The organism is Pseudolabrys taiwanensis (assembly GCF_003367395.1).
GTDB lineage: Bacteria > Pseudomonadota > Alphaproteobacteria > Rhizobiales > Xanthobacteraceae > Pseudolabrys > Pseudolabrys taiwanensis.
In genome coordinates this window covers 2770515-2826370 of record NZ_CP031417.1, presented here as the reverse complement: position 1 = coordinate 2826370, position 55856 = coordinate 2770515, and the positions used below count along the sequence as shown (strand labels likewise).

The window sequence follows — 55856 nt, the reverse complement described above, 5'->3', positions numbered from 1 at the left end:
TCGCGGTGACCAACCGCGTGCTGCGCGCGGCGCCGCCGAACATGCGCATCGGCATGCATCTGTGCCGCGGCAATCGCGGCGGTCACTGGCACGCCGAAGGCAGCTATGAAGAGGTCGCGGAGCGACTGTTCAACGCGCTGGAGATCCCGTTCTATTTCCTGGAATACGACACGCCGCGCGCCGGCAGCTTCACGCCGCTACGTTACGTTCCCGCCCGCAAGCACATCGTTCTCGGCCTCGTATCCTCGAAGTCGCCGGTCATTGAAGACAAAGCCGCGCTGCGCAGCCGGCTCGAAGACGCCACCAAATTCGTCCCGCTCGACCGGCTGTCGGTCAGTCCGCAATGCGGTTTCGCCAGTGTCGATACGGGCAATCCCGTCACGCCGGAGGTGCAGAAGCGCAAGCTTGCTTTGGTCTGCGAACTGGCGCGGGATATCTGGAGCGACACATAAACAACAAAAAATGGGGAGGCCAATGCCGGGAAGTCGAATCGCGAAAGCGGCCGTTCATGTCGCATTTTGCACCCTGATCATGCTCTCGGCCGCGCGGGCCGAGGACCCAAGTGCCTATCCTTCGCATCCGGTGCGCCTGCTCGCGGCTTCCGCGCCAGGCGGCAATCCGGATGTGCTCGCGCGCCTGCTCGGCAACCGTCTCAGTGAGACGTTGGGCAGCGCCTTCGTCGTCGAGAACGTGCCTGGCGCCGGCGGCGTGCTGGCCGCCAAACAGGTCGCGGCCGCAAAGCCCGACGGCTACATGCTGATGCTCAACGATTCCGGCGGTGTCGCCATCAACATCGCCATGAACGCCGATGCCAACTACGCGATCAAGGACTTCACGCCGATCACCGCGTTGGCGACGCTGCCGACCGTTCTGGTCGTGAAGCCTTCCGTTCCGGCGCATTCGCTCGACGAGTTCGTCAAGCTCGTCAAGTCGAAGCCGGGCAAGATGAGCTTCGGCTCGGCCGGTGCCGGCTCGATCCACCAGCTCACCATGGTCATCTTCGCGCAACGCGCGGGCATCGAGATGCTGCACGTGCCGTATCGTGGCGGCACCGGGCTGGTGAATGCGCTGTTGACCGGCGAGATCGACGCCGGCTGGTCGGGCATTCCCAACGTCCTGTCGCTCATCCGCGACGGCAAAGTGCGAGCACTGTGCATCAGCGTTCTCAAGCGCGATGAGACGCTGCCGGAGGTGCCGACCTGCGACGAACTCGGCTACAAGGGGTTCGACGTCGCGACCATGCTGGGCCTGCAAGGTCCGGCCGGCATGCCGCCGGCGATCGTCGCGCGCCTGCAGCAGGCGACGGCGAAGATCCTGCGCGAGCCGGAGATGACCAAACGCATGGTCACGCTCGGCATGCAGCTGCAGGAGAACGGCACCGCGCAATACGCGCAGTTCATGAAGGACGATCTCGCCCGCTACACGGCGGTCATCGACACGCTGCACATCGGGAAGAAGTAGGCGCTGAGTCCGAGGCGCGTACTCTACGTTCGTCATCCCGGGCGAGCCAACGGGTCCGCGCGAAGCGCGGCCCGATGACAGGCTCCGCGAGACCCGGGATCCAGTACGCCGCAGCCTATCGATAAACTGCGGAGTACTGGGTCCCCGCTTTCGCGGGGACGACAGGGCCTCTCTTGCGGCGATTCATTCCGTACTAATAAAGTCTCACGCCGGCCGCGCCAGGAACGTCATGCGATGCTGGTTGTGGCCGATATTGTGCGCGGCGCGCTTCGGTTCGAAGCCGGCGGCCTTCAGCTTCGCCAGCGCCTCGGCCTCGGTGTAATGCGACAGGCCGTGCGTCTTTTTCAGCGTGAAGTAGTCCGACACCAGAATGCGGATCAGACCGCCGACCGCGGCCCAGAAGAAGCCGTTCTGCGCGCCGAACTTCAGAAGGGACAGCGCGGCCCACACCGAGGCCATCTGCGGCGGCACGATGTCGCCGAGCACGAAGATGCCGTTCGGCTTCAACAGGCGACGGAAGGTCGCCATCATGGCGTCGAGTTCGTCGCCGGTGAGATACTGCGCAACCGAGTGCAGCACGATCATGTCGACGGAGTGATCGGGCGTCGCCGCCGCCTCGTCCGGGTTCATCACTGACATTTTCGGATTGGACGCGTAGCGCTCTTTCAGCGCGGCGCGCACGTTGGGCGCGGCCTCGACCAAGGTCAGGTGCCCGCTTGCGGTGGCGACCAGATTGGCGGACGTCGCCTCGCCGCAGCCGTAATCCATGACGTTGGCGTCGGGCGAGGGCACCAGCTTGCTGATGTCGGTCGCGATGGTGCGGTAATGAACGTCGCGGTGACGCTCATTCACGTAGATCACGGAATGCTTGAAGTCGTAGAAGCTGATCCAGTCCATCACCGGGTCCAGAGAACGGGCAGGCCGCCTTCCTTGCCGAGCACGGGGTCGCTCGACGGCAGCGCTACGCGCGGGATCGTCTGCAACGCCTTATCACGTTCCGCGGGATTGTCACCGCGACAGAGGTTGTAGGTGCCCTCCGGCGGATAGCCGCCGACGACCAGGAAGTCGTCGGTGGCCGAAAGCCGTTGATGGCCGGTGCCGGCCGGCAGGATGGCGACATCACCCGGCTTGAGGTCGAGGACCTGGCCCTGGTGGCCACCGAGCTGGATGCGGGCATGACCGCGGGCAATGCCGAGCGCCTCGTGAATCATCGAATGATAGTGGACGAAGGGGTAGACGCCGTTCCGCCACATGTCGCGGCCCCAGCCGTTGGCCTTGAACAGCGTCTCGATCTCAGCGGCCGGGTCGGTCGCATCGCGGAGGCCGAGTGCGGCTTCGTAGACGAGCACGGGCAGGGCTGGATTGTTCGGCACCTTGCCGTCGTCTGAGAAGAGAAAGGTGAGCGGTTTTTGCATGCCGCCTCAACGCCTGGGCGCAACGATCGTTTCCACCATCTGGGCGAAGGTGTCGAAGGCAAAGTCGGGCCCCGCCGCCTTCAGGGCCGCGCCATGCGTGTAACCCCAGGTGACGGCGCCGAAGGGGATACCGGCGGCGCGCGCGGCCTCGATGTCCCGCAGTTCGTCGCCGATCGCGATCGCCTCGCGCGCGGTGAAGCCGCTTTTGCGCAGCACCGCCTTGAAACGCTTGGCCTTGCCGTGCAGCGACGACCCGCATTCATAATGTGCGATCAGCGCCGCGGTCTCCGGTCCGAACATGGCGCGGATGTTGGATTCGGAATTGGAGCTGACGATGGCGAGACCGACGCCCGTCTCACTCAGCCGCCGCAGCGCCGCCGGTGTCTCGGCGAACAGTGGAATGCCGTGCAGGTCCTGCGCCTTGCGCTTACGGATGTAGTTGCCGATGAAGGGCAGCTTCCACGCCGACACGCCGAGGATCCGCATCATCTCGCGCGAAGACTTGCCGCGCAGGCTGTCGACTTCGTCCGGCATGACGCGGCGGAAACGGAATTTGTCGGCGGTCTCGTTGATGACGCTGGCGAACCACGGGAAGGAATCCGCCAGCGTGCCGTCGAAATCGAAGATGGCGAGTTTGAAGGGCATGGTCATCCCGCTTAGGCGGGCACTGTGCTTCACTCAGCGGGATCACCGGGTTCCGCGCCTTCGGCGCGTCCCGGCGATGACAGTGTCTAAACCTTCGCCTTCTTCTTCTCGCGCATCAGCTCGACGAAGCGCGTGAACAGGTAATGACTGTCGCGCGGGCCGGGCGAGGCTTCCGGGTGATACTGCACCGAGAACACCGGCTTGTCCTTGAGAGCGATGCCGGCATTGGAGCCGTCGAACAGCGAGAAGTGCGTCTGCTCGACGCTCGCCGGCAGCGTGTCCTTGTCGAGCGCGAAGCCGTGGTTCATCGAGGTGATCTCGACCTTGCCGGTCGTGACGTCCTTCACCGGATGATTGGCGCCGTGATGGCCCTGATGCATCTTCACGGTCTTGCCGCCAAGCGCGATGCCAAGCATCTGATGGCCGAGGCAGATGCCGAAGGTCGGCGTGCCTGAGTTCACCACCTGCTGGATCACCGGCACGGCGTATTTGCCGGTCTCGGCCGGATCGCCCGGGCCGTTCGACAGGAACACGCCATCGGGCTTGAGCGCCATGATGTCGTCGGCCGAGGTCGTCGCCGGCACCACCGTCACCTTGCAGCCGGCCGAGGCGAGCAGGCGCAGGATGTTGCGCTTGATGCCGTAGTCGACGGCGACGACGTGGAATTCCGGGCTCGTTTGCCGGCCATAGCCCTTGTCCCAGGCCCACTCGGTCTCGTCCCAGGTGAAGCGCTGACCGCTGGTCACCTGCGGCACCAGATCCATGCCGACGAGGCCCGGCCACTCGCGCGCTTGCTTCTTCAGCGCCGGCAGGTCGAACTTGCCGGCCGGATCGTGCGCGATCACGGCGTTGGGCATGCCCTTCTCGCGGATCAGCGCGGTGAGCGCGCGCGTGTCGATGCCGGAGAGGCCGATGATGTCGCGGGCCTTCAGCCACTCGTTGAGGTGGCGGGTGGCGCGGTAGTTCGACGGCTGGGTGATGCCGGTGTGGAGGATCGCGCCGCAGGCGCCCGGGCGGGCCGCCATGTTGAGGCTCTCAATGTCCTCTTCGTTGGTGCCGACATTGCCGATGTGCGGGAACGTGAAGGTGATGATCTGACCGGCATAGGAGGGGTCGGTCAGAATCTCCTCGTAGCCGGTCATGGCGGTGTTGAAGCACACCTCGCCGACCGCCGTGCCGGTGGCGCCGAGCCCGAAACCCTCCAGAACGGTTCCATCGGCCAGCACCAACAGGGCCGTGGGTTTGGGCTCCGCCCAACCTGCGGCTGAATTCGTCTGTGTCTGGGTCATGGTCTCTTACTTGCGTATTATAAGGGGAGAGGCAAGGGGCGGCCCGCGCTGGCGCGACAGACCGCTTTGGATAATATCCCTGCCGGAAATAGGTGAAGGAGGCGGCGATGACCAAGCCTGTGAGGGAGAACTACCGGGAGGACGTGGCCGGCCGGGCCAATGTCGAGGAGACCCCGGAGCTTGCCGCCTATTATGACGAGCTCGAGCGCTTCGATACCGCGGCGTTGTGGACCGTCGCCAACAAGATCGAGCCCTGGGAGCCGAAGTCGGCGTCCGTGCCGGTGCTGTGGCGCTATGCCGACCTGCGCGACCACGTGTTGCGCTCGATCGAGCTGGTCGCCCCCGAAAAGGCCGGCCGCCGGGTGATCTACCTCAACAATCCCGGCCGCCGCGACGTCGCCGCCGCCTGCGGTTGGCTCTATTCCGGGCTCCAGGTGATGAAGCCGGGCGAGGTCGCCTCGGCGCATGCCCATTCGGCCTCGGCGCTGCGTTTCATCATGGAAGGCAGCGGCGCCTACACCATCGTCGACGGCCACAAGATGACGCTCGGCGAGAACGATTTCGTGCTGACGCCGAACGGCACCTGGCACGAGCATGGCGTCGAAGCCTCCGGCAGTCCCTGCATCTGGCAGGACGGCCTCGACATCCCCCTGGTCAATTCGCTGGAAGCGAATTTCTACGCCGTGCATCCCGACCTGAAACAGGCGGTGACTTATGCGGTGGACGACGCCTCGCTCACTTGGGGCGCGCCCGGATTGCAGCCGGCCGGTTCGGATTGGAAGAAGGCCTATTCGCCGCTGCTGAAATACGAGTGGGAGCCGACCTACGAGGCGCTGAGCAAATACGCCAAGGCGACCGACGGCTCGCCCTTCGACGGTGTGCTGATGAACTACGTCAATCCGCAGACCGGCGGGCCCGTCATGCAGACCATCGGCGCGGCGATGCAGATGCTGCGGCCCGGCGAGAAGACGCGCGCGCACCGCCACACGGGTTGCTCGATCTATCAAGTGGCCAAGGGCGAAGGCTATTCGATCATCGACGGCCGCCGCTTCGACTGGAAGCGCCACGACATCTTCTGCGTGCCGGCCTGGGCCTTCCACGAACACGGCAACGCCTCGGACACCGACGATGCCTGCCTGTTCAACTTCAACGACCTGCCGGTGATGCAGGCGCTCGGGCTCTACCGCGAGGAAGCCTTCGGTGAGAACGCCGGCCATCAGCCGGTGATGTGAGCGCGCATGAAGTCGGTGCTGGTTTATGCCGGCGCGGCGTTGGCGGAGATCGCCGGCTGCTTCGCCTTCTGGGCGTGGCTGCGGCTCGAGAAGTCGCCGTGGTATCTCGTGCCCGGCGTCGCCAGCCTGATGCTGTTCGCCTATCTCTTGACCCTGGTCGAAAGCGAGGCGGCCGGGCGTGCTTATGCCGCGTATGGCGGCATCTACATTGTCGCGTCGCTCGCTTGGCTTCGCGTCGTGGAAGGAGTAAGGCCGGACCGCTGGGATGTGATCGGCGTGTGCGTCTGTCTGATCGGCGCCGCCATCATTCTCTTCGGCCCCCGTTATGCGACCTCATGAGGTGACCCGTGCTGCGCGACGACATTAACAAAGCCTTGACCGAGGCGATGAAGGCCAAGAACGAGCGCGCGGTCTCGACGCTGCGCATGGTCAACTCGACGCTCAAGAACGCCGACATCGAGGCCCGCACCTCGGGCAAGCCGCTCGATGATGCCGCCGTGCTGTCGATCCTGCAGAAGATGATCAAGCAGCGCCAGGAATCGGTCGAGCTTTACAAGAAGGGCGGCCGCGACGACCTCGTGAAGCAGGAGGAGGAGGAGATCGCCGTCATCTCCGCCTATCTGCCGAAGCAGATGTCGGACGCCGAGATGACCGCGGCGATCGACGCCGCCATCGCCGAGACCGGCGCCGCCGGCATGAAGGACATGGGCAAGGTGATCGGCATCCTGCGCGGCAAATACGCCGGCCAGATGGACTTCGGCAAAGCCTCGGGCCTGGTGAAGGCGAAGCTGGCGGGTTAGCGGCGATCATCGGTATGGTCGACCACCTCGATCCGTCATCCTGAGGTGCGAGCGCAGCGAGCCGCGAAGGATGAACGGCCACAGCTCGCGCTGACGCGGCTCGGCCGTCGCCCTTCGAGGCTCGCCGCTTGCGCGGCTCGCACCTCAGGGTGACGGGTCAACGGCAGAAACCGGGTGGCTGACGCTCAGTCCACGGTCCACATACCGGCCATGGACATGGCCAAGACCCTGCAACAATCCGACTGGTCCCGCGTCGCGGACGATCTTGCCGCGCGCGGCTCTGCCGTCATCGAACGCCTCGTCTCCCCTCAAGAATGCCGTGCGCTCGCCGCGCTCTATCCGGACGACGCGCATTTCCGCAGCCACGTCGTCATGCGCCGGCACGGTTTCGGCGAGGGCGAGTACAAGTATTTCGCTTATCCGCTGCCGCCGCTGATCGCGGGTTTGCGCACCGCGCTTTATGCCAAGCTCGCGCCCATCGCCAATGACTGGAACGCGCGCATGGGCATCGCCACGCGTTATCCCGAAAGGCACGCCGATTTCCTCACGCGCTGCCACGACGCCGGCCAGAGGCGGCCGACGCCGTTGCTGCTGCAATACCAGGCCGGCGACTACAACTGTCTGCATCAGGATCTCTACGGCGAGCTTGCGTTCCCACTACAGGCGACGCTGCTGCTGTCGGCGCCCGGCGAGGACTTCGCCGGCGGCGAATTCGTCATCACCGAGCAGCGCCCGCGCATGCAGTCGCGCGCCGACGTCGTGCCGCTGGCGCAAGGCGACGTGGTGATCTTCGCCGTGCATCACCGGCCGGTCGCGGGTACGCGCGGCACTTACCGCGTGAACCTCCGGCACGGCGTGAGCCGCCTGCGCGCGGGTCAGCGGCACACGCTCGGCATCATCTTTCACGATGCTAAATGAGACACGGTCAGTCATGAGGGCGCAGACGAATTGAAAGTTCTTGGCTAGACTCATCCGGGGAGCGGCCCCGCGTCACAATCAAAAACGGCCGCCCGGGAGAATACGCCATGAGGCTTCGCCTTGCCTTCGCGCCGTGGCTTGCCGCGGCTTTGCTGTCGATCGCCACCGTCGCCCACGCCGACGATTATCCGAACCGCCCGATCCGCGTCATCACCACGTCGAGCGCGGGGGGCATCAGCGACATCTTCATGCGCGCGCTCGGCGAAGAGCTGCACAAGTCGCTCGGCCAGCCGCTTATCGTCGAGAACAGGCCGGGCGGCGCCGGCAATATCGGCGCGCGCGCCTGTACCGAAGCGCCGCCGGACGGCTACACGATCTGCATCATCAATGCCGACAACGCCGCCTATAACCAGTATCTGTTCAAGAACCTTCCCTACGATCCGGAGAACCTCAAGCCGATCGTCAACCTGTTTCACTTGATTCAGGTGCTGGTGGTGAACAGCGATCTCGGCGTGAAGAGCGTCGATGAGCTCGTGGCGCTGTCCAAGAAGAAGCCGGGCACGCTCAATTATCTCACCGCCTCGCTGCCGCTCGTCGTCTATATGGAGAGCTTGAAGCGCGACAAAGGCGCCGATTGGGTGCGCGTCCCGTTCAAAGGCGGCGGCGAAGCCGTCAATGCGATCCTCTCCGGCACGACGCCGATCGGTCTTATCGGGCTGGGCAACGTCAGTTCGCAAATCACCGCCGGCAAGATGACGGCGCTCGTGCTCACCAACAATATCCGCACGCCGCAATTGCCGAACGTGCCGATCTTCACCGATATCGGCTATAACGGCCCGCCGTCGGAAACCTGGTACGGGCTGTTCGCGCCTCCCGGCACGCCGAAGGAGATCATCGACAAGCTCAACCGCGAGATTACAAAGGTCGTCGCCAACAAGGAATTCCAGGAGCGGCACATTCTCGTGCGCGGCCTGGTGCCGGCGGTTGGCACGCCTGAGAAGTTCGCCGCGGAGATCAAGGCCGTGCGCGCGGTGGCGGGGCAGGTGGTCAAGGACTCGGGCATGGAGCCGCAGTGAATGGTCGGACTGGTCGCCGTCGATCGTCTCGAAATTCAAGTTCTCGTCGATAATACGACCGATGGTTTGTCGAGCACGCCGCCGAACGTGGAGAACGAGTTCGCGTTCGCCACGCGGCGCGGCCTGCGCGCCTCGTCGGGGCGCTGTCTGTGTTGCGCCGTGCACGGCTTCTCGGCGTTGCTGACCGCGGTGCGCGGAAATAGTCGGCACACGGTACTGTTCGACAGCGGCCCCGAGGACTTCGCCTTCGAGCGTAATTGCTCGCGGCTCGGCGCCGATCTCGGAGAGGTCGAGGCGATCGTGCTCTCGCACGGCCACTGGGATCATTCGGGCGCGATGTTCGCGGCTCTCGGCGCCATCCGCGCGCGCAACGGCGCGCGGACCGTGCCGTACTATGCGCATCCCGGCATGTTCCGCTCGCGGGCGATGCGGCTGCCGAATGGCGGGCTGCGCTACATGGACGATGTGCCGGGCATTGCCGATCTCACCGCGCAGGGCGCCGATGTCGTCGTGACGACGGAGCCGCAGACCTTCCTCGATGGCATGTTTCACGTCAGCGGCGAGATCCCGCGCGTCACGGCGTTCGAGCGCGGCCTGCCGGGTCAGGTGCGCCAGACCGAGGACGGCTCAGGTTGGGAGCCGGACGAGTTGTTGATGGACGAGCGCTGGCTGGCGGTGAACGTCGCGGGCAAAGGGCTCGTCGTGCTCAGCGCCTGCTCGCACGCCGGCATCGTCAATGTGCTGACGCATGCCCGCGACTGTTTCGCCGGGACGCCGTTGCATGCGGTGATGGGCGGGCTGCATTTGTCGGGCGCCAACGAGGCGATCATTCCGCAGACCGTCGCCGCGATGGGCGGCTTCGGTCTGTCGCAGATCGCGGCTGGTCATTGCACCGGCTGGCGCGCGCTCACCGCGCTGGCCTCGGCGTTCGGCGACAAGGTGCTCGCGCCGTCGGCAGTCGGCAAGCGCTATACGTTCTAGGCGGCGGGCAAGCCTTCGGAGGCGAAGCCGGCTTCAGCGCGCGCGTCAACCTACGCCCGTTTTTTCGTCTTGCCCTTCTTCTGCTCCATGTAGGAGCGGAGCACGGCGTTTATGCGCCGCTGATAGCCGGCGCCTTCGTTCTTGAAATAATCGAGCACGTCTTCGTCGACGCGGATGGAGATGGCTTTCTTCTTGGGCGGCACGACGAGGACGGCTTCGGACCAATTCCAGTCATCACTCCAGTCGGGGTCGTCTTTGATCGACGCTTCGATCTCCGCATCGGTCATATGTCGAAGTCGTTCCCAATCCGTGAGGCTTTTCCGACGTTCGAGCTGACCATCCGCATGCTCTACAATGTGGGTACCGTCGGGAAGCGACGCGATCAACGTGACGATGTCCTCTTTCATTTTCTTAGCGACCATAAAGCTCTCGCTCGATCCGTCGGGTCGTTCGCGCGGAGATGATACGGACATTGTCGCCGCGCTCGGTAAAGATCACCGCGATTATCTTTGCGCCTACCGTTCCGATCGCCACGAATCGTTCTTCGCCGGTGTGGCGTTGCGATCGATAAATCAGATGCGCTGGGTCGTTAAACACCAGCGCCGCATCGGCAAAGTCGATACCGTGCTTTTGGACATTGGCGGTGCGCTTCGTCTCGTCCCATTCGAACGACGTCATGACGATCGCTGTCCCTCGCCCACCGTAGGCTAAAGGGAGCCCGCCTCAATTTCCACTCGTTATGTATATACAAATGTATTGTATATTTCAAGGCCGCCTCGATTGTGTAGGGAAACCGAGGCTGTCTGACCCTGTGCATAACTAGGAAAACGCCGGAAACGGGGCCCCGTGGGGGCCATTTGGCAATGCCCGCGGCAAACGCACCGCTCGCGGACCTATGATCGGCGTACCGATTCGCAGAATCGCCGCAAAGCCGCTAACGATCAGCCATCCCAGCGTCCGAACCATAACTCATGCGCTTTTCGCCCCAGTTCCTCGATGAGCTGCGTGCCCGCATCCCCGTCTCGGAGGTGGTCGGCCGGCGCGTGAAGCTCACGCGCGCGGGGCGCGAGATGAAGGGCCTGTCGCCCTTCAACAAGGAAAAGAGCCCGTCCTTCTTCGTGAACGATGCGAAGATGATGTGGTTCGACTTCTCGTCGGGCAAGAACGGCAACATCTTCGATTTCATCATGGCCACCGAAGGGGTGAGCTTCCCCGAAGCGGTCGAGCGCATGGCGCAACTCGCCGGCGTGCCCCTGCCCAAAGTCTCCCGGGAGGACGAGCAGCGCGAGGCGCACCGCAAGTCGTTGCACGAGGTCATGGAACTGGCGGCCAAGTTCTTCCAGGACACGCTCGCCGCGCGCGCGGGCGCCAAGGCGCGCGGTTATCTCGCCGATCGTGGAATCGACGCCGCGACCCAGCACAAATTCAGGCTCGGCTACGCGCCGAGCGAGCGTTTCGCGCTCAAGGAATATCTCGGCGGCCAGGGCATTCCGGTGCCGGACATGGTGGAAGCGGGGTTGCTGATTGCCGGCGACGACATCCCGGTGCCCTATGATCGCTTCCGCGACCGCGTGATGTTCCCGATCACCGACATGCGCGGACGGATCATCGCTTTCGGCGGACGCGCGCTGGAAAAGGACGTCCCGGCGAAATATCTCAACTCGCCCGAGACGCCGCTCTTCCATAAGGGTTCGAACCTCTACAACGGCGCCGCCGCGCGCCAGGCCGTGCATGACGGCGCCGCCGTCGTCGTGGTCGAAGGTTATGTCGACGTGATCGCGATGGTGACGGCCGGTTTCGGCGGCGCCGTGGCGCCGCTCGGCACGGCGCTCACCGAGGATCAACTCGGTCTGCTCTGGAAGATGGCCGACGAGCCGGTGCTTTGCTTCGACGGCGACAAGGCCGGCGTGCGCGCCGCCTATCGCGCCGTCGACATCGCCATGCCGCGGCTCAAGCCCGGCAAGAGCCTGCGCTTTGCATTGCTGCCGGAAGGGCAGGATCCCGACGATCTGCTCCGCTCGGCCGGTCCCGAAGCGTTGAAGGACGTTGTCGCCGCGGCCAAGCCACTCGCGGCGATGCTGTGGGCGCGCGAGACCGAAGGGCACCAGTTCGACACGCCGGAACGGCGCGCGGCGCTGGAAGCGCGCATCAATGGGCTTACCGAGGCGATCGCCGACGAGAGCGTGCGCAAATACTACCGCCAGGATTTCGCCGAGCGTCTCGCGCAGTTCTTCGCGCCGGCCTCCGGCGCGGGGTCGGCGCGGGGGCCCTGGCGCGGACAAGGGCAGGGGCGAGGGCAGGGCCAGGGCAATTGGCGCGGGGGCCAGCGGCCGGGCGGCGCCTGGCCGCCTTTGTCAGGCAGCGGTTTCCCGCGGCCGGGGGCGTCGGGCCGGGCGGCTCCATACGTCGTCGTGAGCCAGCAACTCGCATTGAGCCCGCTGCACCGTGGTCATCGCACATCGGTGCCGCGGCGCGAGGCGCTGATTCTCCAGTCGGCGCTCAATCATCCGTGGTTGCTGCACGACCACTTGGAGGAACTGGCCTCGCTCGAATTCCGGCATCCCGATGCCGAGCGGCTGAAAAACGCGCTGATCGATATCGCGGCCCATGCTGCCGCGCTCGATGCGGAGGGCCTGAAGGAGGAACTGGCGCGGCGCGACCTCGACAGCTTGATCGAGCGGGTGGCAGCCGCGATCACCACGGCGTCGGTCTGGGGCACCCGGCCAAACGCCGCGCCAAACGACGTTTTGGTGACGTGGCAGCAGCTTGTTGCCTTGCATCGTCAGTGGCATTCACTAACTAAGGAGCTCAAGGACGCCGAGCAGGCGCTCGGACAGGAGTCCAGTGAGGCCAACTACCTCCGGTTGCGCGACGTGAAGGACCGGCTCGCCCAGATGGACGGGACGGAGGCCTTGATCGAGGGCTTTGGAGCCTCTTCCGGTCGGGGCGCGCGTACTTTATAGGGCCGTAGCGCAGAGTCCCGCCGGGACGGGCCCTGCGTCGGACAAGGAAGAGAAGAAGAGGGCCGGCGAAGGGATTTAGGTCGACTTCCCCGGACCGCGGCAGGGTTAAGGGGAGCTTAAGCGGGCTCCACGAGACTGACGACCTGATTCGAGGGGCGGTGCCTTTTCATCGAGGCCCGGCCCTTTTTGACCATCCGCAGCGCGCCGGCCGCCGTTGCGGCGTGTGTGCGGGGCCAGAACGGTCCTAAGAGAGGGTAAAGATGGCGAGCAAGGTCAAGGCAGCGCAGGCGAAAGAAGAGACCCCGGAGAAGGACGCCGAGGGCGCGACCGACTCTCCGTTGCCGTTGCTCGATCTAACCGACGCCGGTGTCAAGAAGATGATCAAGGCCGCGAAAAAGCGCGGCTATGTCACCCATGAGCAGATCAACGCGGTGCTGCCGTCGGAGGAAGTGACCTCCGACCAGATCGAAGACGTGTTCGCGATGATCTCCGAGATGGGCATCAACGTCATCGAGAACGACGACAGCGCCGACGAGGACGCCGAGGACAAGGCCGACGACGGCGACGATGACGAAGAGGATTCGGGCACCGATCTGGTCGAGGCCAAGTCGAAGTCGCTCGCCGTCACCGAGAAGAAAGAGCCGTCCGAGCGCACCGACGATCCGGTGCGCATGTATCTGCGCGAGATGGGCTCGGTCGAGCTGCTGTCGCGCGAGGGCGAAATCGCCATCGCCAAGCGCATCGAGGCCGGCCGCGAAGCGATGATCGCGGGCCTGTGCGAGAGCCCGCTGACCTTCCAGGCGATCATCATCTGGCGCGACGAGCTCAACGAAGGCAAAGTCTTCCTCCGCGACATCATCGATCTCGAGGCCACTTATGCCGGCCCCGACGCCAAGCTGCAGCAGCCGGCCCCCGTCGGTCCCGACGGCAAGCCGCTGAACGGCGGCGCCCCGGTGCCGGGCGCGCCGCATCTGTCGGTCGTGCAGACGCCGGCGCCGCCATCGGCGCCCGCGGCCGCGACGCCGTTCAAGGCCGGCGGCGACGACGAGGAGAAGGATCCGGGCGAAGCCGCGGCCGAGTCCGACTTCGACGAAGACGACATGGAGGGTTCGCTCTCGCTCGCCGCGATCGAAGCCGAGCTCAAGCCGAAGGTGGTCGAGACCTTCGACAACATCGCCGACCAGTTCAAGAAGCTGCGCCGCCTGCAGGAGCAGGACATCGAGAACCGGCTGAAGGCGTCGACCGGCGCCTCGCTGTCGCCGACGCAGGAGCGCAAGTACCGCAAGCTCAAGGAAGAGATCATCGGCCACGTGAAGTCGCTGCGCCTCAACCAGGCGCGCATCGACTCGCTGGTCGAGCAGCTCTACGACATCAACAAGCGCCTCGTGACCAACGAAGGCCGGCTGATGCGCCTCGGCGAGAGCTACGGCGTGGCGCGCGAGGACTTCCTGCGCAACTACATGGGCTCGGAGCTCGATCCGCGCTGGCTCAACCGCGTCTCGAAGCTGTCGGCCAAGGGCTGGAAGAACTTCGTCGCGCAGGAGAAGGACCGGATCAAGGACATCCGCCAGCTCGTGCACGACCTCGCGGCGCAGACCGGCGTCGAGATCGCCGAGTTCCGCAAGATCGTGCAGATGGTGCAGAAGGGCGAGCGCGAAGCGCGCCAGGCCAAGAAGGAAATGGTGGAGGCGAACCTGCGCCTCGTCATCTCCATCGCCAAGAAATACACCAACCGCGGCCTGCAGTTCCTCGACCTCATCCAGGAAGGCAACATCGGCCTGATGAAGGCGGTCGACAAGTTCGAGTACCGCCGCGGCTACAAGTTCTCGACCTACGCCACCTGGTGGATCCGGCAGGCGATCACCCGCTCGATCGCCGACCAGGCGCGCACCATCCGCATCCCGGTGCACATGATCGAGACGATCAACAAGATCGTGCGCACGTCGCGCCAGATGCTCAACGAGATCGGCCGCGAGCCGACGCCGGAAGAGCTCGCCGAGAAGCTCGGCATGCCGCTGGAGAAGGTGCGCAAGGTTCTCAAGATCGCCAAGGAGCCGCTCTCGCTCGAAACGCCGATCGGTGACGAGGAGGACTCGCACCTCGGCGATTTCATCGAGGACAAGAACGCGATCCTGCCGATCGACGCGGCGATCCAGTCGAACCTGCGCGAGACGACGACGCGCGTGCTCGCCTCGCTCACGCCGCGCGAAGAGCGCGTGCTGCGCATGCGCTTCGGCATCGGCATGAACACCGACCATACGCTGGAAGAAGTCGGCCAGCAGTTCTCGGTGACGCGCGAACGCATCCGTCAGATCGAGGCGAAGGCGCTGCGCAAGCTCAAGCACCCGTCGCGGTCGCGCAAGCTGCGCTCGTTCCTCGATAACTGAGCTGCTTCGTTCGTCCCCGCGAAAGCGGGGACCCAGCGCTGGATTCCCGCTTTCGCGGGAATGAGCGGGTGGGTGAGCGGATGACCTCAATCAAAACGGCGGGCCCCAGCGCCCGCCGTTTGCGTTTGCCCGCCACGAAACCTCCGCGCGTCTTGTCCGTTGTCCTGGCGACAACCCCGAACACGAAGGAGAGACCGCCATGGCAGGCCCGCTCGACGGCAAGCGCATTCTCATTCTCGCCACCAACGGCTTCGAGCAATCGGAACTCGAAGTGCCGCGCGACCGGCTGAAAGCCGCGGGCGCGCAGGTCGACATCGTCTCGCCCGAGCAGGGCGAGATCAAAGGCTGGGACATGAAGGACTGGGGCCGCAAGGTGAAGGTCGACAAGCCGCTCGGCGACGCGCGCGCGAGCGACTACGACGCGATCGTGCTGCCCGGCGGGCAGATCAATCCCGATCTCCTGCGCGTCAACAAGGACGCGCTCGCGCTCATCAAGGCCTTCTACGACGCCGGCAAGACGGTGGCCGCGGTGTGCCACGCGCCCTGGCTGCTGGTCGAAACCGGCATCGCCAAGGGCAAGAAGATGACCTCCTACCACTCGATCAAGACCGACGTGATGAACGCCGGCGCGACGTGGGAGGACAAGGAGGTCGTCACCGACAACGGCGTTATCACCTCGCGCAACCCCGGCGACCTCGAGGCCTTCTCAAAGAAGATCATCGAGGAGGTGAAGGAAGGTAAGCACCAGCGCAAGGCTGCGTAGGCTTCTTCACCTTCACCTTGCTCCGGTCATCCCCGCGAAAGCGGGGATCCAGTACTTACGGAATCAAAACGGCGGGCAAAGGCCCGCCGTTCGTTATTACGATAACGCACCTATGGTCCCCGCCTGCGCGGGGACGACAGTCGAAGACGAAACGGCGGGAGTTGCTCCCGCCGCTTTTCATTTTGTGTGCCGCGCGCCCGACTTTCTTCATTTTGCAACTTATGATAGTGAAGGCCATGCCTACGATTGCATGGTTCTACGGCATCGCGATCCGCATGTACTTCAAGGATCACCCGCCGCCGCATTTCGAGGCGACGTACGGCGAGCACGAAGCCAACATCGCGATCGCGACCGGCGAGGTTATCGACGGGCGTCTGCCGCGGACGGCGGCGCGCCTCGTCAAGCAATGGACCTTGGCGCACCAATCCGAGCTGCACTCCAATTGGGAGCGCGCTCGTGCTAATATCCCACTCGAACGGATCGCGGGTCTCGATGCTGACTAAGATCACACGTCTCGAAAAGCTCGGCGGCTTTCGCCTGCGCCTTCGCTTCAGCGACGGCAGCGAGGGCGTGCACGACTTCGCGCCCATGGTCGCGGAGCCCGGTCCGGTGATGGAGCCGTTGCGCGACGAACAGTACTTCGCGCGCGTCTTTCTCGAGTTCGGCGCACCGACATGGCCGAACGGTTTCGACATTGCGCCGGAATGGCTGCGCCGCGAAATGGCCGCCGCCGGCGAACTGAGCCAAGTCGCGGCGGAGTAGGGCCTCGCTCCGCCCTCATCCTGAGGAGCCCGCCGAAGCACGCGCGGAGGCGGGCGTCTCGAAGAATGGGGCGGCCACGGCGCTGGCGCCTTGCTCCGGTCATCGCCGCGCAAGCGGGGATCCAGTACTCACGGAATCAAAACGGCGGGAGTCACTCCCGCCGTTCTCTTTTCGGCCTTCCCCATTCTCATCCCTGAGAACGTATCGGGCTCGGAGCGGCCGTGCTGCCCCCGTTCACGCCGGCACCCTAAAGTTACCAAACGTAGGTTGTGGGAAACCGTTGGGAACGCTCGTCAAGTGGAGAGGGGGCAGTAAGTTACGAGATATTTCTATCGTGATTCGGGCGATGAAACTCGTCGATACTCTAACTTCCTATAGAAAGGAGTTTGTTGACGCGGCGAGTGAGTCGCCTTTCATCGTTTTTTTATGTGGTCCTTCATTAACGAGTGAAGAGCCGTCAGCTCTCCTCAGAAGGCGATTAAAAGAACTCTTAGAGCGTGAAAACTTTGAGGTCGTTCTTGGAGAAGACGATGGTCTAGACAATGAGGAAATTCACCACATCGGCATTAACTCGCAAGACAACGAACTTGAGTTTATTCAATCGCGCTGCGGTGCAGTGGTTATTATCGCGTCAAGCGCAGGTTCGTTCTGTGAATTAGCTCTTTTTAGCTGGCATTTCGTGCATGACGATGGCCTCATCGACAATACGAAAACCGATTGCATCGTCCTCATTGAAGAAAAGTACAAAAGTCATCGAAGCTATTTGAACTCGGGGCCTGCGGCCGCGGTCGATGCATTTGGAAAAGTGGAGTTTGTGAACTTTAGCGCTTATGACCCCGCGAGCCTCCTTCAAAGACTTAAAAGCAGACGAGGAATTCTTACAGTAGATAACAAGCGAGGGCGTCCGAGGGTTGGGCGGAAGCCAAGATGAAGAAAGTTCTCAATGCAAAAATGGCCTTGTTGGCCCTCGGTGTTTTGCAGCCAGCTTCTGCTCGTGAAGTTCGTGCTTTCCTCAAGTTTGTATTTCCCGAAAGTGGCACACTTCCTGACGTTGAAGAGTTCGAACAATTTCTTCGGGAGCAGGAGTCTGTCAATCGAGTGGTCGAAGTTGAGCGCCGTACGATGGCTTACTATTCGCTAACATTGTTGGGCTCACTTTACCTGCCGCCAGATATAAGGAAGAAGCGGGATAAATTTAGAGCATATTTGCTACGGGATGCTCGCCGAGGTAGATTTATCGAGTCGCGTGAGCTCGGTACGGAATTGGCTGGTGTTTCACCAGCTTCGGATACCAGCACTATCGTAAAAGGACGCGCGGCCAATAACCTTGGCCGTTCGTCCTTCGGACGCCGCTTCGCTAACGGCCAAGCTTATTGGCCGCGCATTCAAGGGCAGTTCATTACTCGAACTGGTCCAACCCGGCGCTCACGCGACACTTTTCCTAATCTATTGTCTTTCCAAGATTTGGACCAAGCCAAAAGAGCGAACGGCAACGTTTTTTGTTTCGATTACTCGGGCATCGGCCTTTGCCTAGGTTTATCTCCTCAACTGGTTTGGAATATTTCGCGCCGTCAGAGTTCGCATTATCGGGCTTTTCCTGTTGCAAAAAAGGGTGGAGGGACGCGCTTAATTGAAAGTCCACGTGTCTTCTTGAAAGTAATTCAGTGGTTTTTGAACGATTTCGTTCTTCACCGCCTTCCGGTCCATGATGCCGTACATTCCTTCCGTTTCGGTCGCTCGATTGCGACAAATGCTGAGTGTCACAAAAGAAGTATGTTCGTGGGCAATGTCGATATCGAGAACTTTTTTGGGACTATCACTGAGGGTGCGATAATCTCATTGCTAACGAGAAATAACTTTGCGCCGCTTGAGGCGATGGCGATTGCCAAGCTTTGCCCCAATTGGGGGGCTCTTCCGCAAGGTGCGCCTACCAGTCCGATTATCTCCAATGCTCTTCTGTACGACGTCGATAAAAAGATGAGTGCTGTTTGTGAGGCGAGGGGACTCGCTTACACGCGATATGCAGATGACATCTCTATTAGTGGTCCGCGAAGGAGGGACATTGCTGATGCAATCCGTATCTTCGAAGCAGCCATTTCTGATTTCGGTTTGAAGATAAATCAGGAAAAGACACGGATTGCTCATCGAAGTGGGCAGCAAAGAGTCACTGGAGTTGTTGTTAACGAGTTTGCCCAACCAAGTCGCGCGTTTCGGAAGCTGGTGCGAGCAAAATTTCACGCCGCTTCGGTGAGCCCCGACAAGGGAGTTCGTATGATTCCGGAACTGGGTGGCATCTTAGGTTATCTGAAGATATTTCCGTCGATGCAGCAGAGGAGGGAAATTGCGTCGTATGGGGCGATTATTAAGTTTCTAAAGTCGCAAAGAACTGAGTGACCAGACTTAACGTAATTGTCCTGTACTACGTCGGCTCACCGCTCACTCCCCCATCTTCTCCCCCACCAACACCGGCTTCTCCCGCCACTCCGCCGCGAACACCTTCTTCAAGTTCGCCACCTTCGGCGCGTCGTTGATGGCGATGTAGGGCTGATAGGGGTGCAAGGTCGCGTAGTCCTGGTGATAGGCCTCGGCCGGGAAGAATGACGCCTTCATCGTCTCGGCCTTGGTGACGATCGGCCGCTTGAACACCTTCGCGGCGTTGAGCTGCGCGATGTAGTCCTTGGCGATCTTCGCCTGGGCCTCGTCCTGCGGGAAAATCTCCGAGCGATATTGCGGGCCTTCGTCGGGCCCTTGCGCCATTTAGCGCGCCCAGCTTGTCCACGTTACGTGTATTGTAAAGAAAGACAATTTATTGTTGAATTGAAGCCGCGTGCTAGTTCGCGTGCAGAAGCAGGGGGGAGTGATGGGTATCGCTAGGGACATGAAGGCCGCGGCCAATCCGAACTTCAACGGCAAATGGAAAAACGAACTCGACTCCGTCATGGAGCTGACCGTCAACGGTTCATCGGTCTCGGGCACCTACACGAGCGCGGTGAGCTCAAACGGCACACCGACGCCGCCGCATCCGTTGATCGGCAATGTCGATAATGAACTCATCTCGTTCATCGTCAATTGGACCGATTACGCGTCAATCACGGCCTGGGTCGGCCAAATGGTCGTCGATGCTGCCGGCAAAGAGCAAATCTTCACGCTGTGGCAGATGACGACGACCACGAACGACCCGGAGAGTCCCAAAGAGCTTTGGCAAGCGATTCATGCCGGCTCCGATACGTTCGAGCGCGTGCGTTGACTTGACGGTGTGCGCCGCGGTCGATCGTTCGCGGCGCTTGGCGCAAGGCTTGCGGCTCTGGCTTGTGCCCAGTCTCGAGCCCGTCACTCCCCCATCTTCTCTCCCACCAACACCGGCTTCTCCCGCCATTCCGCCGCGAACACCTTCTTCAAGTTCGCCACCTTCGGCGCGTCGTTGATGGCGATGTAGGGCTGATAGGGGTGCAGGGTCGCGTAGTCCTGGTGATAGGCCTCGGCCGGGAAGAATGACGCCTTCATCGTCTCGGTCTTGGTGACGATCGGCCGCTTGAACACCTTCGCGGCGTTGAGCTGCGCGATGTAGTCCCTGGCGATCTTCGCCTGCGCCTCGTTCTGCGGGAAAATCTCCGAGCGATATTGCGGGCCTTCGTCGGGCCCTTGCGCGTTGAGCTGCGTCGGGTCGTGCGCGACCGAGAAGTAGATCTGCAAAATCTTGCCGTAGGAAATCTGTTTCGGGTCGTAGGTCACCTTCACGCTCTCGGCGTGGCCGGTGCGGCCGGAGCCGACGGTCTGGTAATAGGCATCCTTCTGCGCGCCGCCGGCATAGCCGGACACGGCGCTGGTGACGCCTTTGACGTGCTGATAGACGGCCTGCACGCCCCAGAAGCAGCCGCCGGCCAGCACGGCGGTTTGCAGCCCGGCATCTTTGCCGTCGCTCGGCGCGGCCGCCTGCGGTGGCGGGATGACGACGGCGGTTTCCGCCTGCGCGCAATAGGGGAAGGCGGCGAGCGCGAGGGCGACGATGAAAGCAGGGCGTTTGAGCATGGTGCGGTTCCTCCGAAGGAGCGTGTCGCGGACTATCGAGGCTTATTCGGCGCGGGGCCACACACGGTTACACACGAGTGTGTGAGCTTCTCCATTCGTCCCCGCGAAAGCGGGGACCCAGCGCTGGATTCCCGCTTTCGCGGGAATGAGCGGCGTGGGGCGGAGGCCGCGTCCCTCCGCCGCCGGGCGGGGGAGAGGACAAGTCCCGTTCCGCCCGCTACAAGGGCGCCGGGGAACGACAACGCAGGAACCGGCATGCTCACCCGACTGACCGCCTTATTCGTCGCGCTTTTCGCCTTTGCCGCGCCGGCTTACGCCGCCCAATGCGGCGGCAACTTCCAGACCTTCCTCGGCCAGATCGCGCGCGAGGCGCAGGGCGCCGGCGTGTCCCAGGGCGTCATCAACCAGGCCTTCGCCGGCCTCTCGCCCGATCCGGAGGTGCTCGCCTTCGACAAGCGCCAGCGTTACACCTTCCGCAAATCCTTCGAGGACTATGCGCGCACGCGCGTCATCCCGGCCCGCGTCAAGCGCGCCAAGGCGCTGATGCAGCGGCATGCGCAGTTGCTCTCGCGCATCGAGCGCCAGTTCGGCGTGCCGCGCGAAATCCTGATGGCGGTGTGGACGCTCGAAACCGACAATGGCGGCGGCGACATGGGCAAGCGCCCGGTGGTGCGCACGCTGGCGACGCTCGCGCATGACTGCCGCCGCACCGAGCTGTTCCAGGGCGAGCTCATCGCCGCGTTGCAGATCCTGCAGCGGGGCGATCTGCCGCTGTCGGATTTGAAGGGCGCCTTCGCCGGCGAGATCGGGCAGACGCAGTTTTTGCCGTCGTCCTACATCAAGTACGGCGTCGACTATGACGGCAACGGCCATGTCGACCTGCGCCACTCGGTGCCGGACGTGCTCGCCTCCACCGCCAATCTGTTGAAGACGAACGGCTGGCGCGCCGGGGCGCCCTACACCGAGGGCACCGAGAACTTCCAGGTCATGCGCGAGTGGAACAGGTCGGAGATCTACCGCAAGACCATCGTGCTGTTCGCGCAGCAGCTGCAGGAGTAGCGGCGGCTAAAACACCACGACGCCGCGCAGGTTCTTGCCGGCCTCGAGGTCGTCGTAGCCGCGGTTGATGTCTTCGAGGCTGTAGGTCTGCGTGATGAGCTCGCGCAGCTTGAGGTCGCCGCTGCGGTAGAGCCGCAGCAGCTCGGGGATCTGCAGGCGCGGGCTCGTGAAGCCGTACACCGCGCCCATGATCGCCTTCTGCGTCGCGAACAGTTCGAGCGGCGGCACGTCGATCTGTTTCACCGTATCGGGCGTGATGGCGGTGACGACGACGTTGCCGGCCTTCGCCGTGGCGCGGAAGGCGGGCAGCAAAGTGGCGGGCGGATCGATGCAGACGAAGGCGTGATCGACGCCGATGCCGCCGGTCAGCGCCAGCACGGCGCGGGTCAGCGCCTCGCCGTGCTCGGTGACGCCGTGTGTGGCGCCGAAGGTGCGGGCGAGTTCGGTTTTCGTTGGGTTGATGTCGGCGGCGATGATGGTGGCGGCGCCGCAGAGGCGGGCGCCTTGCACGACGTTCATGCCGTCGCCGCCGCAGCCGACGACGAGCACGCTGTCGCCCGGCTTGACCTTGGCGCGCACGCGCGCGGCGCCGACGCCGGCCGGTACGCCGCAGGCGACGAGCGCGGCGAGGTCGAGCGGGATGTCCTTGTCGATGACGATGGCCGAGGCCTGGTCGACGACGGTGCGCTCGGCGAAGCCGCCGATCATGCAGAAAGCCCCGACGTCCCGACCGAGCCGATCGTGCCGACAATACGTGCCGTCCAGCTGCCCCCCTTGCGTGATGCGCGGGCCCTCGGCGCAGAGATGGTGCAGGCCCTTGCTGCACCAGCGGCAGCGGCCGCAGCCCGGAATGAAGGTGAGCACGACATGATCGCCGACGGCGACGCCGGTCACGTCGGCGCCGATCGCTTCGACCACGCCCGCGGCTTCATGACCGAGGGTCATAGGACTCATCGCGACACGTCGTTCGCCGCGCATGACATGCAGATCGGTGCGGCAGAGGCCGACGGCGGCGATGCGCACCAGAAGCTCCGTCGGCTTCGGCGCATCGAGCGTGATCGTCTCGATCGAGAGCGGCGCACCGACGGCGCGGAAGAGAGCGGCGAGTGTGTCCATGCGAAGCGCACGATACGCGCTCGTGCGCTTCGGGCAAGGGCGGCGCGCGACGCTTTATGGCACCACCAGCTCGACGCGCCTGTTGAGCGCGCGGCCGTCGTCCGTCGCATTGGAGCCGACTGGCGCGAGATAGCCGACGCCGGCTGTATAAAGCCGGCCGCGCGCGATCTTGTGCGACGTCGTCAGCGCGGCCGCCACCGCTTCGGCGCGCAAGCGCGACAGCGTCATGTTGTGATCGAACGCGCCTTGGCTATCGGTGTGTCCGACGATGAAGACCTTGAGCTCCGGCTGACCGTTCAGGAGTTTGGCCATCTCGGCGAGCGTCGGCGCGCTCTCCGACTTGATGATGGCTTTGTCGGTGTCGAAGTGGATGCCGTAGATTGCGATATGGCCCTTCTCGCCCAGCCCTTTGGCCATGGCGGCGGCGTCGACCATCTTGTTCGCCATGTCGCCGACGCGCGTGATCACGAGCTGCGTGTAGATCTCGTCGTTGTTCTTGCTCACCAGGACGGTGGCGTAGGTTTCTTGCGCGCCGTCGGACTTGCGTCCGGCGTAGTAACGATAATCGAAGCCGTCGATCCACATCGCCGGCAAAGGCAGGGCATCGAGCGCTTCGGTAAAGGGAATGCCGCCGCAGTCATCGGTGTTGCAGGCGACCAGCGTTTCGAAGCCGGCCTTCGCCAATTGGCTCTCGAAGTTGCGGGCGACTTCGATGATCGAGCGGCCCGGCGGCGTGCGATAGGCGATGCGCGTCACCTGACCTTCGGGCCGGCGTTGATCGCTCGCTTTGCCGTCCTTGAACGGTGCGGCTTGCAGGCGCGTCGCGTCGAAATCCTTGGTCTGATAACCGGTGATGACGCTGCCGGCGAAGCGGCCGATGCCGGGGTAATCGCGGCTACCGGCAATGTCGCGCTGCTGCGCGCGTGCAGCCGGCGGCAGGAGAACGGGCAGAAGGGCTAACGAGATGACGAGCAGGCACCGCATGGCTATGGCCTTTCGCTTGGCGGACCATCCCCACGGTCCTCCGAAAGCCCCATCTCATGCGTCATTATGGACGGCGTTCGCCGTCGTGCCAACTGGCCGCGCGCAACGATACCGAGATGCGCGGGTGGCGGGTTAGGCGTTACTTCTTCTTGGCGCCGCTGCGGCTGAGGCTCTTGATGGCCAGCGGCGGGCGGCCGGATTTCTCGGCGATTTCGCGGTCCTGTTCGATGATGAAGCCGCGCGCGGGCTCATCCTTCTCCAGCCCTTCGAGCAGCTCGGCCGGCACGCGCCGGTTCGAGCGCTGCGAGCCGTCCTCGTACACCACGTCGAAGAACACGAATTCGTTTTTAGGGTTGGTCCCCGGCTTTTTGGCCATTGGCGTCCTCGTACAAAAGTGAAAACCCCCGCGCCGGCGCGGGGGTTTGTCTCGTCCGTATATAGGAAGAACGGCCGCTTTTGCCAACCGCGTCCGGGTCAGCGCACGCGCGCCGGCGCAGGTATCGGTCGTGGTTTGCCGCCGCGCGGCTCATCGGACGGTTTGTGCCCGAGCGCCATGATCGCGGTGCCCATCGCAGCGCTTCCAAACGTAATCAGGAATCCAAACAAGAGGAGACCGAAGGCAGCCCCCGGGGCGCGATCGGCGAGGATCAGGTCACGTAAGCCGGCCGGATTCAGCGTCAGCAGGCCGCCCAGCATGAGGGAGGCGATGCAAACGCCAATAGACAGATTTACCGCCAACAGCCGCAGCAGCGGCTGGCGAAGGGGAGAGCGCTGCGATGTCCGTCGATCCATGGGTCACCTCACACCCAGATTTGGGTGCCTTCGATAGAAGCGCCAATAATTTATGCATCGAAAAGCAGCGAAATCCGTGCATCGAGCTATGCGTTTAGGCGGATCCGGTCCGGCCGTAGCAGGGATAATTTCGGCTGAAAGGTCATCAAATCTTAACCCTTAGGTCGCGGCTGGCCTGAACCGGCGCCGAATGGAGCCGAAAAACGGGGAATTTCTCGATGGTGGCCGGGTTTGGGTGCCCCATGAGATATGCGCATATCGCATATGCTGCGCCGCAGCTACTGCACTGCGAAAAACCGCGTATATTGCAGTGCAACAGAAGGCGTCGGCGGGGAACCCGCCGGCTCCACGAAAGGATCAGAACGATGGCCTACACATCCGTTGCCCCGCGCGACTTGGCTTTCCCCGAGGGAATTGCTCCTTCGGCGCCGCGTCGTGGTTTCCTCGCCCGCGTTCTCGACGCTCTGATGGCTGCGCGTATGCGTCAGGCTGAGCGTGAGATTGCGACCTACCTCGCCGACACCGGTGGCAAGTTCACCGACGAATCGGAGCGTGAAATCGAGCGCCGGTTCCTCGCGAATTCGCCGCGCTGGTAAGGCTTTGATCGCGGGCTTCGCGCCCGCACTGGAGAAGAAGAGATGTCGTCGCTCCCGATCCACGCAGAACCTATGTCGGTGCCGCTGCCCGGCTTTGGGCGTGTGATTGCTTTCGTTTCGACCCTGTTGGACGTGTTCAACGAAGCGCAGGCCCGCGCGCGTATCGCGCATCAGCAGTATCCGTTCGCCGACTGGTGAGCGGTTAATCCGACCGCACCCGCGAAGTGAAATGGCCGGGGTGTTGACCCGGCCACTTCGACCCTCCTTGAGGCGCTTAAGCGCTTCGTATTCCTCAGCTATTTCTATTCGCCGGCCTGGGGGTGGCGAGCGCCCCGCGTATAATAATCCGCCCAGGCCAGGGCGACAGCGAAAACCCCAAACGCAACCACGATTGCAGCGACGACGATGGCGACATCGGTTGGCATCGCGACTCCCCCTTTTTGTGTCGCTGCCTGTGTAGGGGCCGTTCGGCTCTGAAAACTTGACCTGCATCAAGGTTATTTTCGATATCCAGGCGGCCGGCCTTGCCTTTGCGCCCGCTTCGCGCGCAAAAGTTCCCTTTCTGCACTGTTTCAATTCGTGATGGAACCGCAGGCTACCGCCGCGGTTGCGTCACAAAGTTGCCAGGGTTGGACGCGAAAAACCGCCATCCCCCAACAATTCTGGAGACGACATGATTCGCAGCCTTTGCATTGCCACGTCCTTGCTCGCCGTCGCCGCCGTGTCGTCCGCTTCGGCACAGGACCGCCGCGCCGCTGTTTTGGACGCTAATGGCAATTCGAACGGCAGCAGTCTCGATGCTCTCATCGCGAAGCATGCCGCTGCCAATAATGTGCCCGAGGAGCTCGTGCGCCGCGTGATCAAGCGCGAAAGCGGCGGCAATCCGCGCGTGGTCAGCAGAGGCAATTTCGGTCTCATGCAGATCAAGCTCGCCACCGCGCGTGGCCTTGGTTACCGCGGTACCGCCGCCGGTCTGCTCGACGCCGACACCAACATGACTTACGCCGTGAAGTATCTCGCCGGCGCCTATCGTGTCGCTGGCGGCAATCATGGTCGCGCCGTGCATTATTATGCGGCGGGGTACTACTACGCGGCAAAGCGTCAGGGTGGTGCCCCACGGCAGACCGCGAAATCCGCCGATGACTTCAAGGCCGTTTTCGACGGCAACGGGTCCATGGCCATGGCCGATCCCGAAAGCGCTCCACCCAAGGCGGCGCGCGGCAAGGCCGCCAGCGCGGTCAAGAGGTTACGGGAGGCCAAGATGCACGGCGAAAGCGTCGCCTCGTCGTCCAGCCTCTATAGTGGCCGGCTCGACCACTATTGAGCTGAGTGATCGCTCGCCGTCCTAGTGGGCGGCGTCGGCGCGATGCGCAGGTTTCTGATTAAGGATCATGTTCTGCGGCACGCCCGTGGTGGGGCGGGGGGTGTTGAACAATTCTTCGAACAGGCCGACCTGTGGCGCCCGTTGCACCGGGACCGGTTGCGGAGGTGTCTTAGGTGCCTTCGGCCGCGCCACCCGCGATCTCTTCTTACGGCGGCTTTCATTGGCGGGCTTGCTCCGCTCCGGTGTGCGGATGATCGCCGGCCGCTCCTCCGGCAGGACCACGGGCAGTTCGAACGATGACGCGGCGCCGATCTCGACGGGGATCGTCGCAGCCGGTGTGTCGTCGATCGAATTGGTGACGCTGTCCGGGTCGGGATCGGCGTCGGGCCGGGCCATCGGCAGGGCCGCGACTTTGGGCTCCTCGACCGCGGGTGCCGTCTCCTGGACCTGAGGTTCGGGCTCGATTACGGGCGGCTCGCTTCGCGGCGGCGTGTCCGGCAAGTCGCGCAACCGCAGAAGCTCGTTCGCACGTTGCAGCGCCGCCTTGATCGCAACCTGTCGCCACTGCGGATCGTCGTTGCTGGTGGCTTGCGCGCCGCTTGCGGTCAGGGACACGGGCGGCAAAGTACGATCGCCCGGCGCCTTGAGCGCCAGGACCAGAACAAGAATGGCGAGAAATACGCCGCCAACAGGCAGGATCCGAAAAAATGGCAGCATCCGCCTGTGCATAACTGAGTCGGCGTTTGTTCAACAGCCGCAACAGTCATCGTTTGGCCGATCCGGTGGGTGTCATACCAGGGCGGCGCGGCGCCACGCGGCCGAACCGATGACAGCCGATGTCATGCTTGCTAGGAATCGCGTGGCGTAAGCGGGGGTGCCTTGTGAACAAGAAGCCTAATTGTCCGATCATTGCCATCGAGGAGCATTATTGGGACCCGGAGCTGGCGAAGCATTTTCTGGGGATCGAAGCGGCCCGCGGCAACGAGACGGACGAACGGCTTTACGACCTTGGCGCACTGCGCCTGAAGGAAATGGACGAGGCCGGCGTCGATATGCAGGTGCTGTCGCACGGCGCGCCCGCGGCGCAGAAGCTGCCGCTCGATATCGCCGCCGAGCTCACCGCGCACGTCAATGATCGGCTGGCAAAGGTCTGCGCGGCAAATCCGAAGCGCTTCGCGGCGTTTGCCGCTCTCCCGACCGCCGATCCGCAGGCGGCGGCGGACGAACTCGAGCGCACGGTCACGACCCACGGCTTCAAGGGAGCCATGATCCACGGGCTCGCCAACGGCGAATTCCTCGACAACAAGAAGTTCTGGCCGATCTTCGCGCGCGCCGAGAAGCTCGACGTGCCGATCTACTTCCATCCTTCCTTGCCGGATCCCCGCGTGAGCGAGGCGTATTATCAGGACTACGCCAAGGATTTCCCGTTGGTGGTGCGCCCGGCCTGGGGTTTCACGGTGGAAACTGCGACGCAGGCCATTCGTCTCGTGCTCTCGGGCGTGTTCGACGCGCACCCCAATTTGAAGATCATCCTCGGCCACTTCGGCGAGACGCTGCCTTTCCTGCTATGGCGCATCGATCACTCGCTCAAGCGCCCGGGCCAGAAGCCGCTGAATTTCCGCGACATCTTCTGTAAGAATTTCTATGTCACGACCAGCGGCTTCTTCTCCAACCCGGCGTTGCTGTGCTGCGTGATGGAGATGGGGGTCGACCACATCCTGTTCGCGGTCGATTGGCCTTTCGTGATGAATCCGCTGGGGGTCGACTGGATGCAGACCGTGCCGCTCTCGGACGCGGACAAGGCCAAGATCCTGAGCGGCAACGCCCAGCGGCTGCTGCGACTGTGAACTGCGGCGGTTCGATTTGCCCGATACCCCGCCGGCTTGATAAAAGGCTCCGGCTGGGCCTGTAGCTCAATGGTTAGAGCCGACCGCTCATAACGGTCTGGTTGCAGGTTCGAGTCCTGCCGGGCCCACCACCGTTTTCAGGACGTTGATGATCATCTCTAACGCGCGTCCTATGTATAGGAATGCGTGTTCCGCAGATCATTCGACCCTTAGCCCGATCGCCTCAATCATGCTTTTCCATTTAATGATATCTGATCTAAAGAGTTTTTCGGAGGCTTTCTGATCGAGAAAAGTCGGCTCGAATCCCATCTGCTGGAGCTTATCGGTGACTGACGGATCATTCAGGATCTGACCGATTGCTTCACTCAATTTTGTCGTTATCTCTCCGGGCGTTTTGGCAGGCACGAAGAAGCCGGCCCAGACTAAGGATGTAAAATTAGGATATCCTAGCTCGGCGAAAGTCGGAACATCCGGCAAAATTGAGAGGCGCTTCTCACTTGCAATGGCGAGACCGCGGAGACTGCCAGACCTGACAAAGGAGGCTGCTCCAGAGGCCGGTGGGGCCGCCACGAGTGGAATTTGGTTACCTAAAGCAGCGCTAACTGCCGGCGCGCCGCCCTGAAAGGGGATGTGAGTCGTCCGTATGTTTGCGAGCTTCTCAAAGAAATATTGGATCGCAATGTGCGACATGCTGCCGGTGCCAGCTGTGCCGAATTGGATAGAGGTGGATCGTGCCGTATCCAGCATCTCTTTAAGAGTTTTCGCGTTGCTGGGATGAGTTGAGATCATTTCCGGCGACGCAGCGACGATTGCCACAGCTTTGAACTGGTCGGCCGTGTAGCCACGGCGCGCATAGATAGTTTCATTCACTGCCAATGTGGGTGTCGCGCCGAGGATCGTGTACCCGTCCGGGTCGGCACTCGCGACTCGCCGATTGGCGATATTGCCATTAGCGCCACCTCGGTTTTCGACGACGACAGCTTGCCCCAGTTTCGCTGAAAGCCGTTCGCCAAACAATCGCGAGACCGTGTCCATGAGTCCGCCCGGCGCATAGCCAACAACAATTGTGATCGGCCTGTTCGGGTATGATTGGGCACGGGCGCTAGATACCAATCCCGTCACGACGAGAGCGAGTGCGGTTAGAAGCGCTGCGCGCCCCGGTGCGCATGGGTTAAAGCGTCGACGTATCATAGTTTCCTCCGATTGTTTTTCTTACAGCGATGCCGCGTTTCAAAGCGACGTAGTGCAGATCCTCAGCTTTCCATCGGCTCCCGACATTCTTCTTTCTTAGGCGAGCCTTTTAGGCTGGACTCAGCGTTGATATTTTCAACCCACGTGTGGCATTCACGGCAAAGCGAGCGGGGGCCTCAGGCATCGCCCGTGTAGCGCCGAAAACACATCCGTCCCGTCGCATAATGAGCAGCGTTGCATCATCGGCACCCTGCAAAAACGACGGGGGCATGTTATGGGCATGGCGCCTGGGACATATCGACAATCACGATTCTCGGTCGGGTTAAAGTGCTGCGGCAGGATTGCGATGTTCGCGCCGACGCTTACGTCGAAATCGAGCGCCATCGCTTCCGTGATGGCGCGTTGAGCATTGCGTCCATAAAGGATCGCGGAAAATCCTCTGCTACGTGGTTCGTCTAGCAACAGCGTTTTCTTCTGAGCTATTTCCACTCGCGGCTGAGGAATAATCCTGCCTGCTACATTTTGAACATCGGTATGGAGGCCTCAAAAAACTCAAGTCGATTGATTGCTCCAAGATTACCATGATGCGAGAATGCTAGCAGAGAGCGGCATGCGAATAGTCAAGATATAAGAAAATTGGAGGATGCGAGTGAGCCGGGAGATGATTGGCCTTATGCTCATTGGAGAAGATCTTGTTTCGATTTGGCAGTGGAGACTGGATCGATTCCGCAGGCCCGGCGACTGAGGAGAGGGTCGTACAATTTCCTCGAGGTCGTGCCGTCGAGCGCAATAAAGATTGGAGCCGTGGCGGCCGCGCAACCCGAATGGGTCCGGCTGGATATCAAGGAGCGCGCACGGTTCTTGAAACACTTAGCTGGCGGGCTCCTGCTCTGCACAGACACTAACTCGATTCAGATTCCATTGTGATCTACGATGACAGGCATCCCGCAACTCCGTGAGAAATGATCTCAATATGAGCAACGCAGAACATGCGATCATCGCAGTCGAAGAGCATTATTGGGACCCTGAGCTTTCGGCCTATTTTGCTGGCGCGGAGGGAAAGCGGGCCGATGAAATCGAACGGCGCCTGCATGATTTCGAGGGTGACCGTATAAAGGACATGGATCGTGCCAACATACAGATGCAGGTCTTGTCGCACGGGGCGCCATCCGCACAAAAACTGGCAGCGGACATAGCGGTTCCGCTGGTCCAACGCGTGAACGACCGGCTCGCCACCGCAGTGGCTTCAAGGCCCGATAGGTTTGCGGCCTTTGCAGCCCTGCCGACCGCCCTACCAGAAGCCGCTGCGGACGAATTGCAACGTTGTGTTGAACTCGGGTTCAAGGGAGCGATGTTGCACGGACTATCGAACGGCGAGTTTCTCGACTTGAAGAAATTTTGGCCAATTTACGCGCGCGCTGAGGCGCTTGACGTTCCAATTTATCTTCACCCGTCTCACCCGCATCCGGCGGTCTCCGAAGCGTACTATAAGGATTATGCTGTCGACTTCCCGATGATCGCCCGGCCCGCGTGGGGTTATACTGTGGAAGCGGGTACACAGGCGGTCAGGCTCGTGTTATCGGGTGTTTTCGAACGTCATCCGCGCCTGAAGATTATTCTCGGTCATCTTGGCGAATCGCTTCCTTTTCAACTCTGGAGGATCGACCAGGCCTTGTCGCGGCCAGGGCAAAAATCCATCAGCTTTCGGGATATTTTCTGCAATAATTTTTGGGTTACGACGAGCGGGTTCTTTTCAACCCCGGCGCTTGACTGTTGCATTGCCGAACTTGGTACTGATCGAATCCTGTTCGCGGTTGATTGGCCTTTTGTGCCAGAGAGTTTGCCTGCCGTCGCATGGATGACGTCGAGTCGGCTTTCAGTGCCGGATAAATCAAAGATTCTTGGTGGTAATGCTCGCGCGCTGCTGAAGCTGTGACTTGCAGGCGTATGTGCGCAATCGTGTCGGAAGAGAGACGTGATGGTTCGGGATCGTGTCACAATGAAGCAAGGTTCCAAACGAACTTGCGCCGCGCGCCTAGGGTTGAGGAGCTGCAATAACATGCAGATGTCATCGGCCAGTGGTGCTGTTCCATGGCGCGGCGATCGAACAACAGGAAGTGGATGGATTACTGCATTCGACCTGCACGATGCGCCCGATAGCCGGCGTGTCGGTGCCCGCAATCGCCGAATGCCCGGTGGGGAAGTTCGTTGGCGCGACCCGCCGTCATAAGGTTGGCGCCCTGCGGGGCTCACCATTTATTTCCGGCAGTACGTCGATGACCATCTCTAACGGGCAGCCTTTGTGGCAGGCCCAGAGACCGCCCCAAATGTCCCGTTGACGTGTTTCGGATGACCTTAAAGAGCGTCAATTATTACGTACGTTCGAATTGCACCTCAATGCGCTCGATCCTTGGCTTTAAGGCCAGCGCACAGCTATGTCGGCAGATAATCCGCAGCGGCCGTGAGGTACCCCCCACCGTGCTATATCGCCTCATGCCTCGAGGCTGCCTTCGACAGCTGTTGGACCTAATCGGCTCCAGGCGCGCGCAGTTCTAATCCCAGGTCAAAATCCAAGTGGGCTAGTTGATCTGGCTCGGCAGCCACATGACAAGCTGGGGGTAGGCGACCATCAGCACGATCAGGACGATCGGCGCGATCAGGAACGGCGCCGAGCCCTTGTAAATGTCGAAGATGTTGATGTCTTTGGTGACCGCGTTGATCGCGAACAGGTTCATGCCCATCGGTGGATGAATAAGGCCAATCTCGACCAGGATCACCAGCAGCACGCCGAACCAGATGGGGTCGTAGCCGAAGGACAGGACGAGCGGCAGCGTGATCGGCACGGTCACCAGCAGCATGCCGATCCCCTCGAGGAACGCGCCCATCACGATGTAGAGAATGCAGACCGCGACGATGATGCCGATAGGGCCGAAACCGACGGCCTTCACCGAGCCCACGAGCTGGTTCGATATGCCGGTCTGGACGATGAAATACGAGAAGATCGCTGACGCGATGACGATGAAAACCAAGCTTGAAACGAGCCGCACCGTTTCGACGAAGCAGCCGAACGACTGCGCCAGGTTCTGGCGGCGCAAAATGGCGCTCAGGCCAAGCGCGCCAAAGGCGCCGATCGCTGCCGCTTCCGTCGGCGTGAACCAGCCGAAATAGATGCCGCCGAGCGTCAGCGCGAACAGCGCGATGACGTGCCAGATCCGTAGCAAAGCGGTGTGCAGCCGCTCCGGTTTCTCCTCCAGCGTCGGCTCCGGTGTAGGCCGGGTCAGCACGCGATAATAAGAAATGGCGGTGACGCAGTAGAAGCCGGTGAGGATCAGCCCGGGAATGAGCGCCGCAGCAAAGAGCTTCGCCACCGACTGTTGGGCGATGATCGCGTAGATCATCAGGATCAGGGATGGCGGGATGAGGATGCCGAGCGTGCCGCCAGCGGCCACCGCGCCGGCCGCCAGTTGCGGTGGATAGCCCGCGCGCAGCATTTCCGGGATCGAGACCCGGCTCATTGTCAGCGCTGTCGCGACCGAAGAGCCGCACACCGCGCCGAACAAGGCGGACGCGAAGATCGACGCGATGGACAGCGAGCCGGGCACGTGGCGGAACATCACGCGGCTGGCGCGGAACAGATCGGCCGACAGGCCGGCGCTCGCGGCGATGGAGCCCATCAGCGTGAACAAAGGCACGACGGACAAGGTATACATCGACGCGAATTCGATCGGAACGCCGCCGATCATGAGGTTTGCCCGGGTCCATCCCTCGATGGCCGCATAGCCGAGGAAGCCGACGAGACCGAGCGCAACGGCAACTGGAATTCGAATGAGGATCAGCAGCACCAACGCGACGATGCCCGCGATGCCGACGGCAAGAGGGCTCATGGCCGCTCACTCCGATTGGCGCCGACAAGCCGCGCCAGGCCCGTCAAGGTCGTCAGCGCGGCGGCGAGCAGACAGATGAATATCAGCGCGAAAGACAAGTAAACCGGAAAGCCGGTATCGGCCTTAATGTCGCCGAAGCGATAGGCATCGAGCATTGGCCGCACGATGTTCGCCAGCAACAGAGCGAGGAAAGTGATCGTGGCGGTGACGCCCAACAGCTTAAGGCCTTTTAGAAGCGTGGCAGGAACGAGGTCGTCCAGGATGTCGACGCGGATCTGCTCGTCGCGCAAGCAGACCTCCGGGAGGCCGAGCAAGGCGACGCCGAGCACCATGATCTCCGTGATATCAACGACGCCATGCAGAGGCTGCCCAAAAGCGGCCCGCGCGATCACATCATAGGTCGTGCAGATCATCATCACGGCAAGCGCAACGGCGCCCAGCATCGTGAAGATGCGAGCGAGAGTGCCAAGCACGTCCAAGAACCGCATGTCAGGCCTTGGCAACCTGGCCGCGAATCTCGTCCAGCAATTGGGTTGCCTTGATCCCCTTCGCCTCGAGTGCCGCGATCTGCTGGTCGGTGATGGTCTTGGTCTTCTGTTCGAAAGCCATCGCGGCGTCGCCGTCGATCTGGGAGATCTCAACGCCGGATTGTTCGAACACCTTGCGTCCGGCGGCTTCGCTCGAATCGTAGAGGCCACCGACGCGCTGACCCGCGGCGGGGCCCGTGGTCTCCGCGATCGCCTGCTGCATCTCTTTCGGCAAGCTCTTCATCGCTTGCGAGTTCATTACCAGGCAAAAGATGCCAACGGAATCCGCGATCAGACTTACACGCTTGACCGCCTGTTGCAGCTGGAAGACCTTGCCGCCTTCGAAGTTGAAGATGGCACCGTCGACGACGCCCTTGGAGAGGGCGTCCGCCAACTCGGTCGGTCCGATTGTGGTCGGCGACGCGCCCCATGCCTGCAGATGTGACGCCGCGGTGGCGCTGGTTGGCCTGATACGAAGGCCCTTAAGGTCATCGGGCGATTTGACGAACTTGTCGCGCATGAAGAGACCCAGCGCGGTCGAAACGACGAAATAGAGCACTTCCGTGCCGGCATATTCGTGCGCGACGCGGTCGCGCAAATTCGTCGTGATCAGAGAGGCCTGGGCGGTGGTGATCGGACGCCGGTTGGAATCGGTGAAGAGGAATGGCGCGCCGAGCAAGTCCGTCAGTGGAAAACGACCTGGGCTCAGCGCGGTATAGACGAAGGAGAGGTCGGCCACGCCGGTGCGGGCCAAATCGAACTGCCGCGGCGGCGGTCCCATCTGGCCTGCGGGATAAACCTCGATATCGAGCTGACCGCCGGTCTTCTGGCGTAGTTCGTCGGCCCACCGTTGGAATTCCAAATGGCTTTGATGCTGTGGCGGCAGGTAATGCGACAGTTTAAGTTTGGTGGGCGCCGCCCGCAGCACAGCCGGCGAAGCGACGGTCGCCGCGGTGGCGGCGAGCAAAAGTCTGCGTGTGATCACCGTTTTCTCCCCGTGGTTTTCTTTGTTGCGTCCGTTTTTTGTGTTTCGGATCGCGACGTCCATTCGATCAGTTCAACGGTCGGTGTCCTCGCGCCATCGTAAGGATTGCGTCCAGCGCATCGAGCCGCTTGCCGCGCCAGGCGACATGCTGGTCCGGCCGTATCAGTGCGAATGGCGCCTCGTATAGGCCGTGCAAGCGCTCATCGGCGACGGATGCGAGCGCGAGCGGCACATTCTGACGCGTCGCCAAGTGTTGTACGGATGCTCTTTCCTCTGCCGTCATGTCGCGCAGCGCCAGCAACGTGAAACCGCTTCCGAACAGATCGTAGAGCGAACGACCGTCGGGAAGCCAGCTATGCGGCGCCAAGGTACCGGGATAGGCGCAAGGACGATATTCGGTAACGCTCTCGGCCGGCGGCGCACCTTCCTCGCGTACGACGATCGGCGAGTCCACGTAGCGATAGCCCAGGACGAGGCCGAGCGAACGGAACTCAGGGGTCTTCTGTTTGTCGATCGCGGCGGCAGCGCGTGCACGCGCCTCTTGCCCGCGAGCGCTGTCTTCCTTCAGCTCGGGCGCGGCGAATTGATCGCTGAGGGAGGCCATGTTCTCGGTCGAGGAATTCAGCACCCTGCGATGCACCGGCCGACGTTCGAGTTCGTAGCTCTCGAGCAATTCCGGGCCGCCCCAGCCTTGCAGGGTGGCCGCCAGCTTCCAGCCGAGATCGACGCTGTCGCCGACGCCGAGATTCATGCCATGGCCGCCGAATGGGGAGTGTAGATGGCAGGCGTCGCCGATCAGGAAGACGTTCCCGTGCCGATAGCGGTTGGCGAGCAGCTTGTGTGCCGTCCAGCTATCGCGCGCCAGGATGGAGAAGTCGTAGCGTCCGCCGAGGGAATGTCTGATCTGGTCATTGAGCCAGGCGTCGTCGATCTTCACCCCCGGCCGCGGCGTCGGGCCCCAGAACCAGGTGTCGTCGCGGTCCATCTGACCCATGATGCAGGGGCCAGCCGGATCGACCAGCCAATGCATGATTGCTTGCTTCAAATCGGGATCGCGGAGCAGACCTGGGATTTTCAAGATCAGCGTGACGAAAGACGCGATCGACGCATCGCCTTCCATCCTGAAGCCCAGGGCGTCACGCACCGTGCTGCGTGCGCCATCCGCCCCCACCAGGTAGCGAGCGCTCAGTTCGATCGTCTGGTTGGCGTTCGCATCGTGGACCCGGGCACGGATGCCGTCGCCGTCCGCCTTGAAGTCGGTGAGCTTGCAGCGAAACCTGACAGTGGCCAGCGGATTTGCCGAGACGTGATCCAGCAACACCCGTTCGGTGATGTATTGAGGAACCCATTCGCCGTTTTCGGAAAAGCGTTCGTCGCGCCGCCGCTCGAAGCTCAAAGCGTTGTCAAACACCTTGATGTCGCCGCCAAAAAGTGAGGTCGCGAAGCGAACCCGACGCGGCACGGAATCATCCACCGGCGAGGAACGGCGCACGCGCTCGGCGAGACCCCAGCGGCGCATGTGCTCCATGGTGCGAACGTTGGTGGTTTTGGCGCGTGGCTGAACGCCGACGCGATCGTTCTGCTCGATGACCTGCACCGAGACGCCGCGCATGATGAGCTCGGTGGCCAGGGCGAGGCCGGCCGGGCCGGCTCCGACAATGAGAACATCCGTCGAGGTCGCAAGCGTGCTCATCGCTTCGTTCAAGACTCTTGCTTTGAAAGCGGCCGCTCTGCCGCTGGAGGGTGAGGGTGCCAGTCGTCAATCCGCCGACACGGTCCGATCGGGCGTCGCATGCGCCGATGCCAACGGGCGTCGGCACCGCAACGTCAGGGCAATGGTCTGGGGGCAGGGGCCGACATGTTTCTCCCTCACGCTCGTTTTCTTTGTTGCGGCCAACAGTAAAGCGGAGAGGGGAACACAAAAAGATATCAAACAGGACTTGGTGATGCCGTTAGGCTATCGCCCGGCGCCCCGCGCTGCGCGGCCGCCCGGCCGGCGTTGCGTTGGCCCTGACCGTGGCTTTCTGCGGCGCAAGATGGCCCGCGCTGCGCCTCACCAGATCGAGCAGGAATGCCGCCGCCGGCGCCAAAGGCACGTCCGAGCGCTTGACGACAATGATCGGCGGCGCGCGCAACTCCTCCCTGACCGGGATCGCCGTCAGGACGCGGTCGGCGAAGGGCGAATCCACCCATTGCGCCGGCACCATCGCCAGCAGATCCGAATTCGCGAGGCAGGTGAGCAAGGTCAGCGACGACTGGCTGCGCAAGGCAAGCAGGGGGGGCGGCAGCGCGTGTAGCTGGAACAGCTCGCCCAACTCGTTCTCCGCCTTGGGCGTGATCGAGGTCGTGACCCACTCCGCGTTGACGAGCTCCTTGAGCGAGGTCGCCTGCGCCAGTGGATGCCCGATCCGGCACAGCACTGCCCGGCGGCCGGCGAACAGCAATTCCTTTTGCAGCGTCAGTGGCAATGTCAGGCCTGGATCCGGCCCGACGTAGAGATCGACGCTGCCGTCCTGCAGGCTGCGCTCGATCGTCGGGTAATAGCTCTCCAGGACGTGCAGCCGGACTTTGGGAAACTTGCGCCGGAAGGGCCGCAGAACTTTCGGCAGGAACAGGATGTGGCCGACGCTGGAGAGGCCGATCGCGACTGTGCCGACGGCATCGCCGCGCATCTGGGCGAACTCTTCCTGCGCCTTGCGCACATCGTTGAGGATCGCCGTTGCGCGCCGGACGAACACGGCACCGAGCTGCGTCGCGATCATGCCCTTGGGCCGCCGCTCGAACAGGGGCGCGCCCAGTTCGCGTTCGAGCTCGGACAGGCCACGTGTCAGCGTCGGCTGGGCGATGCGAAGGTGACGAGCGGCGCCGCGCAGGCTGCCTTGCTCCGCAATGGCGACGACAGCGCGCAAGTGATGAAGCTTCATCGTCGGCCCCCCGCTGCCGTCCTGCGATAGCACGTAGCTATCACGATCGCTGTTTCGCCATCTTTACGGTATCAGCGGTGGCGCTATTGGAAAAGCAGAAAAGACAAAGACATAAGGGGAGAGCAAATGATCAAGCCCAAGCTCCACCATGTGACGCTGAAGACCACGCGGTTGAACGAGATGATCGCCTGGTACGCGCTGGTGACCGGCGCTCAGGTCAACTTCAAGGACGACACGGCGGCGTGGACCTCCAACGACGAGGCCAACCATCGCATCGCCTTCCTGGCCGTGCCTGGTCTGCAGGACGATCCGCATAAGACCTTTCACAACGGCATGCACCATTGCGCCTTCGAGTACGACAGCTTTGCCGATCTGATGAATTCCTTTGACCGGATGCGAAAGGAAGGCGTCGAACCGGCCTTCTCCCTCGATCACGGTCTGACGATTTCGCTCTATTACCGCGATCCGGAAGGCAATTTCGTCGAATTGCAGTGCGACTGCTTCTCCGACTGGAAGCGCTCCTCCGAATGGATGCGCACCTCGCCGGACTTCGCGCACAATCCGATCGGCACCTTCTTCGATCCGGCGAAGGTGTTCGACGCCTTCAAGGGCGGCGCCGATTTCGACACCCTGCACAAGGCGATGCGTGGCGGCGAATACCTGCCGGCATCCGGCAAGCTGCCGGACATCGGGCTGCCCGCGCCCTAAACGCAGCGTCGCGTCCTTTGATCAGCTAAGAATGTCCGCGAGAGGAGTTCGCAGCGATGAGCGTTGCAACGACACGTGATGAAATTCTTGCGCTCGAGAAGCGCCGCTGCGCCGCCCTGACCTCAGGCAACGTCGCGGCCCTGCGAGAATTGATGGCCGACGACCTGGTCCACGTCCATGGCAACGGCGTGATGGACGACAAGGACGGCTATCTGAAAGGTGTCGAGACGAAATACGTCTTTCATCGCGTCGAGCGCGGCGACCTGAACGTACGGGTCTATGCGGACGTCGCGGTGGTGGTCGGCCCGCTGGAGCAGACCGTATCGGTGCGCGGTGTCGACAAGCTGAATCAGATCAAGGCGATCGCGACTCAGACATGGGTGCGCAGCGGTGCTGGCTGGAAGCAGAGCACCTGCCACAACGCCTTCCTGAGCGTCGCCTGAGCCAACATGGAGAATGCGTGATGCCGCTAGTCCATTTTTCGCATGATGGCCGCGCCGGCCTCGGCAAGCTGTTCGGCGACCACGTGGTCGATCTCGCGTCGGTAGCGCCGCGGTTGCCGGGCACGGTGACCGAGTTTCTCGCCGCCGGCGACGCAGCGCTCGAGGCCTTTCATCGTGTGGAGGACAAAGCCGCCGCCGCTATCTCGCTTGCGGATGTGCGCCTGCTGCCGCCGGTTCCGCATCCCGAGAAATATCTCGGTATCGGCATGAACTATCGCGACCACGCCGCCGAGGCGGCCAAAGCCGGGGTCGCAACCCCACCCTTTCAAGTGTGGTTTAACAAACAGGTATCGTGCATCACCGGCCCGTTCGACGACGTCGTCAAGCCGAAGGTCTCGGAGAAGCTGGATTATGAAGCCGAACTTGCAGTCGTCATCGGTCGGAGATGCCGGCACGTTTCCGTCGAGGATGCACGCTCGGCGATTGGCGGCTACATGGTCGCGAACGATGTCTCGGCGCGGGATTGGCAGCTCAGGACACCAACGCATACGCTAGGCAAGTCATTCGACACGCACGGACCCATCGGCCCTTGGCTGGTGCTGGACGACGAGATCGAGGATCCGCACGCGCTCGATCTGCGCATGTACGTCAATGGTGAGGAGCGCCAGCACGGCAACACCGGTGATATGATCCATAATATCTACGAACAGATCGCCTATCTCTCGACGGTGATGACCTTGAAGCCTGGCGACATTCTGGCGACCGGAACTCCGGGCGGCGTCGGAGTCGCGTTGAATCCGCCACGTTTCGTGCAGGCGGGCGACGTGATGCGGGTCGAGATCGACGGTATCGGCCACATCGAAAATCGCGTGGTCGCGGAATAGTCCAAGGTATTAGTGGGTAGTCGCTCAGGGCGTTTTATCGCTCCAAAACAACCTGAGACAACGCAACGCGAAGGCAGGTTACCCATTAGCGGGCCTGAATCGAAGCGCCTACCAAGCGGCCCCACCCTACGCCGGCCTGTCAAATGCTAAGAGCCTACGCGGCCCGGCTCATCGCAACCGCTACCGCGCTTAGCTCGGCAGATGGTTCTGCGCTCGGGTGAAGTCGATGCCGCGCGCACACGACATATGACGCAGCTCAAGCCGCCCAACCGAGCCGCTGTGAAACGCGGTTCGCGGTCGATTTCAGATCGTCCAGCACCGGATTCGGGAATTGCACCAGAGAGGCCTGATTGCTGACAAGCGAGATCGCGGCCTGCAGTTGCCCTTGTGCGTCGAACACCGGCACGGCAATGGCGCGAATGCTGTGAAAGACTTGTCCGTCGATCGACGCGTAGCCTTCGGTACGAACGAATTTTCTGATGGCCTCGACGTCCGCGGTCGATGGCGCCTTGTCCTCGGACTTGGCGATCTCGGCCTTGAGGATGGGGCGCGTCATTCGTTCGTTGAGGTGCGTCAGGAATATGCGCCCGGCCGCTGAATCCCACAGCGGCAGGACGTCTCCGAGCCGGAAGTTCGACAGAATGGGCGCGTGACGATTGTAGTAGCGCACGGTGGTGACGCCGTAGGTGCCCCACACCGTGATGTGGCCGTCGATGTCGACCCGCTCGACCAACTGTCGGCATTCGTTGTCCGCGAGTTGCATCAAGTCGGTGCGATTCAGGGCGGCAAGGCCGAGCCTGAGCGCGAGTCCCCCTAAGTCATAATGGCCGCTGACCGGGTCCTGCTCGATGAGTCCCGCCCGAATGAAGCTCGTCAGATAGCGATGCGCCATGCTGGCCGACATGCCGGCGGCGGCGGCGAGCATTTTCAAGGGCAGGGCCTTTCGCGAATCCACTAGCGTTTCCAATAGCTTGACGCCGTGCTCGACCGACTGAATCCCCTTACGCTGCTCGGCCATCCAAGACTCCATTTGCTATTGGACAAAGAATTTGCCAATGAGGAACGAGAGCAGATGGTACGACAATCAACGCGCACCATCAAAAGACAGCGCCGGCAACGTCCGGCACGAGGAAATATCGGGGAGCGCTTCGGTCGATGCCGAGTCATTCGTCAGGATCCGATCTCGCCAGTTTGCGCCTTGCGGCCGACATCGGCGGTACTTTTACGGACGTTGCGGCGTTCGATCAGACCAATAAGCGTCTTCTTCTTGGCAAGAGCCTGTCGACGCCGCGGGCGATGGTCGAAGGCATCGAAGCCGGCGTCACCAAAGCCGGCACGAAGTTTTCGGAAGCGGGCCTGTTTCTTCACGGTTCCACCGTTGCGATCAACACGATGTTGGAGCGGACCGGCGCCAAGACGGCGTTGGTAACGACGCGCGGCTTCCGCGACGTCTACGAGATCGGCCGCATCAATCGGCCCGACGCGTATAATCTGTTTTTCCAGAAGCATGTGCCGCTGGTGCCACGCGAGCATTGCTATGAGGTGACCGAGCGCCTCTTCGCGGATGGCCGCGTCCGCAAGCCGTTGGACGAGGGTGAGCTGCACGCGCTTGCCGATGTGCTCAAGCGCGAGAAGATCGAAGCGGTCGCGATCCTGTTCCTGCATTGCTACCGCAATCCGGCGCATGAATTGCGCGCGAAGGAAATCCTGCAGAAGCTATTGCCCGAGGTCTTCGTAACGGCGTCGCACGAGCTTTCCCAAGAGTATCGCGAGTTCGAACGCTGTTCGACCATCGTCGCCAACGCCTTCGTTGGGCCGCGGGTGCAGCGCTACTTGACGGAAATCGGCGAGCGCATCAAAGGCGAGGGTTTCAAGGGCACGTTCCTGGTCGTCCAGTCGACCGGCGGCCTATTCGAGCTCGACAAGGCGCGGGACGAGTGCATCCGCATCCTGGAATCGGGGCCGGCTTCGGGCGTCATCGGGACGCAGGCGCTGTGTCACGCCCTCGGCATGGATAATGCCATTGCTTTCGACATGGGCGGCACCACGGCGAAAGCCGGCGTCATCCTCAACGGCCGCGCGCTGACGACCGGCCACGCGCTGATCGGCAGTTACGATCGCGCATTGCCGATTCAGGTGCCGACCATCGATATCTTCGAAGTGGGCACCGGCGGTGGTTCGATCGCGCGTGTGGAGCATGGCGGCGCATTGCATGTCGGGCCACGAAGCGCCGGCGCGGAGCCGGGACCTGCTTGCTACGGCCGTGGCGGCACGGAGCCGACCATCACCGATGCCAATCTTCTGCTCGGCCGCCTCGGCGCCGACCGCTTTCTCGGTGGCGAGATGAAGCTCGACGTTGCCGCGGCGGAGCGTGCGATGGACGAGCGCGTGGCGAAGCCCCTCGGTCTCAGCCCGACCGACGCCGCCAATGGCATTCTCCGCATCGCCGCAACCAAGATGTCTTACGCCGTGAAAGGCGTGACGACGGAGCGCGGGCTCGATGCCGGCAGCTTTGCGTTGGTCGCCTATGGCGGGGCCGGGCCGCTGCACGCCACGGCCGTGGCGCGGGAAATCGGCATCCGCCGTGTCATCATCCCACGCGCGCCCGGCCACTTCTCCGCCTTTGGCATGCTTTTCTCGGATCTGCGCTACGACTTCGTTCGAACCTGGTTCCTGACGCTCGAGGAAGTCGATTTCGCGGCGTTCGAAACGGTGTTCGGCGAATTGGAGGAGGAGGGACGCAAGGCAATCGCGGCGTCCGCGATTTCGCCACGGGAGGTGACGGTCCAGCGCGCGCTCGACATGCGTTATGTCGGCCAGGAGCACTCGGTCACTGTGGACATTCCGGAGGACCACTTCCGCAAGGGCGACCGCAAGGCCATCAAGGATCTGTTCGACGCCGTGCACGCGCAACGCTATGGGACCTCCGCGCCGGACGAGCCGGCCGAAATTGCGAGCCTGCGCACCACGATCACCGGCATTGTCGAGAAGCCGGGCCTGGAGCGCATCGCGGCTGGCGATGCGACTCCGCCGAAGGAGGCCGAAACCGGAACGCGCAGGGCCTTCTTTCAGGAGGCCGGTTTCGTCGACACGCCGACGTTTGCGCGTGCGGCGTTGCTTGCCGGCAATCGTATTCAAGGCCCTGCGCTGATCGAGGAGCATGCCTCGACGACGGTCGTGCTGCCCGGCGACAGTGTCGAAGTCGACGCGCTCGGCAATCTCAATATTACCATTTCAGGAGCGCGCGCATGAGCAACCGCAAGCTCTCTGCCGATCCCGTTCTCGTCGAGATCGTGCGCAACGGCGTGATGGCGGTGACCGAGGAGATGAAGGTCAACCTCATGCGCACCGCCTACAACATGATCATCTATGAGGCGCTCGACTTCACGGTTGGGCTCTTCACCAAGGACGGCGATACGGTGTCGATCGGCCTTGGCTTGCCGATGTTCATACGTGGCATGTCGGAGACGGTCAAAGCCAAGATCCGCCATTTCGGGCCCGATGGCTTCGAGCCGGGCGACATTCTGCTGACCAACGACGCCTATACGACCGGCAGCCATCTCAACCACTTCACGTTCACGGTGCCGGTTTTCCATGAAGGCAAGCTGGTCGGCTTCTCCTGCTGCATGGCTCATTGGCCCGACGTCGGCGGCACCTTGGGCGGCGTCACGACCGACATCTATTCCGAAGGGCTGCAGATACCGATCGTGAAGTACGCGCGCGCCGGTGTGGTCAATCAGGAGATCCACGAGATCATCCGCATGAACGTCCGCCTGCCGGAGCGCGCGATGGGCGATCTGCGGGCGCAGGTGACGGCGATCAAGACCGGCGAGCGGCGCTTCATCGAGCTACTCGATCGCTACGGTCAGGACAATGTTCTCGACTGCATCAAGGTGCTGATGAACCACGCGGAGGCGGCCGCGCGCGAGCGCACGAAGGCCATTCCGGATGGCGTCTATGAAGCCGAAAGCTTCATGGACGACGATGCGGTGGACGTCGCCAAGCGCATTCCGATCCGCGTCAAGGTGATTGTGTCCGGCGATGAGATGACGGTCGATCTGACTGATGTCGCCAAGCAGGTTCGCGGTTTCTACAACTCGGGCCCGACGACCGGTATCGCCTGCGCGCAGGTGGCGTTCAAATGCGTGACGTCACCGACGGACTATCCGGTCAACGACGGCTCGTTCCGCAACCTCAAGGTCGTGCTACCGCCGGGCAGCATCGTCAGCGCCGTGCGGCCAGCACCGATGCGGTGGTGGATGACCTTCCCAATGACGGTGGTCGATACGATCTTCAAGGCGTTGTCCAAGGCCGTGCCCGATCAGGTTATCGCCGGCCACCACGCCGACCTCTGCGTCGCTCTGCTCGACGGGTTCTACCCGGACACCGGCAAGCTCTTCATCACGAGCTTCGGACCTCTCGGCGGCGGCTGGGGCGCCAAACGGGGCGAGGACGGCGTTTCGGCCACGGTCTGCATCAACGACGGCGACACGCATAACAGTCCCAACGAACAGTTCGAGGCCAAGTACCCGGTGATGGTGGAAAGCCTGTCGCTGATCGCCGACTCGGGCGGGCCGGGGCGGTACCGCGGCGGCCTCGGTGTCGAAACGGTCGTACAAGCGCTGTCCGATTTCAACGTCAACACCAGTATCGAACGCGCCGTGTGTCTGCCGTGGGGCCTGGAGGGCGGGCTCGAAGGCACGGGCAACGAAATGCTGCTGCGACGTGACGGTGTCGTCCACGACGACGTGCCGAATGCCAAAGTCTTCCGCGCCAAGGTCAAAGCCGGCGATGCCTATGTCCTGCGCTCGGGGGGCGGTGGAGGCTTCGGTTCTCCGCTCGAACGACCGCCGGCGGACGTGCAGCACGACGTGCGTCAAGGCTATGTGTCGCGCGCGGCCGCGCGCGATTATTATGGCGTCGTGCTCAATGCTGAAACGCTCGCTATCGATGAGGCCGAGACCAAGCGTCAGCGTGCGCAACTGATCGACGTTCATCGCGCCCGCGTCGCGGCGCAGAGCGAGGCGCCCCGGCGCATCGAACGTAAACAGCTCGACGAGCTGCCGCCGGGCCATCTGCCCATACGGTGTCTGCTGCCCTCATGCTGCGGACGCTGGCACGTGCCACGCGGCTTTGAGGCGAGCGAAGTTTTACCTTGACCTGCGGCGCCGGCGAAAGTTCGTCGGCGACCATCGATCAATGACCGGAACACCGGCATTTGGCTTACAACGGGGAGGAAGTGATGTCCGTTACCGCTCACGCCGCCAGCGCGGAGGAGATCGTCGCTCGCGTCGAACGACTTCCAGTGTCCTGGTGGCACGTCAAGACGCGTGTCATCATCGGTGTCGCAACGTTCTTCGATGCGTTCGATGCGCTCGCGATCGCTTCGGTGCTACCGGCCATCGTGCCGATGTGGAAGCTGACGCCGCCGCAGATCGGTCTTCTCATCTCCTCCGGCTTCCTCGGGCAACTGCTTGGCGCCTTGTTCTTCGGCTGGGTCGCCGAGAAGTATGGCCGCATGACCGGCATGGTCTGGTCGATCGCGACCTTCGCCATCATGAGCCTCGTCTGTGCTCTCGCCTGGAACTACGAGTCGCTCCTCATATTCAGGGTCATCCAGGGTTTCGGCCTCGGCGGCGAAGTGCCGATCGCGGCGGTCTATATCAGCGAACTGGCGCGTACGAACGTGCGCGGCCGTTTCGTTATGCTGTACGAGTTGATCTTCCCGGTCGGCATTGTCGCGGCGAGCGTGCTGGGACTTTGGATCGTTCCGACGCTGGGATGGCATTATATGTTCCTGGTCGGCGCCATTCCGGCCATCTTGGTGTTGTTCCTCCGCCGCGTGCTGCCGGAGTCGCCGCGCTGGCTGGCGAACGCCGGGCGTCTGAACGAGGCCGAAGACGCGATCGCGCAGATCGAACGAGAGACGGAAAAGGCGACCGGCAAGCCGCTGCCGCCGCTCCAACCTGTCGTCAGTGTGGCGGAAAAGAAGGCGTCGCTCTCGGATCTCTTTGGGCCGGTGTACCTGCGACGCACGCTTGTCGTATGGCTGATCTGGTTCACGGCCTATCTGGTGAACTATGGCCTTTCGATCTGGATGCCGACGGTTTTTCGTACCGTCTTCAAACTCCCGCTTGATGTCGCGCTTCGCTACGGCCTGATTACGACCGCCTTCGGTCTGGTCGGTGCGGCCATTGCCGCGTTCATCATCGATCGCGTCGGCCGGAAGCCGTTGTTCGCGGTCTGCTTTGCCGGCGCTGCCGGCGCGCTGATCATCTTGTCGCAGATCGCAAACCCATCGCCCGAGCAGGTACTGGTCTACATCACGATCTCGTACTTCTTCGTCAACGCGATCAATCTGGGCGTTTATCTCTATACGCCGGAACTCTATCCGACGCGCGTCCGCGCGCTCGGGGTCGGCACCGCCACGGCGTGGCTGCGGCTTGCCTCCATGGTCGGTCCGACCACGGTCGGGTTCATGATCGCCGGCGGATTGAACGCCGTGTTCCTTGCCTTCGGAGCGGTGGCGCTGGTGACGGCAATTGTCACGGCATTGTTTGCGATCGAAACCAAGAAACGGCTGTTGGAAGAGATTTCGCCCTGACGGGCGCCTGAAGTGCCGGTCGGCCGCGGTTGAGATACCGCGGCCGACCGAAGTGACATTGAAAAGCAAAATGGAGTGAGCGCGTGGCGGAACGTGGATATCGCTTGGTGAGCTATGTCGGCGCCGGCAGCCAGCCGGCCGCAGGCGTCCTGATCGGAGAGCATGTTTATGCGCCCGAGTCGCTGTTGGGAGCGGGCAAGCTACGGGACTCGTCGGTTCTCGGCATGTTGCGCCAGTGGGACGAGGTGCATCCGGCGCTCGACGGCGCATCGAAATCGGTCGATCCGGCGCAGGGTAAGCCGCTGGCCTCTGTCAAGCTCCTGGCGCCGGTGCTTTATCCGGGCGCACTGTTCTGCGCGGGCGCCAATTACTGGGACCATCTCGAGGAGATGGCCGAGATCGCCAAGCGCACGACCGGGCAGGCGCCGAACATGACGAAGGGCGCCGAGCCGTGGTTCTTCATGAAGACGACTGCGGGCTCGATCATCGGCACGGATACGCCTGCGCGGCTGCCGTCGTTTTCCAAGCAGGTCGATTGGGAAGCCGAGGTCGGCGTCGTCATCGGCCGCAAGACTCGCAACATTACGGAAGAACGGGCGATGGAGGCGGTCGCGGGCTTCATAATCGTCAATGACCTGTCCGCGCGCGATCTGATGAAGCGCGAAGGCACGCCGTTCATTTACGACTGGATCGGTCAGAAGTGTTTCGAGGACGCCGCGCCGATGGGCCCTTGGTTCACGCCGGCGGCCTATGTCGATAATCCGCAGGACATGAGCATCAAGCTCTGGGTCAACGGTGTCCTGAAGCAGAACTCAAGCACCGCGCGGCTCGTTCACAACATGGCCGAACAGGTCGCCTATCTCAGCCGGCACGTGACGCTGCAGCCGGGGGACATCATCGCCACCGGCACGCCCGCTGGCGTCGGCATGCCGCGCGGCGAGTTCCTGAAGGTGGGCGACGAAGTCAAGATTGAAGTCGGCGGTTGCGGCACGCTGACGAACCGCATGGTCAAGGATTGAGCGGGTCCAATCTATTGCGCGCTCAGCGCCCAGCGTGGGAGCGCGCAATGGATGCCTTTGCTCTGGTTGACGACCTGCGTGACCGTCAGATCGGCAGCGATGCTGCAGAGAGCGTAAGCGTCCTCGCGTGAAAGACCCGTCTGCTTGCCGATGAGGTCGATCATGTCGCGCAGCGCCTGCAGCATCGCCTGATCGAGATCGGGATCGAACGCCATTGTCAGCAGATGCGTGGGCGTCTCCGCGCGTGGCCGCTTCAGGCGTGCGCCTTTCTCGACAGTGAGTCGAAACGTGCCGCGCAGCGCCGTCTCGATGGCGGTGATGTTGACTTCTCCATGTCCTTGCGTGCCATGGCCATCCCCGACAGAGAACAAGCCACCAGGTGCAAAGACCGGTAAATAAAGCGTGGTGCCGGCGACCAGTTCCTTGTTGTCGATGTTGCCGCCGAAGGCGCGCGGCACGACGGATGTCTGGGCTCCCCAGGCCGGCGGCGGCGCCGTACCCATGCAGCCGAAGAACGGCGCCAGCGGCACCGTCAGTCCCCACGGCATGCGCGCGGTTCTTCGCGCGATGTCGATGGCGATGTGAATGATCCGCGCATCGGGGAAATCGTCGGGCAGCGCGCCGCCCAGCGGACGCGTGAGATTGTAGCCCCAATCCTGCCGTGGCGAGACGTCGAGGATTTCGACCTTGAGCGCATCTCCGGGCTCGGCACCCTCGACGGCGACAGGCCCTGTCAGGATATGCGGCCCCGGGCCGCGGCCGATCTCGGCGAGGATCGCATGGTGCTCCGGCAAGACGGTGAAGCCCGAGCCGGAAGGCGGCAGATGCTCGGGCGCGCCGGACACGCTCTCCATCGTGACGGTGTCGCCGGACTGGATGGTCAAGACCGGCGCGACGGCCGCGTCGTAATAGCCCCAATGCACGGTCGAGGGGCCGCAAGGCACGGTATGGTGTTTGCTCATGCTCGGAACCTAACGGCGAATGGCAGTGCGGTCTACGATCAGCGCGACCGGGCCGCCACCATCGGGGCCCTGATGCTCGGCGCCGCCGGAGACGTAAATCTCGGCATGGCCGACGACGCTGGCCAGCGCGCCGCAGACGAAAGCGCGGGCATGGCGTGTCGGCGAGATGTCGGAGTCGTCCAGCATCGTGTGGCGATAGCCGCGCAACGTCGCGGATTTACTGGCTTCGGCTTTCGACAGCAGAGCGATGATGGCGCGGCGCCCGGCCGGATCGAGTTGTTTATGGGTCGGCAGCCCGAGGCGGGCGAGCGCATCGCGCACCGGATCGACGTCGATGGCGTCATGCATCACCGCATGGTCGATGGCGAGGGGACCGCTCCAACGCGACGACATGCCGAGCACGACCACCTCGTGATTGAGCAGTTCGATGCCGGCGGAGCAGCTTGCGCGGCCGGACCACAGATCGAGCCGTGTGCCGATATCCTCGTCGCGGATGTCATCGCTGGCAATCTCGCCCAGCGCGATGGCGACGCCGAGCGCGCTCGCGGCCCGTGACAGACCCATGGACTTCAGCGTATCGCTGGTCGCGACCGTATGGCCCGCGGCCTGCGCCTGCTTGGCGCGCTGCGCCGTCAGCAGCGGACATTTGATCTGCACGAAATGCACGTCGGCCGGATCATCGATGCCAGCTTCGCGCATCGCCGCACGCACGCCGTCCGCGACGCTGTCGATCTGGCCCTTGCGGCCGAGATGCTGCCCCGGCAGGTCGGGCGTATGGACGCGGCCGATGGCCAGCGCCGGCTGTGTGCCGCCCTCGATCTCGGCGCGTTCGAACACCGTCCAATGCGGCGCCATCCCGCCTTCGGTGCCGCCCGACATGACGAAGCAGATCTTGTGGGCTGCCTCCGCGCCGATGTGCTCGGCGAAAAAGTGGGTGAGGGACGAGGTCGCGAAGCCGCGGCTGAAATCGTTGACGCAGCCATTGCCTTCGGTCTTGCCGAACACTGCGAGCACGCCCTTGGGATCGATGCGCTTCGCCGCGATGGCGTCCGCGATGCCGCTCACGTCATCGGGCCCGGTCGCGGAGATGCGATGAACCTTGGCGATTGGCATGCGCGTCACCCGCAGTAGAAGTCGTTGCCGTAATGCGCCGCGAGCGCTGCGCTCAGCTCTGGCATGGCGGTGCGCATGTCGGCTGTGCTCGGCGCGGCCTTGCGCAAGGTGGCGAGCAGCTCCGTCTCCATCGCCGGCAGGTCGACCGTCGCGACAGTGCCGTCGCGCACGACCTCGCGGCCGCCGACGATCAGGCCCTTGATGTAGTCCTGGCGTCCCTTGGCGAGCAGCAGGTGCAACGGCGGCACGTCCGGCTCGACCAACTCGGCCGACAGCGCCTCCCAGTCGAGCAGCAAAAGGTCGGCCGGCGCGCCGGGCGCTATCCGTCCCCCATCGGCGGCGCCGGTGACGGCGAAGCGGCCGTGTTCGAAAGCAAAGCGCAGGATATCCGCGCGCGGCACGCGGACGTCGAAGCCGCGCGCTTTGTGCACATTGTAGGCCAGCCGCATCTCGCGCAGCGCGTCTTCGTCCTCGTCGAAGGCGAGCCCGTCGAGGCCCATGGCGACGCGGCAGCCGCGCGCCAGCATTTCGCCGACTGGCGCAAGGCCGGAGCTGACGATGAAGTTCGAGCTGGTGTTGACGACGATGGTCGCGCCACGCTCAGCGATCAGCTCCATCTCGTCGGGGCGCAGATAGATGCAGTGCGCGAACGAGACGCGCTCGTTCAAGAGCCCGATCTCATCGAGATAGCGGACGATGCCTTGCGGGAAGGTCTTGTCGGCCCAGATGCGCTGATAGCGCGTCTCCAGGAGATGCATGTGCACGCGGCGGCCGGTCCGCGCCGAGGCTTCGCCGATCAGGCGCAGCATCTCGTCGGTGCACCACTGCACACCGGCGGGGCCGTATTGCACGGTGACATTGTCGCCTTCGATGTCGCGGGCGACGGCGTCGACCATGGCCACTTGCTCGGCGGCTGGCACCGGCGGGCGCAGAAAGCGGCGCGTAATGCAGTCGCAGGCCTGCGGCGAGAGCTTGGCGAGCACATCGTCATGTGTGTCGTAAACGAGCGGGTTCAGGTCGCGGCAATGCACGGCGAGCGCGACATTGATGCCGACGTCGCGCGCGGCTTTGGCGACGGCGCGGGCTTCGGTCGGAAAATCCGTGAGGCCTTGCACGCGGGTGTAATGCGCCATCACCGAACCGACGCCGCCGCGCGCGGTGCGGGCGAAGGCGACGACGGAGGCGAGCCAGGGATCGATGGCCGGGATCAGCGCGAGATAGGGCAGCCAGGCTTCGAGCGGCACGTCGTAGCTGCCGACCTGGCTCACGCGCACGACGCGGGCGTGGTCGTGCGCGTTGGCGAACGCCGGCAGCGCCAGGGTCCCCGCGGCCGAAGCCTTCGTATCCGGTGCCACCGCGACGATGCGGCCGTTGTCGATCGTGATGCTCTGGCCCGCGACGGTCGGCGCTTCGGCGCTCGGCAAGAGCCACGACGCGGCAACCTGCCGCGCCGTCCCGGTTTCGGCGGCCATCGGTTACATCGCCGACTTGAGCACGCGTTCCGACTTCGGCGGCAGGAACGAGCTGTCGAAGATGTCGGCGACGGTCGGCGTATTCGGCAGCTTATAGGTCTCGACCAGCGTGCCGATGGCCTTGGCCATGCGTTCCGGCTTGATGGCACCGATGCCGATCTCGTCGGTCTCCGCCGAGACGAAATGCGTCTTGATGGCGTAGAGCAGCCGCTTCTTCTCGAGGTCGGCGTTCATCAACGGCTCGACCTTCATCATCAGCGCGATGGCCTCGTCCGGCTTCGCAGCGACGTCGATCAGCGCGCGATTAAGCGCCTTGACGAGCCCCTTCACCGCCTTCGGGTTCTCCTTCAGCATCTTTTGCGAGACCATGATGCCGTTGGAATAGAGGTCGAGGCCGAGGTCGGAGTAGTAGAACCAGCGGATGTCCTTGTCCGGGTCGACTTTCATGCCGAAGAGATTGATGTAGCTCGTCACCGTGAAGATGGCCGAGAAGTCGACCTGGTCGGTGAGCAGCATCTGCTCCTGCAGGTTCGGCGCCATGTTGACGACCGGCACGCTGGCGGCATCGAAGCCATTGGCCTTGGCGAGCGCGGGAAAGAGCTGGCCGGCGGCGCCGCCGGCCGGCGTGCCCAGCTTTTTGCCGACGACGTCCTTGATCGTCTTGATCGGGCTCGAGGCCTTGGTGATCAGCGCGAAGGGCGCCTTGTTGTAGATCATGTACACCATCTTCGGCTGTTCGCCGGGTTTGGTGCCGGCGAGCTGGATGATGGCGTTCACGTCGCCGAAGCCGGCATCGTAAGTGCCCGAGACGATGCGCGTCACCGTCGCGGAAGAGCCGGTGCCCTGATCGATGGCGACGTCGAGGCCTTCGGCGTCGAAATAGCCTTTGTCCTTCGCCCAGAAGACGAAAGCGTGCAGGCCCTGGTACTTCCAATCCAGCGTGAAGCGAACCTTGGTCTTGTCCTGCGCATAGGCGTTGCCGGCGAAGAGAAGGGCGCCGGCAACAGCGGCGGTGACGAGCGATCTGAACGACATGACGTCTTCCTTTGGGTTATCCGACAGCAAATTCGTCCGTGCGCCGGGTCCAGCCGGTCACGCGCGATTCGATGAATGAGAAGATGAGGTAAAGCGCGACGCCGAGCGCCGCGAGGATCAAGAGGCCGGCGAAGACCAGCGGTACGTCGAAGCTCGATGACGCGATCATCATCAGGTTGCCGATGCCGCGGTTCGAGGCCACGGTCTCGGCGATGACGGTGCCGACGAAGGCCTGGGTGATGGCGACCTTCAGCGACGCGAAGAAGTAAGGCATCGCTCGCGGCAGGCCGACATTGAACAGGATGTCGAGCTTGCTGGCTTTGAGCGCGCGCATGACGTCTTCGAGCTCGGGCTCGGTGGTGGCAAGGCCGGTGGCGACGTTCACGACGATCGGGAAGATGCAGAGGATCATCGCCGTCAGCACGGCCGGCACGGTGCCGGCGCCGAACCACAGAACGAAGATCGGCACCACGGCGACCTTCGGGATGCTGGAAAAGCCGACGAGCAGCGGATAGGCCGTGTCGTAGGCGAGGCGTGAGGAGCCGATCACGACGCCGATCAGCATGCCGAAGAAGATGCCGAGGCCGAAGCCGACCAGCGTCGTGTAGAGCGTTTGCACGGCATGCGGCCAGATCGCCGGAAGGCGGTCGATCAACGTGACGATGATCTGCGAGGGCCTCGGCAGCACGAGGTCCTTGATACCGAAGGCGACGCAGGCGAATTCCCAAAACAGGAAGAAACCGACGATCAGCGCGATGGAGCCGCCGCGGCGGCGCAGTAGTGCCTTCATGGGGTGGCCTCCTTGGGCGGGCTCGCCGCCACGATCAGTTCGCGCAGGCGCTGCGTGAGCGAGACGAAATCGGTGTCATAGGTCATGGCGACGGTGCGCGGGCGGGCGAAGGGCACCTCGTTGTCGTCGATGATGCGGCCGGGGCGGGCCTGCATGACGCAGATGCGGTTGGCGAGATAGGCCGCTTCCTTCAGGTCGTGCGTCACCAGCACGACCGTCGGCTTGCGCGAGATCCAGAGGTCCTGCATCACGCCCCACAGCTCTTCGCGCGTGAACTGGTCGAGCGCGCCGAACGGTTCGTCGAGCATCAATAGTTGCGGTTCGTGGATGAGGGCGCGGCAGAGCGAGGCGCGCTGCAACATGCCACCGGACAGCTGCCAGGGGTATTTGTCGCTGAAGCCGCCGAGGCCGACTTGCTCCAGCAGCGCCTCGACGCGGTCGCGATATTCGCCCTTGCGTTTGCGCCGGTAGTCCTTCCGGAACGGCGGCACGATCTTGAGCGGCAGCATCACGTTGTCGCGCAAGGTCAGCCACGGCAGCATGGTCGGGTTCTGGAACGCCATGCCGACGCGCACCGGCTCGGCGCCGATCTCCCGACCGGCGACGAGCACGTAACCGCTGGAAGCGGTGATCAAGCCGGTGATCAGCTTGAGGATCGTCGACTTGCCGCAGCCGGACGGACCGACGAGGGCGACAAAGTCACCCTCGAAGATCTTCAAGTCGGTCTTGTCGAGGGCCGTCACGGTGCGGTTGAGGCGGCCATAGGTATGCGTGACCTCCTGCAACTGCACGAATGGTTGGCGTGGAGCGACCTCCGCCATCCTTTTCTCATCGAGAGGTGCGTGCATCATGCGGCCTGTCCTTTCGACACTCCGGCTTGCGTGACGGCCTGCATCGTCTGGTCTGCATTGCAGACGACGGCCGGCGGCATCTCTTGAATGGCGTGCACGGAGCGGCCCCAGCCGCGGGCGTCGGCGTTCAACACGCGATCGCGCATGACGAACTTGCCGCGCACGATGGTGTGCACCGGCAGGCCCTTCACCGGGCGTCCATGCCAGGGCGAGATTTTCGAGCGCGACTGCAGCTTGGCGTCGTCGACGGTCCAGGACTTGCCGAGATCGACCAACGCCAAGTCGGCATCGGCGCCGGGTTGGATCGTGCCCTTGCGCGGGTAGAGGCCCCAGACCTTGGCGGGGTTGGCGGCGCTCAGGCGTACGTAGTCGGAGATGCTGAGGCGGCCTTCGCTCACCGCGGTGAGCATCAGCGGCATCTGCAATTCCACGCCGGGGAAACCGCAGTCGACGGTCCAGATGTCGTTGCGGGTCTTCTCTTCCGGCGTATGCGGCGCGTGGTCCGTTGCGACCATGTCGATGGTGCCGTCCGCAAGCGCGGCCCACAGCGGCTCCTGATTGTGCTTCTCGCGCACCGGCGGATTGACGCGGATGATGCCGCCGAACTTGGCGTAGTCGTCGGCCGACAGCATCAGGTAATGCGGCCCGGTCTCGCCGGTGATGTCGACGCCGCGGGCCTTGGCTTCGCGCAGCGGCCGCAGTTCGTCGGCCGACGAGATGTGCAGGATGTGGATGCGCGCGCCGGTCCATTCGGCGAGGATCGCCGCGCGGCTGACCGCCTCGATGGCGACGACGGCAGGACGCGAAGCAAGATGCGCGAGCGGGTCGGTGCGGCCGGCGGCGCGCAGCCGGGTCTCGCGCCGCTCCATGATCGAATTGGTCTCGGCATGCAATGAAACGCGCTTGCCGGTCTTGGCGACGACCTCGAAGGCTTCGAGCATCGCCCCGGTCGAGGGCGAGGGGATCTTGCCGAAGGTATTGCCCATGTAGCACTTGAAGCCGATGACGCCGCCTTCAACGAGCGCCGGTACGGCGTCGATCGTGTCTTCGCCGAGCAGGCCGTAGAGGCCGTAATCGACATGCGCCTTGCTCGACGCGATGGCGTGCTTGGCGGCGAGAATGTCGGCCGTGCCGGTCGGCGGGATGGTGTTCGGCATGTCGAACACGGTGGTGACGCCGCCGAAAGCCGCGGCTGCCGTGCCGCTCGCCCAGTCCTCCTTGTGCGGATAGCCCGGGTCGCGGAAGTGCACGTGCACGTCGATGGCGCCGGGCAGGATGTGCAAGCCGGTCGCGTCGACGACTTCGGCGGCGGGCGGCATCGCGTCGTCGCTGCCGACGGCGAGGATCTTGCCGTCGCGGATGGCGACGCTGGCGGGGAACGCGGAGTCGGGCGTGACGACGAGCCCGCCTTTGATGATGAGATCGGCGCGGTTGCTCATGATGCGTTCCTCACAGCATGGCCCATCCGCCATCGACCGGCAGGTCGACGCCGGTGATCTGGCGCGACACGTCGCTCGCCAGGAACAGGCAGGCATTGGCGACGTCTTCATCGAGGGTCACGCGCTTGAGCGCGTAATCGGCGGCGTGCCGTTCCATCGCTTCTTCGAGCGTGATGCCGAGCTTCTTGGCCATGTCGGCGCAAACCTTGTCGCGGAAGCGCGGCCCGTCGACCATGCCCGGGGCGACGCAATTGACGTTGATGTTGTGCGCGCCGACCTCGAGCGCGAAGCTCTTGGTGATGCCGCGCAGGCCCCATTTCGACGCCGAATAGGCCATGCGGCCGGCGCGGCCGCGCATGCCGAACGTGCCGCCGACATTGACGATCTTGCCGTAACGCTGCTCCATCATGCTGGGCAGGACGCTGCGCATGGTGTGGAAGCAGCCGTTCATGTTCAGTGTGACGATGTCGTCGAATTCTTCCGGCGTCGTCTCGACGCCGGTCTTGCCGACCGGGCCCGAGCCGCCGGCGACATTGACGAGGAAGTCGATGCGGCCGAATGCGGCCTTGGTTTTCGCCGCCGCGGC

General features: G+C 63.1%; 56 protein-coding genes, 1 tRNA gene and 1 pseudogene (2 of these 58 cut by a window edge). 30 read left to right on the top strand and 28 right to left on the bottom strand.

Annotated elements, in window-relative coordinates; genetic code table 11:
• Window positions 1-452: the final stretch of a uroporphyrinogen decarboxylase/cobalamine-independent methonine synthase family protein gene (locus tag DW352_RS13530; protein WP_115691819.1), read on the top strand. 685 nt of this gene lie to the left of the window's left edge; 452 of the gene's 1137 nt are visible here — the last part of the coding sequence; the start codon falls outside the window, past its left edge; it ends in the stop codon at window positions 450-452.
• A 22-nt stretch (window positions 453-474) separates the two neighbouring features.
• The gene (locus DW352_RS13525) at window positions 475-1461 is read left to right on the top strand and encodes a Bug family tripartite tricarboxylate transporter substrate binding protein (RefSeq protein WP_162826947.1); all 987 of its coding nucleotides are present in this window, start codon (window positions 475-477) and stop codon (window positions 1459-1461) included.
• Between the two features lie 204 nt (window positions 1462-1665).
• Here DW352_RS13525 and DW352_RS13520 read toward each other — a convergent pair whose 3' ends face one another.
• The 4 genes from DW352_RS13520 to carA all read right to left on the bottom strand — a co-directional run bounded on the left by DW352_RS13520 (window position 1666) and on the right by carA (window position 4810).
• A complete protein-coding gene (locus DW352_RS13520; protein WP_115691817.1) occupies window positions 1666-2361 on the bottom strand; it encodes a class I SAM-dependent methyltransferase in 696 nt (231 codons plus the stop codon).
• Entirely contained in the window at window positions 2358-2876 is a 519-nt protein-coding gene (locus DW352_RS13515) for a hypothetical protein (RefSeq protein ID WP_115691816.1), read from the bottom strand. The genes DW352_RS13520 and DW352_RS13515 overlap by 4 nt, the downstream gene beginning before the upstream one ends.
• 6 nt (window positions 2877-2882) lie before the next feature.
• On the bottom strand, window positions 2883-3521 hold the full coding sequence (locus tag DW352_RS13510) for an HAD hydrolase-like protein (protein ID WP_115694410.1): 639 nt from the start codon (window positions 3519-3521) through the stop codon (window positions 2883-2885).
• 86 nt (window positions 3522-3607) lie between these two features.
• Window positions 3608-4810, bottom strand: coding sequence for a glutamine-hydrolyzing carbamoyl-phosphate synthase small subunit (gene carA / locus DW352_RS13505; RefSeq protein WP_115691815.1), 1203 nt, complete (start codon window positions 4808-4810; stop codon window positions 3608-3610).
• A 107-nt stretch (window positions 4811-4917) separates the two neighbouring features.
• Between carA and DW352_RS13500 the strand changes: the two genes are divergently transcribed.
• The 6 genes from DW352_RS13500 to DW352_RS13475 all read left to right on the top strand — a co-directional run bounded on the left by DW352_RS13500 (window position 4918) and on the right by DW352_RS13475 (window position 9817).
• Window positions 4918-6042: a cupin domain-containing protein gene (locus DW352_RS13500; RefSeq protein WP_115694409.1), complete on the top strand. Its 1125-nt coding sequence runs from the start codon at window positions 4918-4920 to the stop codon at window positions 6040-6042.
• 6 nt (window positions 6043-6048) lie between these two features.
• Entirely contained in the window at window positions 6049-6381 is a 333-nt protein-coding gene (locus tag DW352_RS13495) for a YnfA family protein (RefSeq protein WP_115691814.1), read from the top strand.
• 8 nt (window positions 6382-6389) lie between these two features.
• A complete protein-coding gene (locus tag DW352_RS13490; RefSeq protein ID WP_115691813.1) occupies window positions 6390-6842 on the top strand; it encodes a GatB/YqeY domain-containing protein in 453 nt (150 codons plus the stop codon).
• Window positions 6843-7058: 216 nt separating this feature from the next.
• Entirely contained in the window at window positions 7059-7760 is a 702-nt protein-coding gene (locus DW352_RS13485; protein WP_245434474.1) for a 2OG-Fe(II) oxygenase, read from the top strand.
• Between the two features lie 107 nt (window positions 7761-7867).
• Window positions 7868-8836, top strand: coding sequence for a Bug family tripartite tricarboxylate transporter substrate binding protein (locus DW352_RS13480; RefSeq protein WP_115691811.1), 969 nt, complete (start codon window positions 7868-7870; stop codon window positions 8834-8836).
• Entirely contained in the window at window positions 8837-9817 is a 981-nt protein-coding gene (locus DW352_RS13475) for an MBL fold metallo-hydrolase (protein WP_115691810.1), read from the top strand.
• A gap of 50 nt (window positions 9818-9867) precedes the next feature.
• Here DW352_RS13475 and DW352_RS13470 read toward each other — a convergent pair whose 3' ends face one another.
• Window positions 9868-10224 carry a BrnA antitoxin family protein gene (locus DW352_RS13470; RefSeq protein ID WP_245434108.1) on the bottom strand — a complete coding sequence of 119 codons (357 nt, stop codon included), beginning with the start codon at window positions 10222-10224 and terminating at the stop codon, window positions 9868-9870.
• Between the two features lie 4 nt (window positions 10225-10228).
• Entirely contained in the window at window positions 10229-10495 is a 267-nt protein-coding gene (locus DW352_RS13465; RefSeq protein WP_115691808.1) for a BrnT family toxin, read from the bottom strand.
• 293 nt (window positions 10496-10788) lie between these two features.
• Between DW352_RS13465 and dnaG the strand changes: the two genes are divergently transcribed.
• The 7 genes from dnaG to DW352_RS13430 all read left to right on the top strand — a co-directional run bounded on the left by dnaG (window position 10789) and on the right by DW352_RS13430 (window position 19086).
• Window positions 10789-12780: a DNA primase gene (dnaG, locus tag DW352_RS13460; protein WP_115691807.1), complete on the top strand. Its 1992-nt coding sequence runs from the start codon at window positions 10789-10791 to the stop codon at window positions 12778-12780.
• A gap of 260 nt (window positions 12781-13040) precedes the next feature.
• Window positions 13041-15167, top strand: coding sequence for an RNA polymerase sigma factor RpoD (gene rpoD, locus DW352_RS13455; RefSeq protein ID WP_115691806.1), 2127 nt, complete (start codon window positions 13041-13043; stop codon window positions 15165-15167).
• Window positions 15168-15366: 199 nt separating this feature from the next.
• Window positions 15367-15930 (top strand): type 1 glutamine amidotransferase domain-containing protein, encoded by a 564-nt coding sequence (locus DW352_RS13450; RefSeq protein ID WP_115691805.1) that lies wholly within the window; start codon window positions 15367-15369, stop codon window positions 15928-15930.
• A 236-nt stretch (window positions 15931-16166) separates the two neighbouring features.
• Window positions 16167-16433, top strand: a complete 267-nt coding sequence (locus tag DW352_RS13445; protein ID WP_115694408.1) for a DUF4160 domain-containing protein — start codon at window positions 16167-16169, stop codon at window positions 16431-16433.
• Window positions 16423-16692 (top strand): DUF2442 domain-containing protein, encoded by a 270-nt coding sequence (locus tag DW352_RS13440; protein WP_115691804.1) that lies wholly within the window; start codon window positions 16423-16425, stop codon window positions 16690-16692. Before DW352_RS13445 ends, DW352_RS13440 begins: the two co-directional genes overlap by 11 nt.
• 346 nt (window positions 16693-17038) lie before the next feature.
• Entirely contained in the window at window positions 17039-17623 is a 585-nt protein-coding gene (locus DW352_RS26800; protein ID WP_162826946.1) for a hypothetical protein, read from the top strand.
• Window positions 17620-19086, top strand: a complete 1467-nt coding sequence (locus DW352_RS13430) for a reverse transcriptase domain-containing protein (RefSeq protein WP_115691802.1) — start codon at window positions 17620-17622, stop codon at window positions 19084-19086. Before DW352_RS26800 ends, DW352_RS13430 begins: the two co-directional genes overlap by 4 nt.
• Window positions 19087-19128: 42 nt before the next feature.
• Here DW352_RS13430 and DW352_RS13425 read toward each other — a convergent pair.
• A pseudogene (locus tag DW352_RS13425) lies at window positions 19129-19443 on the bottom strand (peptide-methionine (S)-S-oxide reductase); the annotation flags it as partial.
• Window positions 19444-19552: 109 nt separating this feature from the next.
• Here DW352_RS13425 and DW352_RS13420 point away from each other — a divergent pair.
• Entirely contained in the window at window positions 19553-19939 is a 387-nt protein-coding gene (locus DW352_RS13420) for an avidin/streptavidin family protein (RefSeq protein WP_115691800.1), read from the top strand.
• An 83-nt stretch (window positions 19940-20022) separates the two neighbouring features.
• On the opposite strand, the gene msrA is transcribed toward DW352_RS13420, so the two are convergent.
• Entirely contained in the window at window positions 20023-20721 is a 699-nt protein-coding gene (gene msrA, locus DW352_RS13415; RefSeq protein WP_115691799.1) for a peptide-methionine (S)-S-oxide reductase MsrA, read from the bottom strand.
• 255 nt (window positions 20722-20976) lie between these two features.
• Here msrA and DW352_RS13410 point away from each other — a divergent pair, with 255 nt between their 5' ends.
• Window positions 20977-21780: a lytic murein transglycosylase gene (locus DW352_RS13410; protein WP_115691798.1), complete on the top strand. Its 804-nt coding sequence runs from the start codon at window positions 20977-20979 to the stop codon at window positions 21778-21780.
• A gap of 6 nt (window positions 21781-21786) precedes the next feature.
• Here the strand turns inward: DW352_RS13410 and DW352_RS13405 are convergent, their stop codons facing one another.
• From DW352_RS13405 to DW352_RS13390, 4 genes are all read right to left on the bottom strand, one after another.
• Entirely contained in the window at window positions 21787-22896 is a 1110-nt protein-coding gene (locus DW352_RS13405; RefSeq protein WP_115691797.1) for a Zn-dependent alcohol dehydrogenase, read from the bottom strand.
• Window positions 22897-22950: 54 nt separating this feature from the next.
• Window positions 22951-23880, bottom strand: a complete 930-nt coding sequence (locus DW352_RS13400; protein ID WP_115691796.1) for an OmpA family protein — start codon at window positions 23878-23880, stop codon at window positions 22951-22953.
• 139 nt (window positions 23881-24019) lie between these two features.
• The gene (locus DW352_RS13395) at window positions 24020-24256 is read right to left on the bottom strand and encodes a hypothetical protein (RefSeq protein WP_115691795.1); all 237 of its coding nucleotides are present in this window, start codon (window positions 24254-24256) and stop codon (window positions 24020-24022) included.
• 98 nt (window positions 24257-24354) lie between these two features.
• A complete protein-coding gene (locus DW352_RS13390) occupies window positions 24355-24672 on the bottom strand; it encodes a hypothetical protein (RefSeq protein ID WP_115691794.1) in 318 nt (105 codons plus the stop codon).
• 365 nt (window positions 24673-25037) lie between these two features.
• Between DW352_RS13390 and DW352_RS26795 the strand changes: the two genes are divergently transcribed.
• The 3 genes from DW352_RS26795 (at window position 25038) to DW352_RS13385 (ending at window position 26592) form a co-directional block, all read left to right on the top strand.
• A complete protein-coding gene (locus DW352_RS26795; protein ID WP_162826945.1) occupies window positions 25038-25268 on the top strand; it encodes a hypothetical protein in 231 nt (76 codons plus the stop codon).
• Between the two features lie 42 nt (window positions 25269-25310).
• Window positions 25311-25466 carry a hypothetical protein gene (locus DW352_RS26790; protein WP_162826944.1) on the top strand — a complete coding sequence of 52 codons (156 nt, stop codon included), beginning with the start codon at window positions 25311-25313 and terminating at the stop codon, window positions 25464-25466.
• A gap of 475 nt (window positions 25467-25941) precedes the next feature.
• Window positions 25942-26592, top strand: a complete 651-nt coding sequence (locus tag DW352_RS13385; RefSeq protein ID WP_115691793.1) for a lytic transglycosylase domain-containing protein — start codon at window positions 25942-25944, stop codon at window positions 26590-26592.
• Window positions 26593-26613: 21 nt separating this feature from the next.
• Here the strand turns inward: DW352_RS13385 and DW352_RS13380 are convergent, their stop codons facing one another.
• On the bottom strand, window positions 26614-27309 hold the full coding sequence (locus DW352_RS13380; RefSeq protein WP_115691792.1) for a hypothetical protein: 696 nt from the start codon (window positions 27307-27309) through the stop codon (window positions 26614-26616).
• 164 nt (window positions 27310-27473) lie between these two features.
• Between DW352_RS13380 and DW352_RS13375 the strand changes: the two genes are divergently transcribed.
• Together DW352_RS13375 and DW352_RS13370 are read left to right on the top strand one after the other, a co-directional pair.
• The gene (locus DW352_RS13375; protein ID WP_162826943.1) at window positions 27474-28439 is read left to right on the top strand and encodes an amidohydrolase family protein; all 966 of its coding nucleotides are present in this window, start codon (window positions 27474-27476) and stop codon (window positions 28437-28439) included.
• Window positions 28440-28494: 55 nt separating this feature from the next.
• A tRNA-Ile gene (locus tag DW352_RS13370) sits at window positions 28495-28570 on the top strand.
• Window positions 28571-28637: 67 nt separating this feature from the next.
• Here the strand turns inward: DW352_RS13370 and DW352_RS13365 are convergent.
• Window positions 28638-29474: a tripartite tricarboxylate transporter substrate binding protein gene (locus DW352_RS13365; RefSeq protein ID WP_162826942.1), complete on the bottom strand. Its 837-nt coding sequence runs from the start codon at window positions 29472-29474 to the stop codon at window positions 28638-28640.
• A gap of 1129 nt (window positions 29475-30603) precedes the next feature.
• Here DW352_RS13365 and DW352_RS13360 point away from each other — a divergent pair.
• On the top strand, window positions 30604-31566 hold the full coding sequence (locus DW352_RS13360) for an amidohydrolase family protein (RefSeq protein WP_115691789.1): 963 nt from the start codon (window positions 30604-30606) through the stop codon (window positions 31564-31566).
• Between the two features lie 643 nt (window positions 31567-32209).
• On the opposite strand, the gene DW352_RS13355 is transcribed toward DW352_RS13360, so the two are convergent.
• The 5 genes from DW352_RS13355 to DW352_RS13335 form a co-directional block, all read right to left on the bottom strand.
• Window positions 32210-33514, bottom strand: a complete 1305-nt coding sequence (locus tag DW352_RS13355) for a TRAP transporter large permease (protein ID WP_115691788.1) — start codon at window positions 33512-33514, stop codon at window positions 32210-32212.
• A complete protein-coding gene (locus tag DW352_RS13350; RefSeq protein WP_115691787.1) occupies window positions 33511-34002 on the bottom strand; it encodes a TRAP transporter small permease in 492 nt (163 codons plus the stop codon). The genes DW352_RS13355 and DW352_RS13350 overlap by 4 nt, the downstream gene beginning before the upstream one ends.
• 1 nt (window position 34003) lies before the next feature.
• A complete protein-coding gene (locus DW352_RS13345) occupies window positions 34004-35026 on the bottom strand; it encodes a TRAP transporter substrate-binding protein (protein WP_162826941.1) in 1023 nt (340 codons plus the stop codon).
• A gap of 67 nt (window positions 35027-35093) precedes the next feature.
• Window positions 35094-36731, bottom strand: coding sequence for an FAD-dependent monooxygenase (locus tag DW352_RS13340; RefSeq protein WP_115691785.1), 1638 nt, complete (start codon window positions 36729-36731; stop codon window positions 35094-35096).
• Between the two features lie 247 nt (window positions 36732-36978).
• The gene (locus tag DW352_RS13335; RefSeq protein ID WP_115691784.1) at window positions 36979-37950 is read right to left on the bottom strand and encodes a LysR substrate-binding domain-containing protein; all 972 of its coding nucleotides are present in this window, start codon (window positions 37948-37950) and stop codon (window positions 36979-36981) included.
• Between the two features lie 126 nt (window positions 37951-38076).
• Here DW352_RS13335 and DW352_RS13330 point away from each other — a divergent pair, with 126 nt between their 5' ends.
• From DW352_RS13330 to DW352_RS13320, 3 genes are read left to right on the top strand one after another with little or no spacing between them, the layout of a single operon-like run.
• The gene (locus DW352_RS13330) at window positions 38077-38658 is read left to right on the top strand and encodes a VOC family protein (protein WP_115691783.1); all 582 of its coding nucleotides are present in this window, start codon (window positions 38077-38079) and stop codon (window positions 38656-38658) included.
• A gap of 56 nt (window positions 38659-38714) precedes the next feature.
• On the top strand, window positions 38715-39101 hold the full coding sequence (locus DW352_RS13325) for a nuclear transport factor 2 family protein (RefSeq protein ID WP_115691782.1): 387 nt from the start codon (window positions 38715-38717) through the stop codon (window positions 39099-39101).
• Window positions 39035-39985, top strand: a complete 951-nt coding sequence (locus tag DW352_RS13320) for a fumarylacetoacetate hydrolase family protein (protein ID WP_245434438.1) — start codon at window positions 39035-39037, stop codon at window positions 39983-39985. The genes DW352_RS13325 and DW352_RS13320 overlap by 67 nt, the downstream gene beginning before the upstream one ends.
• A 256-nt stretch (window positions 39986-40241) precedes the next feature.
• On the opposite strand, the gene DW352_RS13315 is transcribed toward DW352_RS13320, so the two are convergent.
• Window positions 40242-41003, bottom strand: a complete 762-nt coding sequence (locus tag DW352_RS13315; RefSeq protein WP_162826940.1) for an IclR family transcriptional regulator — start codon at window positions 41001-41003, stop codon at window positions 40242-40244.
• 137 nt (window positions 41004-41140) lie between these two features.
• On the opposite strand from DW352_RS13315, the gene DW352_RS13310 reads away from it, so the two are divergent.
• From DW352_RS13310 to DW352_RS13295, 4 genes are all read left to right on the top strand, one after another.
• Window positions 41141-43237, top strand: a complete 2097-nt coding sequence (locus DW352_RS13310) for a hydantoinase/oxoprolinase family protein (protein WP_115691779.1) — start codon at window positions 41141-41143, stop codon at window positions 43235-43237.
• Window positions 43234-45144 (top strand): hydantoinase B/oxoprolinase family protein, encoded by a 1911-nt coding sequence (locus tag DW352_RS13305; protein ID WP_115691778.1) that lies wholly within the window; start codon window positions 43234-43236, stop codon window positions 45142-45144. Before DW352_RS13310 ends, DW352_RS13305 begins: the two co-directional genes overlap by 4 nt.
• A gap of 83 nt (window positions 45145-45227) precedes the next feature.
• Window positions 45228-46589, top strand: coding sequence for an MFS transporter (locus DW352_RS13300; RefSeq protein WP_115691777.1), 1362 nt, complete (start codon window positions 45228-45230; stop codon window positions 46587-46589).
• Window positions 46590-46672: 83 nt separating this feature from the next.
• A complete protein-coding gene (locus DW352_RS13295; RefSeq protein ID WP_115691776.1) occupies window positions 46673-47608 on the top strand; it encodes a fumarylacetoacetate hydrolase family protein in 936 nt (311 codons plus the stop codon).
• A gap of 11 nt (window positions 47609-47619) precedes the next feature.
• Here DW352_RS13295 and DW352_RS13290 read toward each other — a convergent pair whose 3' ends face one another.
• The 8 genes in view from DW352_RS13290 to DW352_RS13255 are tightly spaced (at most 16 nt apart) and all read right to left on the bottom strand, a layout consistent with a single transcriptional unit that may run on beyond the window.
• A complete protein-coding gene (locus DW352_RS13290) occupies window positions 47620-48570 on the bottom strand; it encodes an acetamidase/formamidase family protein (protein ID WP_115691775.1) in 951 nt (316 codons plus the stop codon).
• Window positions 48571-48579: 9 nt separating this feature from the next.
• Complete coding sequence (gene atzD / locus DW352_RS13285) at window positions 48580-49683, bottom strand: cyanuric acid amidohydrolase (protein ID WP_115694407.1); 1104 nt, start codon at window positions 49681-49683, stop codon at window positions 48580-48582.
• 5 nt (window positions 49684-49688) lie between these two features.
• A complete protein-coding gene (locus DW352_RS13280; protein WP_115691774.1) occupies window positions 49689-51155 on the bottom strand; it encodes an amidohydrolase family protein in 1467 nt (488 codons plus the stop codon).
• Window positions 51156-51158: 3 nt separating this feature from the next.
• On the bottom strand, window positions 51159-52190 hold the full coding sequence (locus tag DW352_RS13275; RefSeq protein WP_115691773.1) for an ABC transporter substrate-binding protein: 1032 nt from the start codon (window positions 52188-52190) through the stop codon (window positions 51159-51161).
• A gap of 16 nt (window positions 52191-52206) precedes the next feature.
• Window positions 52207-52980: an ABC transporter permease gene (locus tag DW352_RS13270; RefSeq protein WP_115691772.1), complete on the bottom strand. Its 774-nt coding sequence runs from the start codon at window positions 52978-52980 to the stop codon at window positions 52207-52209.
• On the bottom strand, window positions 52977-53831 hold the full coding sequence (locus DW352_RS13265) for an ABC transporter ATP-binding protein (RefSeq protein WP_245434437.1): 855 nt from the start codon (window positions 53829-53831) through the stop codon (window positions 52977-52979). Before DW352_RS13265 ends, DW352_RS13270 begins: the two co-directional genes overlap by 4 nt.
• Window positions 53828-55270, bottom strand: a complete 1443-nt coding sequence (gene allB / locus DW352_RS13260; RefSeq protein WP_115691770.1) for an allantoinase AllB — start codon at window positions 55268-55270, stop codon at window positions 53828-53830. Before allB ends, DW352_RS13265 begins: the two co-directional genes overlap by 4 nt.
• 10 nt (window positions 55271-55280) lie before the next feature.
• Window positions 55281-55856: the 3' portion of an SDR family NAD(P)-dependent oxidoreductase gene (locus DW352_RS13255; RefSeq protein ID WP_115691769.1), read on the bottom strand. The gene runs 216 nt beyond the window's last position; only the last 576 of its 792 coding nucleotides appear in the window; its start codon lies beyond the right edge, outside the window — the gene reads right to left on this strand; it ends in the stop codon at window positions 55281-55283.

Coding starts and splice junctions, on each gene's coding strand:
- DW352_RS13525 (WP_162826947.1), top strand. CDS start 475: ATGCCGGGAAGTCGAATCGCGAAAGCGGCCGTTCATGTCGCATTTTGC.
- DW352_RS13515 (WP_115691816.1), bottom strand. CDS start 2,876: ATGCAAAAACCGCTCACCTTTCTCTTCTCAGACGACGGCAAGGTGCCG.
- DW352_RS13510 (WP_115694410.1), bottom strand. CDS start 3,521: ATGCCCTTCAAACTCGCCATCTTCGATTTCGACGGCACGCTGGCGGAT.
- carA (WP_115691815.1), bottom strand. CDS start 4,810: ATGACCCAGACACAGACGAATTCAGCCGCAGGTTGGGCGGAGCCCAAA.
- DW352_RS13500 (WP_115694409.1), top strand. CDS start 4,918: ATGACCAAGCCTGTGAGGGAGAACTACCGGGAGGACGTGGCCGGCCGG.
- DW352_RS13495 (WP_115691814.1), top strand. CDS start 6,049: ATGAAGTCGGTGCTGGTTTATGCCGGCGCGGCGTTGGCGGAGATCGCC.
- DW352_RS13485 (WP_245434474.1), top strand. CDS start 7,059: ATGGCCAAGACCCTGCAACAATCCGACTGGTCCCGCGTCGCGGACGAT.
- DW352_RS13480 (WP_115691811.1), top strand. CDS start 7,868: ATGAGGCTTCGCCTTGCCTTCGCGCCGTGGCTTGCCGCGGCTTTGCTG.
- DW352_RS13475 (WP_115691810.1), top strand. CDS start 8,837: ATGGTCGGACTGGTCGCCGTCGATCGTCTCGAAATTCAAGTTCTCGTC.
- DW352_RS13470 (WP_245434108.1), bottom strand. CDS start 10,224: ATGAAAGAGGACATCGTCACGTTGATCGCGTCGCTTCCCGACGGTACC.
- DW352_RS13465 (WP_115691808.1), bottom strand. CDS start 10,495: ATGACGTCGTTCGAATGGGACGAGACGAAGCGCACCGCCAATGTCCAA.
- dnaG (WP_115691807.1), top strand. CDS start 10,789: ATGCGCTTTTCGCCCCAGTTCCTCGATGAGCTGCGTGCCCGCATCCCC.
- rpoD (WP_115691806.1), top strand. CDS start 13,041: ATGGCGAGCAAGGTCAAGGCAGCGCAGGCGAAAGAAGAGACCCCGGAG.
- DW352_RS13450 (WP_115691805.1), top strand. CDS start 15,367: ATGGCAGGCCCGCTCGACGGCAAGCGCATTCTCATTCTCGCCACCAAC.
- DW352_RS13445 (WP_115694408.1), top strand. CDS start 16,167: ATGCCTACGATTGCATGGTTCTACGGCATCGCGATCCGCATGTACTTC.
- DW352_RS13440 (WP_115691804.1), top strand. CDS start 16,423: ATGCTGACTAAGATCACACGTCTCGAAAAGCTCGGCGGCTTTCGCCTG.
- DW352_RS26800 (WP_162826946.1), top strand. CDS start 17,039: ATGAAACTCGTCGATACTCTAACTTCCTATAGAAAGGAGTTTGTTGAC.
- DW352_RS13430 (WP_115691802.1), top strand. CDS start 17,620: ATGAAGAAAGTTCTCAATGCAAAAATGGCCTTGTTGGCCCTCGGTGTT.
- DW352_RS13420 (WP_115691800.1), top strand. CDS start 19,553: ATGGGTATCGCTAGGGACATGAAGGCCGCGGCCAATCCGAACTTCAAC.
- msrA (WP_115691799.1), bottom strand. CDS start 20,721: ATGCTCAAACGCCCTGCTTTCATCGTCGCCCTCGCGCTCGCCGCCTTC.
- DW352_RS13410 (WP_115691798.1), top strand. CDS start 20,977: ATGCTCACCCGACTGACCGCCTTATTCGTCGCGCTTTTCGCCTTTGCC.
- DW352_RS13405 (WP_115691797.1), bottom strand. CDS start 22,896: ATGGACACACTCGCCGCTCTCTTCCGCGCCGTCGGTGCGCCGCTCTCG.
- DW352_RS13400 (WP_115691796.1), bottom strand. CDS start 23,880: ATGCGGTGCCTGCTCGTCATCTCGTTAGCCCTTCTGCCCGTTCTCCTG.
- DW352_RS13395 (WP_115691795.1), bottom strand. CDS start 24,256: ATGGCCAAAAAGCCGGGGACCAACCCTAAAAACGAATTCGTGTTCTTC.
- DW352_RS13390 (WP_115691794.1), bottom strand. CDS start 24,672: ATGGATCGACGGACATCGCAGCGCTCTCCCCTTCGCCAGCCGCTGCTG.
- DW352_RS26795 (WP_162826945.1), top strand. CDS start 25,038: ATGGCCTACACATCCGTTGCCCCGCGCGACTTGGCTTTCCCCGAGGGA.
- DW352_RS26790 (WP_162826944.1), top strand. CDS start 25,311: ATGTCGTCGCTCCCGATCCACGCAGAACCTATGTCGGTGCCGCTGCCC.
- DW352_RS13385 (WP_115691793.1), top strand. CDS start 25,942: ATGATTCGCAGCCTTTGCATTGCCACGTCCTTGCTCGCCGTCGCCGCC.
- DW352_RS13380 (WP_115691792.1), bottom strand. CDS start 27,309: ATGCTGCCATTTTTTCGGATCCTGCCTGTTGGCGGCGTATTTCTCGCC.
- DW352_RS13365 (WP_162826942.1), bottom strand. CDS start 29,474: ATGGACACGGTCTCGCGATTGTTTGGCGAACGGCTTTCAGCGAAACTG.
- DW352_RS13360 (WP_115691789.1), top strand. CDS start 30,604: ATGAGCAACGCAGAACATGCGATCATCGCAGTCGAAGAGCATTATTGG.
- DW352_RS13355 (WP_115691788.1), bottom strand. CDS start 33,514: ATGAGCCCTCTTGCCGTCGGCATCGCGGGCATCGTCGCGTTGGTGCTG.
- DW352_RS13350 (WP_115691787.1), bottom strand. CDS start 34,002: ATGCGGTTCTTGGACGTGCTTGGCACTCTCGCTCGCATCTTCACGATG.
- DW352_RS13335 (WP_115691784.1), bottom strand. CDS start 37,950: ATGAAGCTTCATCACTTGCGCGCTGTCGTCGCCATTGCGGAGCAAGGC.
- DW352_RS13330 (WP_115691783.1), top strand. CDS start 38,077: ATGATCAAGCCCAAGCTCCACCATGTGACGCTGAAGACCACGCGGTTG.
- DW352_RS13325 (WP_115691782.1), top strand. CDS start 38,715: ATGAGCGTTGCAACGACACGTGATGAAATTCTTGCGCTCGAGAAGCGC.
- DW352_RS13320 (WP_245434438.1), top strand. CDS start 39,035: ATGGGTGCGCAGCGGTGCTGGCTGGAAGCAGAGCACCTGCCACAACGC.
- DW352_RS13315 (WP_162826940.1), bottom strand. CDS start 41,003: ATGGCCGAGCAGCGTAAGGGGATTCAGTCGGTCGAGCACGGCGTCAAG.
- DW352_RS13310 (WP_115691779.1), top strand. CDS start 41,141: ATGCCGAGTCATTCGTCAGGATCCGATCTCGCCAGTTTGCGCCTTGCG.
- DW352_RS13305 (WP_115691778.1), top strand. CDS start 43,234: ATGAGCAACCGCAAGCTCTCTGCCGATCCCGTTCTCGTCGAGATCGTG.
- DW352_RS13300 (WP_115691777.1), top strand. CDS start 45,228: ATGTCCGTTACCGCTCACGCCGCCAGCGCGGAGGAGATCGTCGCTCGC.
- DW352_RS13290 (WP_115691775.1), bottom strand. CDS start 48,570: ATGAGCAAACACCATACCGTGCCTTGCGGCCCCTCGACCGTGCATTGG.
- atzD (WP_115694407.1), bottom strand. CDS start 49,683: ATGCCAATCGCCAAGGTTCATCGCATCTCCGCGACCGGGCCCGATGAC.
- DW352_RS13280 (WP_115691774.1), bottom strand. CDS start 51,155: ATGGCCGCCGAAACCGGGACGGCGCGGCAGGTTGCCGCGTCGTGGCTC.
- DW352_RS13275 (WP_115691773.1), bottom strand. CDS start 52,190: ATGTCGTTCAGATCGCTCGTCACCGCCGCTGTTGCCGGCGCCCTTCTC.
- DW352_RS13270 (WP_115691772.1), bottom strand. CDS start 52,980: ATGAAGGCACTACTGCGCCGCCGCGGCGGCTCCATCGCGCTGATCGTC.
- DW352_RS13265 (WP_245434437.1), bottom strand. CDS start 53,831: ATGATGCACGCACCTCTCGATGAGAAAAGGATGGCGGAGGTCGCTCCA.
- allB (WP_115691770.1), bottom strand. CDS start 55,270: ATGAGCAACCGCGCCGATCTCATCATCAAAGGCGGGCTCGTCGTCACG.